This window comes from Magnetospirillum sulfuroxidans (genome assembly GCF_018224925.1).
GTDB lineage: Bacteria > Pseudomonadota > Alphaproteobacteria > Rhodospirillales > Magnetospirillaceae > Magnetospirillum > Magnetospirillum sulfuroxidans.
Genome location: NZ_JAGTUF010000001.1, coordinates 739,563 through 797,233 on the forward strand (window position 1 = coordinate 739,563; position 57,671 = coordinate 797,233).

52 protein-coding genes and 1 tRNA gene (2 of these 53 cut by a window edge) are annotated in these 57,671 nt (G+C 62.4%); 9 read left to right on the plus strand and 44 right to left on the minus strand.

Annotated features, from left to right (window positions below; translation table 11 throughout):
* Positions 1–836, minus strand: the 5' portion of a protein-coding gene (locus KEC16_RS03465; protein WP_211546229.1) for a malonyl-CoA decarboxylase. The gene continues 580 nt to the left of window position 1, outside the view; 836 of the gene's 1,416 nt are visible here — the first part of the coding sequence; the start codon lies at positions 834–836; its stop codon lies off the left edge, out of view.
* A gap of 30 nt (positions 837–866) precedes the next feature.
* Entirely contained in the window at positions 867–2,336 is a 1,470-nt protein-coding gene (locus KEC16_RS03470; RefSeq protein ID WP_211546230.1) for an NAD(P)H-hydrate dehydratase, read from the minus strand.
* A gap of 135 nt (positions 2,337–2,471) precedes the next feature.
* Between KEC16_RS03470 and KEC16_RS03475 the strand changes: the two genes are divergently transcribed.
* A complete protein-coding gene (locus KEC16_RS03475) occupies positions 2,472–3,734 on the plus strand; it encodes a D-amino acid dehydrogenase (RefSeq protein WP_211546361.1) in 1,263 nt (420 codons plus the stop codon).
* On the opposite strand, the gene KEC16_RS03480 is transcribed toward KEC16_RS03475, so the two are convergent.
* The 3 genes from KEC16_RS03480 to KEC16_RS03490 are packed head-to-tail and all read right to left on the minus strand — an operon-like array spanning position 3,731 to position 8,021.
* A complete protein-coding gene (locus KEC16_RS03480; RefSeq protein ID WP_211546231.1) occupies positions 3,731–5,821 on the minus strand; it encodes a ComEC/Rec2 family competence protein in 2,091 nt (696 codons plus the stop codon). The two genes, KEC16_RS03475 and KEC16_RS03480, sit on opposite strands and share 4 nt — an antisense overlap.
* Before the next feature lie 2 nt (positions 5,822–5,823).
* Positions 5,824–7,107, minus strand: coding sequence for a hypothetical protein (locus KEC16_RS03485; RefSeq protein WP_211546232.1), 1,284 nt, complete (start codon positions 7,105–7,107; stop codon positions 5,824–5,826).
* Positions 7,104–8,021 (minus strand): ABC transporter ATP-binding protein, encoded by a 918-nt coding sequence (locus tag KEC16_RS03490; RefSeq protein ID WP_211546233.1) that lies wholly within the window; start codon positions 8,019–8,021, stop codon positions 7,104–7,106. The genes KEC16_RS03485 and KEC16_RS03490 overlap by 4 nt, the downstream gene beginning before the upstream one ends.
* A gap of 226 nt (positions 8,022–8,247) precedes the next feature.
* On the opposite strand from KEC16_RS03490, the gene gltX reads away from it, so the two are divergent.
* The 4 genes from gltX (at position 8,248) to KEC16_RS03510 (ending at position 12,466) form a co-directional block, all read left to right on the plus strand.
* Positions 8,248–9,660 (plus strand): glutamate--tRNA ligase, encoded by a 1,413-nt coding sequence (gene gltX / locus KEC16_RS03495; RefSeq protein ID WP_211546234.1) that lies wholly within the window; start codon positions 8,248–8,250, stop codon positions 9,658–9,660.
* A gap of 78 nt (positions 9,661–9,738) precedes the next feature.
* Positions 9,739–11,037, plus strand: a complete 1,299-nt coding sequence (gene gltA, locus KEC16_RS03500) for a citrate synthase (RefSeq protein ID WP_211546235.1) — start codon at positions 9,739–9,741, stop codon at positions 11,035–11,037.
* Between the two features lie 412 nt (positions 11,038–11,449).
* Positions 11,450–12,088, plus strand: a complete 639-nt coding sequence (locus KEC16_RS20155) for a peptidylprolyl isomerase (RefSeq protein ID WP_211546236.1) — start codon at positions 11,450–11,452, stop codon at positions 12,086–12,088.
* Between the two features lie 3 nt (positions 12,089–12,091).
* The gene (locus tag KEC16_RS03510; protein WP_211546237.1) at positions 12,092–12,466 is read left to right on the plus strand and encodes a cereblon family protein; all 375 of its coding nucleotides are present in this window, start codon (positions 12,092–12,094) and stop codon (positions 12,464–12,466) included.
* Positions 12,467–12,482: 16 nt separating this feature from the next.
* Here the strand turns inward: KEC16_RS03510 and KEC16_RS03515 are convergent, their stop codons facing one another.
* Positions 12,483–12,806 (minus strand): (2Fe-2S) ferredoxin domain-containing protein, encoded by a 324-nt coding sequence (locus KEC16_RS03515; RefSeq protein ID WP_211546238.1) that lies wholly within the window; start codon positions 12,804–12,806, stop codon positions 12,483–12,485.
* A 92-nt stretch (positions 12,807–12,898) separates the two neighbouring features.
* On the minus strand, positions 12,899–13,300 hold the full coding sequence (locus tag KEC16_RS03520; protein WP_211546239.1) for a DUF4170 domain-containing protein: 402 nt from the start codon (positions 13,298–13,300) through the stop codon (positions 12,899–12,901).
* Between the two features lie 213 nt (positions 13,301–13,513).
* Between KEC16_RS03520 and KEC16_RS03525 the strand changes: the two genes are divergently transcribed.
* Positions 13,514–13,804 carry a hypothetical protein gene (locus tag KEC16_RS03525; protein WP_211546240.1) on the plus strand — a complete coding sequence of 97 codons (291 nt, stop codon included), beginning with the start codon at positions 13,514–13,516 and terminating at the stop codon, positions 13,802–13,804.
* Positions 13,805–13,850: 46 nt separating this feature from the next.
* Positions 13,851–15,194 (plus strand): methylenetetrahydrofolate--tRNA-(uracil(54)-C(5))-methyltransferase (FADH(2)-oxidizing) TrmFO, encoded by a 1,344-nt coding sequence (gene trmFO, locus KEC16_RS03530; protein WP_211546241.1) that lies wholly within the window; start codon positions 13,851–13,853, stop codon positions 15,192–15,194.
* On the opposite strand, the gene KEC16_RS03535 is transcribed toward trmFO, so the two are convergent.
* The 15 genes from KEC16_RS03535 to KEC16_RS03605 form a co-directional block, all read right to left on the minus strand.
* Positions 15,180–15,686 carry a DUF2478 domain-containing protein gene (locus KEC16_RS03535; protein ID WP_211546242.1) on the minus strand — a complete coding sequence of 169 codons (507 nt, stop codon included), beginning with the start codon at positions 15,684–15,686 and terminating at the stop codon, positions 15,180–15,182. The genes trmFO and KEC16_RS03535 overlap by 15 nt on opposite strands.
* Positions 15,687–15,690: 4 nt before the next feature.
* A complete protein-coding gene (locus tag KEC16_RS03540) occupies positions 15,691–17,286 on the minus strand; it encodes a hybrid sensor histidine kinase/response regulator (protein WP_346344020.1) in 1,596 nt (531 codons plus the stop codon).
* A gap of 24 nt (positions 17,287–17,310) precedes the next feature.
* Entirely contained in the window at positions 17,311–19,008 is a 1,698-nt protein-coding gene (locus tag KEC16_RS03545) for a response regulator (RefSeq protein ID WP_249208676.1), read from the minus strand.
* Positions 19,005–20,054 (minus strand): chemotaxis-specific protein-glutamate methyltransferase CheB, encoded by a 1,050-nt coding sequence (gene cheB / locus KEC16_RS03550; protein ID WP_211546243.1) that lies wholly within the window; start codon positions 20,052–20,054, stop codon positions 19,005–19,007. Before cheB ends, KEC16_RS03545 begins: the two co-directional genes overlap by 4 nt.
* Entirely contained in the window at positions 20,051–22,348 is a 2,298-nt protein-coding gene (locus KEC16_RS03555; RefSeq protein ID WP_211546244.1) for a hybrid sensor histidine kinase/response regulator, read from the minus strand. Before KEC16_RS03555 ends, cheB begins: the two co-directional genes overlap by 4 nt.
* Positions 22,348–23,967, minus strand: coding sequence for a methyl-accepting chemotaxis protein (locus KEC16_RS03560; RefSeq protein WP_211546245.1), 1,620 nt, complete (start codon positions 23,965–23,967; stop codon positions 22,348–22,350). The genes KEC16_RS03555 and KEC16_RS03560 overlap by 1 nt, the downstream gene beginning before the upstream one ends.
* A 12-nt stretch (positions 23,968–23,979) precedes the next feature.
* Entirely contained in the window at positions 23,980–24,546 is a 567-nt protein-coding gene (locus tag KEC16_RS03565) for a chemotaxis protein CheW (RefSeq protein ID WP_211546246.1), read from the minus strand.
* Positions 24,543–25,952, minus strand: a complete 1,410-nt coding sequence (locus tag KEC16_RS03570) for a CheR family methyltransferase (protein WP_211546247.1) — start codon at positions 25,950–25,952, stop codon at positions 24,543–24,545. The genes KEC16_RS03565 and KEC16_RS03570 overlap by 4 nt, the downstream gene beginning before the upstream one ends.
* The gene (locus tag KEC16_RS03575; RefSeq protein WP_211546248.1) at positions 25,949–26,458 is read right to left on the minus strand and encodes a chemotaxis protein CheW; all 510 of its coding nucleotides are present in this window, start codon (positions 26,456–26,458) and stop codon (positions 25,949–25,951) included. The genes KEC16_RS03570 and KEC16_RS03575 overlap by 4 nt, the downstream gene beginning before the upstream one ends.
* An 81-nt stretch (positions 26,459–26,539) precedes the next feature.
* Positions 26,540–27,631, minus strand: a complete 1,092-nt coding sequence (locus tag KEC16_RS03580) for a ParA family protein (protein ID WP_211546249.1) — start codon at positions 27,629–27,631, stop codon at positions 26,540–26,542.
* Between the two features lie 407 nt (positions 27,632–28,038).
* Positions 28,039–28,497: a cache domain-containing protein gene (locus KEC16_RS03585; protein WP_211546250.1), complete on the minus strand. Its 459-nt coding sequence runs from the start codon at positions 28,495–28,497 to the stop codon at positions 28,039–28,041.
* Between the two features lie 35 nt (positions 28,498–28,532).
* Positions 28,533–30,233 carry a methyl-accepting chemotaxis protein gene (locus tag KEC16_RS03590; RefSeq protein WP_249208679.1) on the minus strand — a complete coding sequence of 567 codons (1,701 nt, stop codon included), beginning with the start codon at positions 30,231–30,233 and terminating at the stop codon, positions 28,533–28,535.
* A 136-nt stretch (positions 30,234–30,369) separates the two neighbouring features.
* Positions 30,370–31,521: a patatin-like phospholipase family protein gene (locus KEC16_RS03595; RefSeq protein ID WP_211546251.1), complete on the minus strand. Its 1,152-nt coding sequence runs from the start codon at positions 31,519–31,521 to the stop codon at positions 30,370–30,372.
* A gap of 99 nt (positions 31,522–31,620) precedes the next feature.
* The gene (locus KEC16_RS03600; protein WP_211546252.1) at positions 31,621–31,914 is read right to left on the minus strand and encodes a cytochrome C oxidase subunit IV family protein; all 294 of its coding nucleotides are present in this window, start codon (positions 31,912–31,914) and stop codon (positions 31,621–31,623) included.
* A gap of 5 nt (positions 31,915–31,919) precedes the next feature.
* On the minus strand, positions 31,920–32,510 hold the full coding sequence (locus KEC16_RS03605; RefSeq protein WP_249208680.1) for a cytochrome c oxidase subunit 3 family protein: 591 nt from the start codon (positions 32,508–32,510) through the stop codon (positions 31,920–31,922).
* A 118-nt stretch (positions 32,511–32,628) separates the two neighbouring features.
* Between KEC16_RS03605 and KEC16_RS03610 the strand changes: the two genes are divergently transcribed.
* Positions 32,629–33,006 (plus strand): Hpt domain-containing protein, encoded by a 378-nt coding sequence (locus KEC16_RS03610; RefSeq protein ID WP_211546253.1) that lies wholly within the window; start codon positions 32,629–32,631, stop codon positions 33,004–33,006.
* Here the strand turns inward: KEC16_RS03610 and msrA are convergent.
* The gene (gene msrA, locus KEC16_RS03615) at positions 32,967–33,602 is read right to left on the minus strand and encodes a peptide-methionine (S)-S-oxide reductase MsrA (RefSeq protein WP_211546254.1); all 636 of its coding nucleotides are present in this window, start codon (positions 33,600–33,602) and stop codon (positions 32,967–32,969) included. The genes KEC16_RS03610 and msrA overlap by 40 nt on opposite strands.
* A 36-nt stretch (positions 33,603–33,638) precedes the next feature.
* Entirely contained in the window at positions 33,639–36,230 is a 2,592-nt protein-coding gene (locus KEC16_RS03620) for an ATP-binding protein (protein ID WP_211546255.1), read from the minus strand.
* A gap of 150 nt (positions 36,231–36,380) precedes the next feature.
* On the opposite strand from KEC16_RS03620, the gene KEC16_RS03625 reads away from it, so the two are divergent.
* Positions 36,381–36,457, plus strand: a tRNA-Met gene (locus KEC16_RS03625).
* A 174-nt stretch (positions 36,458–36,631) separates the two neighbouring features.
* Here KEC16_RS03625 and KEC16_RS03630 read toward each other — a convergent pair.
* From KEC16_RS03630 to KEC16_RS03725, 20 genes are all read right to left on the minus strand, one after another.
* Entirely contained in the window at positions 36,632–36,865 is a 234-nt protein-coding gene (locus KEC16_RS03630; protein WP_211546256.1) for a hypothetical protein, read from the minus strand.
* A gap of 463 nt (positions 36,866–37,328) precedes the next feature.
* Positions 37,329–37,568 carry a hypothetical protein gene (locus KEC16_RS03635; RefSeq protein WP_211546257.1) on the minus strand — a complete coding sequence of 80 codons (240 nt, stop codon included), beginning with the start codon at positions 37,566–37,568 and terminating at the stop codon, positions 37,329–37,331.
* Complete coding sequence (locus KEC16_RS03640; protein ID WP_211546258.1) at positions 37,568–38,260, minus strand: cell wall hydrolase; 693 nt, start codon at positions 38,258–38,260, stop codon at positions 37,568–37,570. Before KEC16_RS03640 ends, KEC16_RS03635 begins: the two co-directional genes overlap by 1 nt.
* Before the next feature lie 10 nt (positions 38,261–38,270).
* Complete coding sequence (locus KEC16_RS03645) at positions 38,271–38,534, minus strand: hypothetical protein (protein ID WP_211546259.1); 264 nt, start codon at positions 38,532–38,534, stop codon at positions 38,271–38,273.
* Positions 38,535–38,594: 60 nt separating this feature from the next.
* Positions 38,595–40,688, minus strand: coding sequence for a hypothetical protein (locus KEC16_RS03650; protein ID WP_211546260.1), 2,094 nt, complete (start codon positions 40,686–40,688; stop codon positions 38,595–38,597).
* Positions 40,688–43,174 (minus strand): hypothetical protein, encoded by a 2,487-nt coding sequence (locus KEC16_RS03655; protein ID WP_211546261.1) that lies wholly within the window; start codon positions 43,172–43,174, stop codon positions 40,688–40,690. Before KEC16_RS03655 ends, KEC16_RS03650 begins: the two co-directional genes overlap by 1 nt.
* A gap of 1 nt (position 43,175) precedes the next feature.
* Positions 43,176–45,443 carry a hypothetical protein gene (locus KEC16_RS03660; RefSeq protein WP_211546262.1) on the minus strand — a complete coding sequence of 756 codons (2,268 nt, stop codon included), beginning with the start codon at positions 45,441–45,443 and terminating at the stop codon, positions 43,176–43,178.
* A gap of 1 nt (position 45,444) precedes the next feature.
* Positions 45,445–47,556, minus strand: coding sequence for a hypothetical protein (locus KEC16_RS03665; protein WP_211546263.1), 2,112 nt, complete (start codon positions 47,554–47,556; stop codon positions 45,445–45,447).
* Between the two features lie 4 nt (positions 47,557–47,560).
* Positions 47,561–48,523: a hypothetical protein gene (locus tag KEC16_RS03670; protein WP_211546264.1), complete on the minus strand. Its 963-nt coding sequence runs from the start codon at positions 48,521–48,523 to the stop codon at positions 47,561–47,563.
* A 5-nt stretch (positions 48,524–48,528) separates the two neighbouring features.
* Positions 48,529–50,472: a phage tail protein gene (locus KEC16_RS03675; protein WP_211546265.1), complete on the minus strand. Its 1,944-nt coding sequence runs from the start codon at positions 50,470–50,472 to the stop codon at positions 48,529–48,531.
* Between the two features lie 2 nt (positions 50,473–50,474).
* Complete coding sequence (locus KEC16_RS03680; protein ID WP_211546266.1) at positions 50,475–51,041, minus strand: phage connector family protein; 567 nt, start codon at positions 51,039–51,041, stop codon at positions 50,475–50,477.
* A 251-nt stretch (positions 51,042–51,292) separates the two neighbouring features.
* Positions 51,293–51,559 carry a hypothetical protein gene (locus tag KEC16_RS03685; protein ID WP_211546267.1) on the minus strand — a complete coding sequence of 89 codons (267 nt, stop codon included), beginning with the start codon at positions 51,557–51,559 and terminating at the stop codon, positions 51,293–51,295.
* Between the two features lie 12 nt (positions 51,560–51,571).
* Positions 51,572–52,393, minus strand: coding sequence for a phage capsid protein (locus tag KEC16_RS03690; protein WP_211546268.1), 822 nt, complete (start codon positions 52,391–52,393; stop codon positions 51,572–51,574).
* A gap of 255 nt (positions 52,394–52,648) precedes the next feature.
* Complete coding sequence (locus tag KEC16_RS03695; protein WP_211546269.1) at positions 52,649–53,476, minus strand: hypothetical protein; 828 nt, start codon at positions 53,474–53,476, stop codon at positions 52,649–52,651.
* Entirely contained in the window at positions 53,473–53,682 is a 210-nt protein-coding gene (locus KEC16_RS03700) for a Bbp19 family protein (RefSeq protein WP_211546270.1), read from the minus strand. Before KEC16_RS03700 ends, KEC16_RS03695 begins: the two co-directional genes overlap by 4 nt.
* Complete coding sequence (locus KEC16_RS03705) at positions 53,675–55,357, minus strand: portal protein (protein ID WP_211546271.1); 1,683 nt, start codon at positions 55,355–55,357, stop codon at positions 53,675–53,677. The genes KEC16_RS03700 and KEC16_RS03705 overlap by 8 nt, the downstream gene beginning before the upstream one ends.
* Positions 55,358–55,360: 3 nt before the next feature.
* Positions 55,361–55,597: a hypothetical protein gene (locus KEC16_RS03710; RefSeq protein ID WP_211546272.1), complete on the minus strand. Its 237-nt coding sequence runs from the start codon at positions 55,595–55,597 to the stop codon at positions 55,361–55,363.
* 2 nt (positions 55,598–55,599) lie between these two features.
* Positions 55,600–55,776 carry a hypothetical protein gene (locus KEC16_RS03715; protein ID WP_211546273.1) on the minus strand — a complete coding sequence of 59 codons (177 nt, stop codon included), beginning with the start codon at positions 55,774–55,776 and terminating at the stop codon, positions 55,600–55,602.
* Entirely contained in the window at positions 55,752–56,207 is a 456-nt protein-coding gene (locus KEC16_RS03720) for a hypothetical protein (RefSeq protein WP_211546274.1), read from the minus strand. The genes KEC16_RS03715 and KEC16_RS03720 overlap by 25 nt, the downstream gene beginning before the upstream one ends.
* A protein-coding gene (locus KEC16_RS03725) for a hypothetical protein (protein ID WP_211546275.1) crosses the window boundary here: on the minus strand, positions 56,204–57,671 show its 3' portion. 74 nt of this gene lie beyond the right edge of the window; the window shows 1,468 of its 1,542 coding nt (coding positions 75–1,542); its start codon lies beyond the right edge, outside the window; the stop codon is at positions 56,204–56,206. The genes KEC16_RS03720 and KEC16_RS03725 overlap by 4 nt, the downstream gene beginning before the upstream one ends.

The following is a 57,671-nucleotide window of genomic DNA, read 5'->3' on the forward strand; positions in this document are numbered from 1 at the left end:
ATGGAATAAAAAATGGCGGTATCGGCGGTGTCGGGATTACCTGCCGGGGCATTAAGATCAAGCAATTGCTGAATATCGCCGCTGAGACCTTGGACCAGCGCCACCTCGACGAAGATCAGCGGCTCGGCCGGCATGCGTGGGTGGAAAAAACCGTAAAGCCGGCGGTCCGAGTCCAGGCGGTTCTTAAGATCATCCCAACCCTGGATGGTGTGCACCGCCTCATAGGCGATCAGCTTTTCCAGCACATTGGCCGGCGACGCCCAGGTCAGCCGGCGCAATTCCAAAAAGCCAACATCGAACCACGCCGACAGCAGGCCCTTAAGGTCGTTTTCCAAAGCCCGCAAACCGGCGTCTCCCTTGGCCATGCCGGCCAGTTCGGCCCGCAGGTCGACCAGGAATTTAACCCCTTCGGGCAAGGCGTTGAACTGGGTCAGCAGGCGCAAGCGGGGTGGTTCCAGCACTTCGCGCAAGCGCTGTTCAACCCCCGCCCGCTTGTCGGCCGGCGCTTGTTGCAGGGCGGCGATGGCCTGGTCCACCGCCTCGGGATCGGGGCCGAACTCGTCGGCAACCAATTTGAGGAACCGCCGCCGGCCCTCGGCCGACAGCGACAGGTATTCGCGCCCCAGGGCGGCGGCACGGGCACGGGCGGAAACCTCGCCGCCCTTGCCGTCCAGACAGCCGCGCAATTGCGGACGCAAACGATCCAGATCATCTTCGGGCAGATCGGGGGCGAAACTCAGCGTCTCGCCGCTTTTGGCGCTGCTGGCGACCTCGATCCACGATTTCGCCAATCCCTTGATGCGTTCCAACAAGGATGGAACTGCGGCTTGGGTCATTGCCCCGCTCCCCTGTGATGATCGTTCTGGTTATGATTTAGGCGCATTTTCCTGTTGGTAAAGGTTCCGCAGCACCAAGGGCAACGTCTCGGCGATATCTTCGGCGATCAGACCGGGGCCAAAGGCGGTGGCTGCGGCGCCATGCATCCACACCCCGGCGCAAGCCGCGTCAAAGCCATCCGAACCGGCGGCCAGCAAGCCGCCGATGATCCCGGCCAAAACATCCCCAGAGCCGGCCGTGGCCAGCCAGGGCGGCGCATTGGCGTTGATGGCGGCCCGACCGTCGGGATGGGCAATGACCGTATCGGCCCCTTTCAGCACCACCACCGCCCCCGAGCAGGATGCGGCCTGACGCGCCCGCTCCAACCGGCTGCCGGCGACATCGCCGAACAAACGGTCGAATTCGCCGTCATGGGGGGTCAGCACCGCCGAGGGCGACAACAGCCGGCGCAACGAATCCTTGCAGCCGCTGAACCAAGTCAGGGAATCGGCATCAAGCACGCATTTGCGCCCGGCCTCCAGCACCGCCTTGAGCTGGGCGCGGCGGCCTTCGCCCTGCCCCGCCCCCGGTCCCATGATCCAGGCATTGCGGCGGGGATCGGCCAGCATCTCGATCAGATCGGCTTCGGGCAACACCATATTGCCGGGATCGGCCATGCGATAGATGGCCAGCGCCGCATCGGCGGCGGCGATGGTGACCAGACCGGCCCCGGCCCGTCGCGCCGCCCGCGCCGCCAGCCGCGCCGCCCCGGTCAGGACGGCGCCGCCCAAGATGGTGACATGGCCGCGCTGGTATTTGTGCCCTTCGGCACCGGGCCACGGAAAACGGGCGGCCCAGACCGTTGGATCATTTTCGACAATGGCCGGCTCGACCTCGGTCAGCACCTCGGCCGGGATCCCGATCCCGGCCACCACCACCTCGCCGCACAAAGCCCGGCCGGGATAAAGCAGATGGCCGGGCTTCTTGCGAAAAAACGTCACCGTCGCCACCGCTTGCGGCGCCAGCCCCAGCACCGCCCCGGTATCGCCGTCAACCCCGGACGGAACATCGACGGCAATCACGGGCAGGCACAGCCGTCGCAACGCGGCGATCGTTTCCGCCGCCGGGCCGTCCAACGGCCGCGCCAGTCCCGCCCCGAACAAGGAATCCACCACCAGTTCGGCCCCCTCAAGACAGACCGGATCAAGCATCTCCACCGGACCGGGCCAGCGCCCGGCCATCAGGGCGGCGTCTCCCTTCAGATTGGCGACGTCGCCCAACAGGGCCAAACGGACGACGAACCCTTGATGCGACAGCAAGCGAGCGATGACGAAGCCGTCGCCGCCATTGTTGCCCGGACCGCACAATACCGTCACCCGGCAGGGGCGGAAGCGATGACAGACCTCCCGCGCCACCGCCCAACCGGCAGCCTCCATCAACGTCTCTCCGGCGATGCCCCCGGCCATGGCCAGGGAATCGGCGCGATACATTTCGGCTACGTTCAGGATTTCGGCGTTCATCCGTTCCTCCGTCAATACAACCCTAAGGTAAGCCTTTCCTGGGCATAAGCGAATCGCGTCCTTGTCGCCCCACCCTTGCGGCGATGCGGGGGTTGGGATAGGACTGGATCGCCAAATCAGGACGGGGAGGAAATGGTGAGGGTGCTGGTTCTCGGCGCCGGAGTGATCGGCGCCACCACCGCGTGGTATCTGGCCAAAGCCGGTCACGAGGTCGTCATCATCGACCGCCAAGATGGCGCTGGTCTGGAAACCAGCTTCGCCAATGGCGGCCAGATTTCGCCCTGCCATGCCGAGCCATGGGCCAATCCGGCGGTGCTGGGCAAGGTGGTCTCGTGGCTGGGACGCGACGATGCGCCGCTCTTGTTCCGCTGGAATCGCTGGGACCCGGCGCTGTGGGCCTGGGGCCTGCGCTTCCTGGCCAATTGCACCGGACCGCGCACCCGTCTCAACACCGAACGGACCTTGCGCATCGCCCTGTATTCCCGCGCCTGCCTGCAAGAACTGCGCGACACCTTGGCGCTGGATTACGACCAACGCCAACAGGGCATCTTGCACGTCTATCGTTCCCCCCGGGAATTCGACAATGGCTGCGCCGCCGCCGCCCTGATGGGCCGTTTCGGTCTTGACCGCCAGATCAAGGACCGGGCGCAATGCCTCAGCATCGAGCCGGCCTTGAACGCGGTGGCGCCAGAACTGGCCGGCGGTATCTTCACTCCCGGCGATGAAAGCGGCGATGCCCACAAATTCACCCGCGCCATGGCGGCGCAGGCGCAAATCCTGGGCGCTGATTTCCGCTATGGCGTGACGGCGACGGCCATCTTGCGCCATGGCGACCGCGTCATCGGAATCGCCTCCGATCAGGGCGAGATTCGCGCCGACGCCGTGGTTCTGGCCCTGGGGTCCTGGAGTCCGCTTTTGGCCCGCCCCGCCGGCCTGCGCCTGCCCATTGTTCCGGCCAAGGGATATTCCATCACCATGCCGGCGGGAATCGGCGCCCCCAGCGTGTCCATTACCGATGACGAACACAAGATGGTCTATTCCCGCCTGGGCGACCGCCTGCGTGCCGCCGGCACCGCCGAGATGACCGGCCATGACCCATCGCTCAACCCCAAGCGCTGGCGGATGATCCTTGACAATGCCCGCGCCCTGTTCCCCCAGGCCGGCGATTTCACCCAAGCCGAACCCTGGGCCGGCCTGCGCCCGGTTACCCCCGACAGCGTGCCGCTGATCGGCGCCACCCCTTTGGCCGGCCTGTGGCTGAACACCGGTCACGGCACCTTGGGCTGGACCATGGCCTGTGGCTCGGCCCGAATGCTGGCCGATTTGATGTCCGGCCAGCAGGCCGACATCGACACGCAAGGCCTGGGACTGGAGAGGTTTAGGTTTCCGTTTTTTTAGGAATCGTCATTTTCCGCTTCTTTTTCGTCGTCGGTCGGCGATTGATCGACATTCTTGCGACGGCGGACCGGGCGATGCGACCACGGCCGATCGCCCTGCCAGTGGGCAACGCTTTCCACCCGAAGCGATTCCAGCCATACCGCCTGGGCCCCCTGCCGCCACAGATCAAAACGGTCGATCACCAATCCAACCTCGCCACAGGCGCCCCGCAACGGCACGGCGCTGATCACCACATCCGCGCCGCGACAGGCTTCGTCGATGCCGGCCTCGCGGTGAATCAGGCCGACGACCATGCCGCCATGGCGATAGACGCAGCCAGCCGCCGCGCAGGTCAAATGACCGTCCGTGTTGCTGCCGCGCTTGGGCCAACGTTCCGTCGCCAGCGGCCCGGCGCGACGCCCCCACGTTTCTCGGACCATGCGACCGCCGCGATTGACCAGCAAGGAGCCATCTTCCTGGCGCACGCCAAAGGCATAACCGCGACCGTCAACCAGCAGATCGGGCGGATCGTTCAACAAAAATCCGCTCAGGCCCAAGAGCATGGGCACGCCGCCCCACCAGCGCCACGACCCCCGCCACAGCACCAACCACAATCCCCCCAAGGTAAAGCCGGCCATCCCCCATAACGGCAATGGCGGCAGGGCGATCGCGGCGCCGGGCAAGGCCGCCACCCAGGCGGCCACGGCGTTCACCGCCGTCACCCCCCAGCCCATGGGCACCAGGGCCAGTTCCTCCAATCCCAGCGGCATCAGCAGCAGCGACAGCATGGCAAACGGCATTACCGCGATACCGGTCAGCGGCACCGCCACCATGTTGGCCAGCAGCGACCACACGGCAAAGCGGTTGAAGTGAAAAGCCCCGTAAAACGCGGTGGCAAAGCCTGCGACCAACGAGGTCAACATCAATCCGGCCACATATAGGGCCAACCGATGATGCACCTGGCGATGCGCCGCCCGCCATGCCGCCATCGGCTTGGCCGCGACTTCGTAGGTGGCGATCAAGGCGGCGACGGCGGCGAACGACATCTGAAAACTGGGACCGATCAGCGCTTCGGGCGCCACCATCAGCACCATCATCGCCGCCCACGCCACCAGGCGCATGGACAAGGCGGCACGGTCCAGCAGCACCGCCAGCAAGACGATCCCGGTCATCAGAAAGGCGCGCTGCGCCGGCACCGGAGCCCCGGCCAGCAGCATGTACAAAAAGGTCAGCGCCATGGCCAAGGCCGCCGCCCATTTCTTGATCGGATAATGCAGCGCCACCGCCGGCACCAGGGCCAGACCGCCCCGCACCAGGAAAAAAGCCATGCCAGCCAGCAAACTCATGTGCAGGCCGGAAATGGACAGCAGATGGGCCAGACCGGAATCGCGGTAATCGTTGAGCACGGCGCGGGGAATGGCCGAGGTCTCGCCGGTGATCAAGGCGGCGGCCACGCCTCCGGCGGCGCCGGGGATCAGCCCGGCCACGCGCAGCGCCACCCGGTGACGCAGGCGGTTCAGCTCGTGCCCGGCAGCCGGCGGGGCGATGATTTCCGGGTCTGACAACCCGCTTCCCACCGCCCCCAATCCTTGGAACCAGGCATGTCGGGCGAAGTCAAAGGCCCCTTGCGTCAGCGGTTGCGGCGGCGGCAGCAACAGCGCCGACAAGCGGATTTCCGCCCCCACCGAGATGGGCGCCACCCGCTTTAAGCGCAATCTGACCTTGGTCGGCACCGGGCCATTGAGATCGGCCTGAACCTGCTCCAGCACGACCCGCTGGCCCCCCTCGGCCATCGGCTCGATTTCACTGATGACGCCACGGACAATGACCTTGCCCGAAGCCACTTCAAGAATCGGCGCCTGAACCCAAAGCGTGCGCATCTGCGCCACGCTCAGCCCCAACGCCGCCAGCAGCAACGGCAGCAAGACGATGGCGGCGCCATAGCGCCGGCGCAGCCCTAACCAAGCCAGCAAGACCACCACCAGGATTGCCGGGCCGGACCATGCCGGCGGCTCGGACGGCAAGATGAAGTAAAACGCGATGCCCAAGCCCAGAAAAACCGGCAGCCACAACGGCCAGCGTTCACGCTCGGCCAGCAGCCGTTCCATGGTCAGACTCCCTTGCGGCGGCCCCACGCCATGACGACCAAGGCCAAGGCCGCCACCGCCTGCGCCCATGGCCCGATCAAGGTCAGCGCCGACGCCCCCATGGTCGGGAAAATCCAGGCCTTCAGGTTGGAACCGCCGATACCGTCAAGAACCGTCGGCAACAAGCCATACAGCAGCACCGCCAGCACGCATAACAGCAAGGCGTTGCGCCGCCGCGCCAACAGCCGGACCGCCGCCACCAAGGCGATATCGCGCAAGAACAGGGCCAGCACCGCCGCCGCCAAGGTCCATTCCCGTCCCCCGGCCAAAACGGTGATGACGCCCAACAGCACCGCCAGCGCCGCCGCCGGCAGCCAAGACGGCAGCAAGTCCCAACGCCGCCCCCAATCTTGCGCCCGCAACAGCCGCTTGACGTCGGAAACATGCAGCGGCGAGGCCAAGACCGCCCCATAGGTCAGGACCGCCGCCACCAAGGCGGCCACCCCGGTCATCACCGGCAGCGGCGGGATCAGCTTCTGGGTGAACAAAAAGCCCAAGACAAAGGCGATCTCGTAGACGGTGAAGGCCAGATAAGGCCAGGGGGACGGCGCATGGCCCAATTGCAGACGGATCAACCAGGCCACCGCCAGCAGCAGCCAAGCCAGCATGACGATTTCGTGGCCCAAGGTGAAATTCGGCAAGGCGAATTCAGCGCCATACCACTGAGTAATGCCCCCCCAGTTTTTGGCCAGCGACGACAGCGCCGCCAACGGCCCCAATGACGGCACGGCGGCGACGATGCCCAGCATCTGCGCCAAGGTGGTCGATCCCCGGCGGCGACTGGCGTCAAAACGATGCAGCACCAGCACCACCAAAAGCGCGGTGGCCTGAGCGGCCAAGCCGCCGACCAGGGTGGAGGCCAAATCGACGAAATCAATTGTGCCGGGAACGACGATCAGGGCCAGCAGACAGCACAAAGCGCCATACCAGACGTAAGACGTGCCGCCGACCACCTTGCCCAAGGCCATGGCCCAAGGATTCGACGCCGAGAGCCGCTGCACGTCCCAAGTCCCCTGGGCCACTTCCTCGACGAAGCAATCAGCGGCCAGACGGCCGCCCCACAGCACCAGCAGGAAGAATAAGATGTACAAGACCCATTCGGCCAGATTGGCCACATTGCTCAAATGCAGGCCGGCCAACGCCACCGCCAACAACGCCGGCATCAGCACCAATCGGGTCGGGGTCAGTTCCAGCCACAGGCAGCGCTGGAATTCCGGGTTCAGGCGCAACAGCGCGGTATTGCTCATGCCCGGTCTCCCATATACAGCTTTTCCAGATGGCCGCCGGTCGGCGCCAACGACGTGACCAAAACCCCTTGATCCACGAGATGACGCAGCAGGTGATGACGGGCCAGCGGCTCGCCGACAAAGGCGAATTCGACGTCGCCGTCGATGATCTCGCATTCCGACACCTCGGCCATGCCGTGCAGACCGGCCAAAGCCTCGCGGGCATCGCCGACCAGCCCCAGACGCCACCGCGGCTTGGCCGCCGTCGTGCCGGACAGCACCGCCACTTGGGCGGAATGGCCATCCCGCAATGCCAGCATATGGGTGGAATAATCCTCGAGCTCGGCCAAGATGTGCGACGACACCACCAAAGTCATGCCGGCGGCGCCCAGGGTGCGGATCAGGCCGGACAATTCCCGTCGCGCCTCGGGGTCCAGACCCGATGCCGGTTCATCCATCAGCAGCAGGCGCGGCCGGTGGACCATGGAACGGGCGATGGCCAGACGCTGGCGCAAGCCGCGCGACAAGGTGCCGGCTTTTTGCTCCAGCCGATCGGACAGGCTGACCGCCTCGGCCGCCCACACCGCCGCCGATTCCATGTCGCCTTCGTTCATGCCCTGGATGGCGGCGGCATGCAGCAGGTTGCGACGGACCGACAATTGATCGTAGACACCGAAGAAATCTTGTTGAAAGCCCAGCTTGGCATGGGCCAGACGCGGTTGCTCCAGCACATCGACGCCGTCAATGCGAATCGAGCCGGCCAGCGGCCGCTCCAGACCCGCCAGACAGCGCAGCAACGTGGTCTTGCCGGCGCCGTTGGGGCCGACCAAGGCGGTGACAGAGCCGGCCGGCAGATCAAAACCAACCTCGTCCAAGGCCCGGCTCGAGCCATATTCGAAGATCAATCCGCGCACACTGACGAAATCCGCCGACATCAAGATATCCTTATAAAGCTCTGAGCGGGCAACCTTGGCCAGCATAAAGCGATTTTGTCAAACCATCCCTGCCCGCCCCCTTACCTAACCTTTTGCGCGGGCAAAAACCCATCCTATCGGGCAGGAAAAATACCCCTGGGTACGATGATCAGGCTGTCATGGGCGAAAGAATATGCTACAGAGTTCGCAAGCGCCAAATTTGTTGTCGGAGCCTCGCGCAATAATCATGCAGGTCGTTACCCGTTTCGCCCCCTCTCCCACCGGCTTTTTGCACATCGGCGGCGCCCGCACGGCGCTGTTCAACTGGCTTTTCGCCCGTCACCATGGGGGCCGCTTCCTGCTGCGGATCGAGGATACCGACCGGGCGCGCTCGACCCAGGCCGCTGTCGACGCCATCTTTGATGGGCTCAAATGGCTGGGCCTGGACGGTGACGGCGAAGCGGTGTTCCAATTCGCCCGCATGGACCGCCATGCCGAAGTGGCCCGCCAATTGGTGGCCGAGGGCAAGGCCTATTACTGCTATTGCACGCCCGAGGAACTGGACGCCATCCGCGCCGGGCAAAAGGCCGAGGGCAAGCCCACGCGCTATCCCGGCATCTGGCGCGACCGCGACCCGTCCGAAGCCCCGGTCGGCGTGCCCGGCGTGGTCCGCCTGCGGGCGCCGCAAGAGGGTGAAACCGTCATCGACGATCTGGTGCAAGGCGAGGTCAAGGTCGCCAATGCCCAACTGGACGACATGGTCTTGCTGCGCGGCGACGGCACCCCCACCTACATGCTTTCGGTGGTGGTGGACGATCATGACATGGGCATCACGCACGTCATCCGTGGCGACGATCATCTGACCAACGCCTTCCGCCAGTACCAATTGTACAAGGCCTGCGGCTGGGACGCGCCCCGTTTCGCCCATATCCCGCTGATCCACGGCCCCGATGGCGCCAAGCTGTCCAAGCGTCACGGCGCCCTGGGGGCCGAGGCTTACCGCGACATGGGCTTCTTGCCCGAGGCCATGCGCAATTACCTGCTGCGCCTGGGCTGGGGCCATGGCGACGACGAGATCATCACCACCGAACAGGCGGTGGAATGGTTCACGCTCGACAATGTCGGCCGTTCGCCGTCGCGGTTCGACATGACCAAATTGACCAACCTCAACGGCCATTACATGCGCAACGCCGATGATGCGCGACTGGTTGAATTGCTGGCGCCGTTGCTGGCGGCAAAATTGGGACACGCTGTCGATGCCGATGCCCAGGCCCGTTTGCTGGCCGGCATGGGCGGCATGAAGGAGCGGGCCAAGACCTTGGTCGAACTCACCGACCTGGCCGCCTTTTATGCCCGGCGCCGGCCGCTGGCCCTGGACGACAAGGCGGCCAAGGTGGCCGCCGATGCCGAGCAGATGGCGCTGCTGAGCGAATACGCCGCCACCATCGAGGCGGCGGAGTGGAAAAAGGACGTTCTGGAGGAAGCCGCCCGCGTTTTCGCGGAAGGCAAGGGCCAGAAACTAGGCAAGGTGGCGCAACCCCTGCGGGCGGCGCTGACCGGATCCTCGGTTTCCCCCCCCATCTTCGAGGTGATGGAGGTGTTGGGGCGAGCCGAGACTTTGGGCCGCATCGCTGATACCACGGCAAAGGGTCGGCCTTGAACGAAACGGCCGGCGGATTTCGCTCCACCGGCAAGGCACAACACTCGCACATTCGTGTGGATCACGGGGAAAGCTGACATGAGCAACAAAGAAAGCGTTACGCTTATCAACAACAGCACCGGTAAGCAGATCGAGATGCCCTTGCTGTCGGGCACCGTCGGCCCCAAGGTCATGGATATCCGCAAGCTGTACGGCGACATGGATATCTTCACCTATGACCCCGGCTACACCTCCACCGGTTCCTGTAAGTCGGCCATCACCTACATCGACGGCGATGCCGGCGTGCTGCTGCACCGCGGCTATCCCATCGACCAACTGGCCGAAAAGTGCGACTTTCTGGAAGTTGCCTATCTGATCCTCAAGGGTGAGTTGCCCAACGCGGCGGAAAAGGCCAAGTTCGAAAGCGACATCACCCGCCATTCCATGCTGAACGAGCAGATCTCGTTCTTCTTCCGCGGCTTCCGTCGCGATTCGCACCCGATGGCGGTGATGTGCGGCGTCGTCGGCGCCATGGCGGCGTTCTATCACGACTCGACCGACATCAACGACCCGCACCAGCGCATGGTCGCCAGCTATCGCCTGGTCGCCAAGATGCCGACCATCGTCGGCTGGGCGTACAAGTACAGCCAGGGTCAGCCGTTCATGTATCCGCAGAACAAGCTGAACTATGCGGAAAACTTCCTGCACCTGATGTTCGCCACGCCGTGCGAGGAATACACCGTCAGCCCGATCCTGGCGCGGGCCATGAACCGCATCTTGATCCTGCACGCCGATCACGAACAGAACGCCTCGACCTCGACCGTGCGTCTGGCCGGCTCGTCGGGCGCCAACCCGTTCGCCTGCATCGCCGCCGGTATCGCCTCGTTGTGGGGTCCCGCCCATGGCGGCGCCAACGAAGCCGTGCTGGAAATGCTGCATGAAATCGGCTCGGTCGATCGTATCCCCGAATTCATCGCCAAGGCCAAGGACAAGGACGATCCGTTCCGCCTGATGGGCTTTGGTCACCGCGTCTACAAGAACTACGACCCGCGCGCCAAGATCATGCAGCAGACCTGCCACGAGGTTCTGGAAGAACTGGGCGTCAAGGACGATCCGCTGCTGAAGCTGGCCATGGAACTGGAACGCATCGCGCTCGAAGACGAATACTTCGTCCAGCGCAAGCTGTTCCCCAACGTCGATTTCTATTCGGGCATCATCTTCCGCGCCATGGGCATCCCGACCCAGGTGTTCACCTGCCTGTTCGCTTTGGCCCGCACCGTCGGCTGGATCGCTCAGTGGAATGAAATGCTGACCGACAGCGACCAGAAGATCGGCCGGCCGCGTCAGCTTTATATCGGTTCCGACGTTCGCGATGTCCCGCCGATCGAAAAGCGCTGATCGGCGCGTACAGATCTTTGCCTCAGAAGGGCGGTGTCAGCCGACACCGCCCCGACGGCTTGCCAGTGCCGCCAACGACAATCGCGGCCCGCTGGGGCAGCGGCTGAAAAAAGCGGCATTCATCACTGTGCTGGGATTGATGGTTGGCGCCATCGCCTGGATGCAAGTGCATTGAACAAGAAACCCCGCCGCATGGGCGGGGTTTTTTATTTGTCCTGAGCCGCCTTGTTGGCCAAGGCCCGGCCGATCAACAGCTTGGCGATGATCAGCCCGGCGCCGAACACCAGACCCGAGGCGATGGCGATGGTTTCGATGCTCATGACGTTCTCCATGCTTTGCTGATACACAAGCTATAGCATCGAATGCCCGGCTACTGCTATGGTCCGGCCGTTTTCTGACACGGAGTATTTTAATGGCCTCGCAAATTCGCGCCTCGCATATCCTGCTCATGTACCAGGGCTCCATGCGGTCCACCGCCACCCGCTCCAAGGACGAGGCGTTGGCCATGATCAACGACCTTAAGGATCAGATCGCCAAGGGGGCCGATTTGGCCCAGTTGGCGGCCCAGAATTCCGATTGTCCGTCGGGTCGCGAAGGTGGCGATCTCGGCGTGTTCGGCCCCGGCATGATGGTCCCCGATTTCGACGCCGCCGCCTTTGCCCTGGAAGAAGGTCAGGTTTCCGACGTGGTCGAAACCCCGTTCGGCTTTCACCTGATCCAGCGCACGGTGCCGGAAGCGCAGGTTCGCGCCTCGCACATCTTGCTGATGTATGACGGCTCCATGCATTCCTCGGCCGAACGCAGCAAGGCCGAGGCCTTGGCCCAGATCAACGCCATCAAGGCCGATATCGCCGCCGGCGCCGATTTCGCCAAACAGGCCATCGATCATTCCGATTGTCCGTCCGGCCGCGAAGGCGGCGATCTGGGTGAATTCGGTCGCGGCCAGATGGTCGGTGAATTCGAAACCGCCGTCTTTGCCCTGGATGTCGGTCAGATTTCCGACGTGGTGGAAACGCCCTTTGGCTATCACCTGATCCAGCGCACGGCGTAAATCATGCCGTTGGATGCCGGGGGAAAAACCGACGCCGATGCGGCGTTGGCCCCCGGCGCCAAAATCTGGCGCTGCCGCCATTGCCGACGCATCATCACCCGCCGCGACTGGCTGCGCCCCATGGGCGGCGACCATGAGCACGTGGTGTTCAATCCGGCGGGGATGATTTTTCGGGTGTGGTGCTTCGACCAAGCGCAGGGCTTGCGCTTGGTCGGCCCCCCATCGGCGGAATTTTCCTGGTTCAGAGGCTATGCCTGGACCATCGCCCAATGCGGCCAATGCGGCAGCCATCTGGGTTGGCGCTATGACGACAGCGCCCAACCGGACACGTTCTTCGGTCTGATCAAGGATCGGTTGGCCGAGGGACCGGCGGATTAGCCCCTCGTCCCCCTGATCAATGACCGGGATTGACGCGCAGGCGTTCGACCACCTTGCCGTCCTTGAAATGCGATTGGACGATTTCGTCGTAATCGGCGGCTTCCACCGGCTGATACCACACGCCTTCGGGATAGACCACCATCAGCGGGCCATTGCCGCAAAAGCCCAGACAGCTGGCCTGGGCCAAGCTGACGCCCTTTTCCCACAGCATGCCCTTTTGGAAGCGCGCCATCATCTGGTCGAACATGGCCTGCCCGCCGCCCTTAGAGGTGCAGCAGCCGCGCGGATGACCGGCCGGACGGGAAGTGGTGCAAACGAATACGTGATATTTGTGGGACACGGGGCATCTCCTTGTTTGGAACTATCCTAAACAAGAAAATACCCCGTTTCTGGAAAGGTTTCCAGAGTCCTTACAAAATTTGTGGGATTTAATTATCCCTTGCGCGCCGGCAATTCGTCGGCGCTGCACAGATCAAAGCGCATCAGGGCGTTGTCCACCGACTTGCCGGTCAGTTCGCGCCACTTGTTCATGGCGGCCTGACGTTCGAACGGACCATGCACTTCCAACGACTTGTCGGCAGCGATGACGTCGAACCCGGTATCGGCATATTCGCCGCCAACCACGTACCACTGATCTTCCGCCTGCTCTTCGTCGGCACGGATGAAATAGCGGATCATGGCGTTATCCACGGTCTTACCGGTCAGCGCACGCCAGCAGACATGGGCTTCTTGTTCACCGAAGGGGCCGAAGCGCTCTTCCTTGTGACCGGAAGCGATGGTGGTGAACGCGGTGTCGGCGTATTCGCCGCCGACGACATAGAACTTTTTGGCCATGGGTGTGTTTTCCCCTACTCCATCGGGTGGTGGGCGGTGGATGCTTATACCCTAACCCGCGCCAGGAAGAAATATCCTTGCTCAAGCATTCGCGCAAGCGCATCAGGCAGCTTTTGCCCAGCGCAACAATATGACTTCCATTGTTTTTCAATGAATTAGCTTTGGCACGATACCTGCAAAACCCTAAACAACCTGAGTTTTCGGAGATTTGCCATGCAAGCGGTATCCGCCCAACCCTCACCGGCTCTGTTGCAACGCCTCGACCGGCCCGACAATCACGACACCCGCAAACAGGAAAACGCCAGCCAATCCGTCTTCGCCAGCTACGCATTCGGTCCCATGGATCTGAACAAGAACAACACCGATACCGACAAAAAGGACGGCGCCGGCATCAGTGGCGCCGGTCTGGGCAAGAATCCGCTATCGGCGGCATCCTTGTCGTTCGTCACCTCGGTTCAGGATGTCGGTTCCTCCTCGGACGGGGGCGGCCAGAAAGCATTCTGATTTTGTGGGCTGGACATAGGGCCGGCTTGGCCTTATCTCCACGACCATGAACACGAGCAAGACCATCCATGTCATCGGCGGCGGCTTGGCCGGCTGCGAAGCCGCCTGGCAGATCGCCAAGCGCGGCCTGTCCGTCACCCTGCACGAGATGCGGCCGCATCGCCCCACCCCGGCCCATCAGACCGATGGCCTGGCCGAGTTGGTGTGCTCGAACTCGCTGCGTTCCGATGACGCCGATTATAATGCCGTCGGCCTGCTGCACGAAGAAATGCGCCGTGCCGGCTCGCTGATCATGGATTGCGCCGACCGGAACAAGGTCCCGGCCGGGGGCGCCCTGGCGGTGGATCGTGACGGCTTTTCCGCCAGTGTCGAGCAAGCCCTGCTCGCCCAAGGCAACGTCACCATCATGCGAGAGGAAATCGCCGGCCTGCCGCCGGCCGCATGGGAACAGGTGGTCATCGCCACCGGCCCCTTGACCTCGGCACCGCTGGCCGAGGCCATCCGCGGCATCACCGGCGAGGATTCGCTGGCCTTTTTCGACGCCATCGCCCCGATCATCCACAAGGACAGCATCGATTTTTCCAAGGCATGGTTCCAATCGCGCTATGACAAGGGCGAGGGATCGGATTACATCAACTGCCCGCTGTCCAAGGACGAGTATTACGCCTTCATCGACGCCCTGCTGGCCGGCGAAAAGGTGCCGTTCCACGAATGGGAAAAGGATACGCCTTATTTCGAGGGCTGCCTGCCGGTGGAAGTGATGGCCGAACGCGGGCGCGAAACCCTGGCCTATGGGCCGGGCAAGCCGGTGGGCCTGACCAATCCCAACGGCCCCAAGCCCTATGCGGTGGTGCAGTTGCGCCAGGACAACAAGCTGGGCACCCTTTACAACATGGTCGGCTTTCAGACCAAGCTGCGCCATGGGGAACAAGCTCGTATCTTCCGTATGATCCCCGGCCTGGAAAACGCTGAATTCGCCCGTCTGGGCGGCTTGCACCGCAACACCTTCGTCAATGGCCCGCGGGTGCTCGACGCGACGTTACGGTTGAAGGCGCAGCCGCGCCTGCGCCTGGCCGGCCAAATCACCGGCTGCGAAGGCTATGTGGAAAGCAGCGCCATCGGTCTGTTGGCCGGTCTCGCCGCCGCCGCCGAAGCCTTGGCGACCGATTTCGTCGCCCCGCCGGCGACCACGGCGCTGGGCGCCATTCTGGCCCATGTCACCGGCGGCGCCCATGCCGACACCTATCAGCCGATGAACATCAATTTCGGCTTGTTTCCGCCGGCGCCTGAACGCGACGAGCGCGGCAAGAAGATCAAGGGCCGTGATCGCAAAAAGCTGTATAGCGATCGCGCCAGGGCCGATCTGGAGCCGTGGCTATCGCAGATTTGACCTTTGCCCGCGCCACCACGCGCGCAAAGCGGTGATGTCGGCGGGCAGCAAAAGACCGGCATCACCGGTAAAGCTTCGCCATGCCGCCACCTGTTCGCCATTGACGCAGGTCAGCACCGGCAAGCCCTCGGCCATCACCGCCAGCATTTCCGCCGCCAGACCTCCGCCTGCCGCTTCCAACTTGCCGAAACGATTGATCACCACCAATTCGGCCCTTTCCGCCAAGGCATCGCGCAAGACCACCGAAGCTTCGGCAAAACCGGCGGGATCAATGCGGCAAGCATCTGAATCCGGCCCCAGATCCTGGGTGATGGCGAATTCTTGCCCGGACTGGATATCGACCAGATGCATGTCCGGTTCCTGGCGCTGGATCAGGCCGCGCACGCGCACGCCTTGCCCCTGCACTTCACGGGCAAAGGCGATCAGCACATCCCCGGCGCCGCTATCGGCGAAAATAGCAGCGATGGGCAGGGCGCGGTCCGGCTCGGTCATGGCGCTAACCCGCCACCCGTTCCGGCGGGAAGGTCAGGATCACCGTGGTCCCCAGCCCCAGTTCGGACAACACCTCCAAGGTGCCGCCGTGCAATTCCATGAACTCGCGGGCCAGCGGCAAACCTAATCCCGTCCCTTCCTGCTTGGGGGCCAACAGGTTTTCCACCTGACCAAAGGGCTGCAAAACCTTGGGAATATCCTCGGCGGCGATGCCGCAGCCGGTATCGGTGATGGACAATTGCACGATGCCATCCGTCTGGCTGGCATCAATGGTGATCTGACCATGCGCATGGGTGAACTTGCTGGCGTTGGCGACCAGATTAAGCAACACCTGCTTGATCAACCGCTCGTCGCCCTTGAGACGCGGCAGATCATCGGGGCACGAGGTCAGCAGAACCTGTTGCTTGGCCGAAACGCTGGGGGTGGTCAGCCGCACCGCCGATTGGATCACATCGGGGATGAAGATCAGGCTTTCATGCAAGGTGACCTTGCCGGCCTCGACCCGAGCGACATCCAAGATATCGTTGATCACCCGCAGCAGATGATGCGCCGATTCACCGATATCGGCGATGAAGCTGCCCAGCTTGTCCCGCTCGGCCGCATTCATCTGGGTTTCGGTCAGTTCGGCGAAACCGATGATGGCGTTCAGCGGCGTGCGCAATTCGTGGCTCATATTGGCGAGAAAAGTGCTTTTCGCCCGGCTCGAGGCTTCGGCCACGTCACGGGCGGCGCGGGCTTGGTCCTCGGCCTGAGCCCGGCGGCTGATTTCCTGGCGCAGCCAAACAGTCCGCTCGTCCACCGCTTTTTGCAGATCGTCATGGGAACGACGCAGCAAATCCTCGGCTTGTTTGCGTTTGGTGATATCGCGGGCAATGCCGGCCAACCCAACCACTTGCCCGCCAACCCGGATCGGCACCTTGGTGATGGACAGCCAGGACGTCCCCCCCTGGTCATCGACCACCGGCTCGACCTTATCGACCAAGGGGACGGCGCGATCCAACAAATCGCGTTCCTGTTCCTCGGCCAAGGCGGCGGCGGCCGGCGGCACCAGGTCGCCCAGCATGTGCCCCACCGCCTCGAGCGGTGAATCCAGCCCCAGCAACGCCGCCTGGGCCGGATTGATACGGGTGAAATGCAGGGAAGAATCCTTGAAGAAGATGGCGTCGGGAACGTTATCCATCAAGGATTGCAACAATGTGCGTTCTTTTTCCAAGGTCCGCCCCAGCCGCCACCGGTCGGCGGCGGTGCGGACCACCACCTTCAGTTCCAGCGGATTCCACGGCTTGGACAGATAGGCGTGAATCTGGCCCAGATTGACCGCCTTGACCAGGGCATCCAGATCGGAATACCCGGTGACCAGAACGCGGGTCGCGTCGGAAATCTGGCGCACGCGTCCCAGCAATTCCGCCCCGGTCATCCCCGGCATACGCTGATCCGACAAGATCACCGCCATATCCTGCACTTCAAGAAGCTTCAGTGCGGCGGGGCCGTCACTGGCGGTCCAGACGGTGAATTCATCTTCCAAAAGATCGGTGATGGCAGTCAGAATTTGCGGTTCGTCATCGACGACCAGAATGTTGTCGCGGCCCGATTTACTCACCTGCGGCTTCCTTTTCGTTTACCGTCACGCGGTCAAGGTGCGGGGAATCAACACCTTGAATTCGGTGCCCTGATCCAATTGACTGTCCACTTCGATACGGCCCTGATGGGCCTGGACGATCTTGTAGGAGATGGCCAGGCCAAGCCCCGTCCCCTGCCCCACCGGCTTGGTGGTGAAAAATGGATCGAAAATGCGTTCCATGTTTTCCTTGGGAATGCCCATGCCGGTATCCTTGACGGCGATGGCGAACATGTCGCCCTCGATTCCTGTGCGTACCGTTATGATGCCCTTATCGTCGATGGCGTCAACCGCGTTGGCGACGATGTTCATCAACACTTGGTTAAGCTGGCCGCCATAACAGGCCAAGTCATTGATTTCGATGTATTCGCGGACCACATCGATGCGGTCGGTCATCTTGTGGCGCAAGAACAGCAACACCGATTCCATGGCTTCGCGCACGTCGATGGTATTGAACTCGCCTTCGTCCAGCCGCGAGAAGGTGCGCAGCTTGACCACTAATTCCCGCACCCGCTCCAACCCTTGCGCGGTGTCGGTCATGCGCGAGCGCGATTTGGTGATCTTGGCCGCCAGATCGGGGGACAAGGCATCGGCGTCGGCGACATTGGCCAGCCATCCCTCGACGGAAAAGACGTTGGACAAGGCAAATGACAGCGGGTTGTTGATTTCGTGAGCGATACCGGCGACCAGTTGACCCAACGACGCCATTTTTTCCGACTGGATCAGATGGACTTGGGTTTCGCGCAACATGCGGTTGGCTTCTTCCAGGTCGTGATTGGCCCGGGCCAAGCCTTCGGCCAAGGCGGCACGCGCCTCGGCCGCATCCTTTTCCGCCTTGGCCCGCAACGCTTCCATTTCGCGTAAACGAAATTCCTCGACGATGCGCTGGTTTTGTTCGGACAGAAACTTGCGCCGCAGCAGCGCCCGCAGACGGGCACGCAGCACGCTCATTTCGGTGGATTTGCCGATGAAATCGTCGGCCCCGGCTTCCAGCGCCCGAGTGACGTTTTCCTTGTTCTCGTAGGCCGACAGCATCAGCACCACCAGCGGCGCGTCGCTTTCGCGCTCGCGCCCGCCCAGCGCCTTGCAAAAGGCGACGCCGTCCATGCCGGGCATGACCATATCGACCATGACGCAATCGAAATCGCTGTCGGCCAGCGCTTGCAAGCCCTCAACGGCGCCGGCCACCTGGGTGACGTCACAGCCGTCTTCGCGCAATTCCTCGGCCAGGCTTTGCCGATAGGTCGGGCTGTCATCGACGATCAGCACGCGGGCGCGGCGAAACAACGAGCGGGCCACATCCAGCACCGTCGAATCGCGCATGGATTTGCGCAGCAGGTTATGCACCCGCAGCAAAAAAATATCGGTTTCCTCGGATTTCGAGACGAAATCATCGGCCCCCGATTCCAGGCCATGCAATTCGGTCGCCTGGGTTTCGTCGGCGGTCAGGATCAGAATGGGAATCGAGCGTGTGGTCAAATTCATGTGAATCTGCCGGCACAATTCGTCGCCCTGGATGCCGGGCAAATGGTAATCGACGATGATCAGGTCGGGCAGCACCCGGTTCATCTGCTCCAGCGCCTCTTCGCCGGAATAACAGCATTGCGTGGTGAATCCCTCGGTCTCCAAGACGTGCTGAAGCCGCAACGCCTGGGTCGCCGAATCCTCCACCACCAAGATCAGTTTATGGTTTTCCATGGTCATGGCCCGCATCCCCCCGCCAATGCGCGCAAGCGTTCGGAAATCCGGGTCAGCGGCAACACCTCGCTGACCGCCTTCAGCTTCACCGCCGCCGCGGGCATGCCATAAACGACACAGCTATCCTCGTCCTGGGCGATGGTGTAAGCGCCGGCCTTGTGCATGGCGGCCATGCCCTCGGCGCCGTCGCTGCCCATGCCGGTCAGGATCACCCCCAACCCCCGACGCCCGCAATCCTCGGCCAGCGACGACAGCAGCACCGACCCCGAGGGACGTTGGCTATTGACTGGTGGTAAATCGGACAAAGCCAGTGTGCCGCCAGTCAGACGAAGATGACGGTCGGCCGGAGGGACGAAAATCACCCCACGTTCAGGACATTCCCCGCCTTGGGCAATGCGGACAGTGAACGGCGTCACCCCGGACAGCCAGGAAACGAAGCCTTCCAGGAAGCTGGCGGTGATGTGTTGGACCAGCAAAATCGGCAGCGGAAAATCCTTGTCCAATCCGCTCAGCACTTGGGTCAACGCCTGTGGCCCCCCGGTCGAGGCCACCAATCCCAACACCGAATAGCCGGCGCCGCGCGGCGGCGGCGGCGGCAATTCGGTGGTGCCGAAGCGTAAACCACGGTCGATGCCCTGACGCACCACCCGCACCTGGCTCATGATCGCCAATTGGGTGCACAGATGCCGGGCCATGGATTCAAAGGCGGCGTTGGTCACCCCCACCGGCTTTTCCACCACCGACAAAGCCCCCGCTCGCAATGCGTTCATGGCGATGTTCAGTTCGTCGTCATCGACATTGGCGGCAACGACGACAATGGGGGTGGCGCGGCGCTGCATGATCTGAAGGGTGGCGTCCAACCCGTTCATACCGGGCAGGCGAATATCCAGGGAAATGACATCCGGGGCCAAGGCATCCAGCCGCAACAGCCCCTCTTCCGCCGATTCCACGGCGGCGACGACCTCGAACCGTTCGTCCAGACCGATGATATGCTTGAGCAATTCCCGCACCACCAGGGAATCTTCGATGATCAGTACGCGTATCTTGCTCATAGGATCTGCCCGATGGTTTCCAACAGTTCTTTTTGGTCGAACTTACGCTTCACCACATAGGCGTCAGCGCCCAGCGCCAGGCCGCGTTCGCGGTCCTCGCGCGCTTCCAGCGACGACACCAAAATCACCGGCACTGCTTTCAATGCCTGATCGGTCTTGATCGCCTGCAACAGGCCAAAACCATCCAGCCGCGGCATCTGGATATCAGAAATGACCAGATCGACCATTTCGGCGCGCAGCCGGTTCAATGCCTCTAACCCATCGACCGCCAGACGCACCACATAGCCGTGCGCTTCCAAGATGCTTTTTTCCAGCGTCCGCGTGGTCAGCGAATCATCGACCACCAAAATCACCGGCACCCGTTTTTCCGCCGGCTTTTCCACCGTGGTCAACACCCGGATCGAGCCCGATTTGCGGAAAGTCTCGACGATTTCGAACGGATTGAGCACCAAGGCGACAGCGCCGTCTTCCAGCAACATGCCCCCGGCGACCATGGTGCCCATGGCCGCCGGCACGCCGATATCCTTGACCAAGCCATCGCGGATGGACATGAAATCGTCCACCGCCACCGCCACCCGCCGGTCACCGTTCTTAAGCACCAGCAACGGCACCACGTTGCGGCTGACCTTGACCGATGTCTCGCCCAATCCCAGCAGATGCGCCAACGACAGCAACGGAATCTGGCGTCCGTCCAGACAGACCACCGACTTGCCTTCCACCGTGCCCACCGCCTCGGCGGCGATGCGGTGCAGGCGGTCGACGCCCTCGGTGGGAATGGCATAGACATGCCCCTGACAGCCGACCAGGAACAAACGCTGATTGGACACCGACAGCGGCACCGACATTCGAAAGCTGGCGCCATGCGGCGCCCGTGGCCGCACATCGACGGTGCCGTTCATCATGGTCACGGTTTCGCGCACCACCGACAGGCCCATGCCGCGCCCGGACAGATCATTGACGTCGCCGGCGGTGGAAAAGCCCGGATCGAAGATCAGATCGATCAGCGATTGTTCGCTCAACTCGGCGGCTTCCGCCTCGTTGAACATGCTCTGCGACACCGCCTTGGCGCGGATCCGCTGGAAGTCGAGGCCACGGCCATCATCCTCCACCCATACCGCCAACCGCCCATCACTGACGTCGAAGCGCAAGGCCACCAAGGCATCGGCGGGCTTGCCGCCCGCCAGCCGCTCCGCCGGCATCTCGACGCCATGAGCCAGGGAATTGCGCAGCAGATGCATGACCGGGTCCTTCAGACCTTGCAGCACCATGCGGTCGGCCTCGACGTCCAGGCCGGTGACGTGCACTTCCACCCGCTGACCGGCATCGCGGGCAATGTCGCGGACCATCTTGCGGAAACCGGCGAAGACGCTTTCCGCCGGAACCATGCGGGCGTCGCGCACTTCCCTTTGCAAATCAATGCCAAGTTGGCGCAAGGCCCAACCGTTGCGCTGCTGACGACGGCGCGAATCGCGGGCACGACGGCTGATGGCGCGGAACCGTTGCTCGATATCCTCGCCCAACCGTTCCAGGGCGGCGACACGATCATCGTCGCCATGATCGCGCGACAACGCCCCGGCCAATTTGCGGAAACGACACCAAACCCCTTCGGTTTCGGCCAATTGACGATCCAGACTAAGCAGGCTTTCGCTCACCGCCCGCTGGGTCATGGTTTCGGTCAGCAACTCGTCGGAAGTGCGTAACAGGTGGTCAAGGTGTACGGCCCGCACCCGTACCGATTCTTCGGCGGCGATGGCCGTGCGCACCGGCTCGGCTGGAATTTCGGCCATCGGCGCGGCGGCGGCGGCCACTGCCGCTTCCAGTTCCGGCGGCACGACAAAGAGCGGCGGCGCGGATGGTGAAGCTGAAGCCGGGGGCAGAGGAGAAGCCGCCGCCGGCTCCAGATGTCCGGTTTCAAGAAAGACTTCCAATTGAGTGACAGCCGGGGCGATGTCGGGGGGAATCAGTCCGCCGACAAAAGCACCGACCCAATCCTCGACCATATCGAGCGAACGGCCGATCAGCGACGCCACTGCCGGATCAATCTTGATATGGCCCGACCGCAGGCGGGCGAACAGGGTTTCCAGCCGGTGGGCGATCTGTTCCACCGGCGCCAGATCGACGGCGCGGGCGGCCCCCTTCAACGAATGGGCACGACGAAAGATTTCATCCAGCTGGCCAATGCCGCTGGCGCCATCGGCGCGCGCCAGCATGTCCGCCAGCAGCTTGCGGATGACTTCCAGGTGTTCTTGATACTCCACCTGGAAAGCGGCCAGCAATCTTTCGCGAATATCCATCAAAGCCGGTATTTCTCCAGCGTCTTGGCCAATTGCTGCCCCAATCCGGACAATTCCACCGACGACCGTTCCAACTGCGCCGTGGTTTGGGCGGTCTGTTGGCTGGCCTGACGGATTTCATGCAGCGCCTGGGTCACCTGTTCCAGACCGATCTGTTGTTGGTTGGTGGCGCCGACGATCTGTTGAAACGCATGCACGCTTTCTTGGATGTTGTCGGTCATCTGGCGAATCACCTGTTCGGACATATTGGTGCGTTCGCGGCCAACCTCGACCCGTTTCAGCGCCTCCTCGGTCAGCATGACCGAGGTATTGATGCCCTTTTGCGTCTGTTCCAAGATCCCGCGCACCTGCGAGGTGGCTTCCTTGGCCTGATCGGCCAGATTCTTGATTTCATTGGCCACCACCGAGAACCGGCGGCCGGATTCGCGGGCATCGGCGGCTTCGATGGCGGCGTTCAGCGCCACCAGATTGGATTGTTCGGCGATTTCGTTGACGGTGGCGATAATCTCGCCCACCGCCTGGGTCCGCTCGGACAAGGTGATGATGTTTTCCGCCACGGTTTCCGCCTGTTCGCGGATGGCTTCCATGCCCATGGTGGTTTCGTGCACCGCCTGCAAACCGGCATGTCCCGATTGCGCCACGGCGTCGGCGGTGCCGGCGACTTGGCGCGAACGTTCAGCCACCTGCTTGGATGACAGGTTGATCTGTTCCACCGTGGTGGTGATTTCTTGGACCGCCGCCGCCTGTTGCTTGGTGCCGGCCGCTTGCGACTGGGTCGATGACAGGATTTGCGACGCGGCGATGGTCAGGTTTTCGCACACCGAGCGCGATTGCAGGGCGATTTCGCGCAAGGACGACAACATGTCGTTAAAGGCTTCCTGCAACTGACCGATCTCATCGGCCGAGGTGATGCGTTGCGGATCAATGCGCAGATTGCCCTTGGCGATTTCCAGCGCCGCCTTGGCGCAGGCGGCCAAGGGATCGACGATCTCGCGGCCGATGATCCAGGAAATGGCCACCCCCCCCAATGCCGCCCCCAATCCCAGCATGATCAAGATAGCCACGGTGGCGTTGATATGGCTTTCCACTTGGCGGATCAGCTGTTTGACCGATTGGTCGGCGGCCTTGGTCACCTGGGACTGAAGCGCCAGGATTTCGCGCAGCTTTTCCGCCCGACGGCCATCATTGGCGGCCATCGCCAGATAGCGCCCGGCTTCGGTTTCCAACTGCCGCAACAGCGCGGCTTGCTCGCCCAGCTTGGCGCGGAACTCGCTGTCGGCGGCGCCGTCGATGGCCACCCGCATTCCCGATTCACCACCAACCAAAGCTTGGCCGCCGTTTTCCAGCACCTCCAGATTTTCACGCATCTGGCCCAAGGTGGTGACATGCTCGGCGCTCTGCCCTTGGCCGGCCAGAATGATTTCCTCGGTGTATTTCTGCATCAGCGTGCGCTGTCTGCCGGCAAGATCAGCCGTGAAGAACTTGTCTTTTTGCTGGTGCACGGCCGAAGCGGTATAGGCGATCAACCCGGCCAGAACCACGGTGAACATCACCGCCACGACGATGAACTTGCGGCGCAGCTTCATCCGTTTCCAGGGCGCGAAATCGGCGGTATCCATCTGGTCCTTCCTTCACTGGCTTCGGCGGTAATCGGCTCTGCGGTCGTGCAGAACGTCTTGCGCAAGGATTTGTTGGGGATCGAGCACAATCAGGGTCTCGGGACTGATCCCACGAATAAAGCGTTGCGGCAACCCGTTGCCGCTTTCATGGGGAAAGGTCAAGGTGGCGTCATCCAGGCGACGGATCCGCCGCAATTCGTTGACCCGCAAGCCGACGGCGCGGCCGGCCGTGCGCAGGAAAACAGCAAAAAAGCGATCATTGGCATCGGGTTCCGGCAAGGTCAGCATGTGGTGCAGATTGAATACCGGGCGGATTTCACCGCGCACATTGGTCACCCCCAGCAGGGAACGGGGCAAGCCGGGAACCGGGCTCACCGAGACCAAGGGCAGAACCTCGGCCAGACAATCCAGGGCCAGGGCATAGGATTCGCCGGCCACCTGAAAGCACAGAACCGACAAGCCAGATTCGGCCGCGACCGCTTCGCGCCGGGCGTTGGCCAAACGGCGGGCGCGGGCCTTGAGCACCTTTTCGACAAAGGCCGGATCATCCATGGAAAAGGCCGGAGCGGAAGCGATCATGATATCCCAATCACCTTCATGTGCATGCCGACGGTTTCACGCAATTGACCGGCCGTCAAATCCTCGCCTTCATCGACCGCCCGGTCATCGGCTTCGCCGCCCAACAGCGCCAGAACATTGCGAAAGGACCGCCGCGCCGCCTCGGCTTCCTCGGCCCGCAGCAGGAACAAGCCAAGATGATAATGCGGCAGCACCGCCCGCCGATCGAGATAGATGGCCCGACGCAAGGCACTTTCGCAAGCATCGCCGTCCCCCATCTGATCCAAGATCAAGGCCCGCAGGTAATGCCCCCGCCAATTGAGGGAATCCTTGCCCAAAACCGCATCGCAGGCCCGCAAGGCGGCATCCCACTTGCCTTGGTCGGCCAAATGCCGAACCTCGGACAATGGCGGCGACACCGCCACACTCGTCGGCGGGCTGGCCATGGCCAAGGCCAAGGCCGGTGATGGTGATGGTCGTGGTGATTGCGGTTGCAACCGCCGCGCCATGCGTTGCTGCACCGGCAAGGGAAGAGACGGCGCCACCACATGCCGCTGGGGCGGGCGGATGGGCTGTGGCTCGACGCTGGTCCGCTGATACAGCACCGCCCCCGGACAATTGACGGTGCGGAAATCGCGGAATAATTCCATGTTGGGCTCGGCGTGGCCCATGACCAGCCAACCGCCGTCAACCAAGCTTTCGTGAAAACATGGCACCAACGCTTCCACGGTTTCGCGGCTGAAATAAATCACCACGTTTCGGCAGATGATGATGTCGAAGCCGGCGATGTTGTCGGTGATCGAGGGAAAGCGGTTGCGGGTCAGGTTATGGTACTGGAAACTGACCATGGCCTTGAATTCGGGCCGGATTTGCCATTGCTTGCCGACCGGGACAAAGCATTCGCCGCGAATGTTTTCCGGCGTCGCGCGAAAGGCCCATTGGTCGTAACGGCCATCACGGGCGCGGCTCAGAAACTTCTGATTGATGTCGGTCCCCAGAATCGACACATGCCAGCCCAGGATCTGAGCGCCGAATTCCCGCTTGAGCAAAATCGCCAGCGAATAAGGTTCCGGCCCGGTGGCGCAGCCGGCGCTCCAAATACGCAATCGACGGCTGGGGGTATTGCGGGCCAAAATATCGGGCAGCACGATTTCGCGCAGGGCGTCGAATTGTTCTTTGTGGCGGAAGAAATAGGTTTCGCCGATGGTCAGTTCCGCCACCAGACAATCCATCTCCTCGCCATCGGCTTGCAGCAGCTCTAAATAGGCGGCGCAATCGCTGATCCGGCATTGTTCCATGCGGTCGGCGATAATCTGTGCCAGATCCAAATCTTTGTCGGCATAAAAGGCCATGCCGGTGACCTCGATCACCAGCGCCTTCAGGCGAGGAAAAACGGAATCACCCAGCAATTGTTCGGATGGGGTCATGACGCCGCGTCGCGCCACAAGGTCAGACGCTCGGCGCCGCGGGCCTGGAACTCGGACAGCCGCGCCTGTTCCTCGGCCCCCAACATCTTATTCCAGTCCAACAGATGCACGACCAGACCGTCATGCAGCAATTGCGCCCGCAGACAGCCCTGGAAATTCTGCGCCGGATCCACCGGCAGATAGCGACAGGACTGTAAATCGCGGACACCATTGACCCGACCGGTCAGCAGACCGACCCGGTGCCCTTCCCCTTTCATGATCAGCATCGACGCATCCAGGCCGAAACGCTGTTCCGGCAGGCCCAACAGCAGATCACCCCGCAAAATGGTCACCGCGACCCCGCCCAGATCCAGCAGCCCGGCGACCATGGCCGGCAATGCCGGAGGCCGTGACAGCCAAGCATTGGGGACAACCTCGGCCACCCACTCGGCGCCAAAGCCAAAGGTTTGTTCGCCCAAGTGAAATGTCACCACGGCCAATGCATCGCCTTCGGCGGCGCCAACCATCGTCTATCCCCCAGAGAATGGAATGGCATTTAATCAAACACACGGATCAGCGGCAATTGCCGATCGCATTCGACCGTGATTTTAAGAGAGGCCGATGGCCGAGGACAGCAGCCGCAATCCTTCGAATCCCATACTCAGCGCGAACAGGCCGCTGACCATGATGACCACGAGAAGCGCCATCAGATACAGCCGGTGATCGATGAAATAATGGATCAACGACAAATGCCAACGTTCGAATTGGGTCCGATTGCCATACAGCATACGATCAAGCTGATCTTCTTTTTGCCGCAGGCGGTCATCGGCGGGGCGGCTGACCTTTGACGCCAATTCCACCTGCCAACGCCCCAGCCGGCCCAAAGCCACCTCGCGCGACAGCGGCGGCTCGACCTCGGTTCCGGCCTTGGCGGCGATCTTTTGGTGACGATCCAGGAACTCGCCGGTAAAATTCAGATGCGCTTGGGCAGCGGACGAGCGGGGCGCATAGATGCAGACCGGCAGCCGCGCCGCGGCCGCCTCGATGACCATGTTGTCACGGGGAATTTCAGCGGCATAGACGGTCCCCCCCAGGCGGGCCCGGATCAATTGACTGATCTTGCGTGCGCTTTTGTGGCGATCATGGATGGTGAACAAAACCCCCTGCAACAGCAGCGCTTTGTTCAACCCCTCTTGCACGTATTTGATCGAGGGCAAGGTTCGCAGCAGGCCATCATTGGCATAAGGCGTCGCCGTCACCGGAATGATCACCGCATGGGCGGTCGCCAAGGCGTTGATCGGTAAAATACCAAGCGCCGGCGGGCAATCAATGACCACGTAATCGCAGTCCAATTGCGCCTGGGAAATGATCGCCGACAGCGTCCGCTGCGAATCCTTCATTTCCGACAGCTTGATTTCGATTCCCGCCAAGGAATAGGTGGACGGGATGACCCGCACCCCTTCGAACATGGTCTGTTGGATCACTTCGGCCAGTTCAGCCGAACCGATGAACAGATCATAGATGCCTTTTTTCGAATTGGGATCGACGCCCAGGCTTTTGGTGGAATCACCTTGCGAATCCAAATCGATGACGACGACCGATTTGCCGTGCGCAGCCAGACAGACCGCCAGATTGGTACTGGTGGTGGTCTTGGAGATCCCCCCCTTTTGATTAAATATGGCAACGATATAGGGTTTCATCCGTGCCGCCTGTTCCCATCCCACCTCAAATGTGCCGCCCCTTGTGGCGATGCCCGCGCGGCGATCTTCGCCCCCCGCACATTTCAACAGACGCAACGACCGCCGCACATCAGAAATTCAGCCCCCCGAATTTCCAGACCCCGCGCCAGTCCCCACCTCAGTTGAAGACAATAAATCCATACTGCGTAGGCTGACCTAATCGATAATTATCAGTCGATGCCCATATGAACCGTCCTGAACAGGTTAAACATAGTCCGAGATTCGGCGCAACCAAAGAGGCGATCTTCCCATGATCATTGCAAGATCGCTGAGCTTTACCGGAAACAATTTGTCACCGCTTTGTAAACAAAATAAAAACGCCGCCGGCATGGCCGACGGCGCTTCCATGAGCACGAAATAACCCAGGATCAAGGATAACAGCCAACCATGAACAATTGGTTATCCATGACTTTCACCCAAGTCTGCTTGGGGGCCAGCTTCTTGGTTTCTGGATGTGTCCAGGTGTACTTGGCCCAGCCGCCCGTGGGGGTCTCTTTGCCAGTCCGGATCATTTCTTGAATGATCATCACTCCGTTGGTGTCCTTAAGCGCCGGCAATTGCGGGTTGTCGATCAGCTTGGGATTAATGGCATGGGCCTTGAAGATACCCTCCATGGTGGCGACGATGACGTACAATTCACCATCGACCCATTCCTTGTTGCCTTTGTCCATGAAGTCGGCAAACGACTTTTCCTTGCCGACAGCGGCGTAATGGCTGATGGCCTTATCGACCAGCCCTTGCGCCTTGGTGCATTCGTCAGCCTGGGCCACCCCGATTTGAGCCAACAGCACCGCACCGGCGATGAACGCGGTCTTGAGCAACTTCATGTTCCCTGCCTCCATTTATTGATTTGAGAGTCTGATCACGATGATTTCAGTCGGCTGACCAGGGCATCGACTTCGGATTGCAGGCGGGCGAATTCCCCCACCAGGGTTTCCGTGGTGCCGTGAACGTTGCCGGCGGCATTGCCGACTTCTTGCGCCACCCGCCGAACCTCGCCGATCCCGGCGCTGACCACGCGGGTGCCATCGGCGGCCTGACTGACCGAGACACTGATTTCCTCGGTGGCGCGCCCCTGTTCGGCCACCGCGCTGGTAATGGCGGCCAGCGCGCCACTGACCCGGCCGATGGTGGCGACGATCCCGTCGATGGCCCGCACCGCTTCATCGGTCGCCATCTTCATGGAATTGATTTCACTGGCGATTTCGTCGGTGGCCCGAGCCGTCTGGTTGGCCAGCGACTTGACTTCGTTGGCCACCACGGCAAAGCCCTTGCCGGCATCGCCGGCGCGCGCCGCCTCGATGGTGGCATTCAAGGCCAACAAATTGGTCTGGCTGGCGATGTCGTTGATCAGCCCGACCACCTCGCCGATCTTTTTCGATGCCTGAGTCAGACTTTTCACGGTTTCGTCGGTCCGCGCGGCCTCGGCCACCGCCTCGTCCGCCACCCGCGACGATTCGCTGACCTGCCGATCGATTTCAGAAATGGACCCGACCAGCCGCTCGGCGGCCTGCGCCACCGTCTCGACGTTGCCGCTGGCCGCTTCCGACGATTGCGCCACCTGAGCCGTCTGCAACGATGCGGTTTCGGCATTGGCGGCCAGCAATTCTGCCTCGCCGCGAATCGCATCGGCGGCCGACGACGCCGCGTCGACCGCGGTCCGCACGGTCATTTCGATATCGGCGGCCAGTTCGGCCATGGCGGCGCGTTTGTCCACTTCCGCCTGACGTTGCACCGCCTCTTGTTCGCTGGTCAGCGCCTTGACCCGCAAGGCATTGTCCTTGAACACCTGAACGGCGGCGGCCATGGCTCCGATCTCATCCTTGCGCCCCACCGACGGCACCGCCACGTCCAACTGCCCTTGGGCCAGCCGCTCCATGGCTTCGGTCATGCCGCCGACGGCGCGGGCAATGACCCGGCCCAGCACCAGGGCGATCCCGACCAGGGTCAGCAACGCCATCACCGAAATACCGATGAATAATCCCCGCGTGCTCCCGGCGGAATCGCTGGCTTGCGCCTTCGATTCCTCAACCAACCGCCCCTCCAGGGCGATCATGGCGCCGGAATCGCCCATCAGGGCCTGAAAATTATCCTGCGCCGTCCACATGAACGACACCGCCGCGGTGAAATCCATCGCCTGCATGGACAACACCTGCAAGGTGTTTTCCTTGTACAGCACCAAGGATTTCTCGGTCTTGGCCACCAGCGCCGATTCTTCCGCCGACAACGCATAGCTGGCGCGGTAACGCCCCAGCATGGTTTCGGCCTGACCGACCGCGGCCTTGAAGCTGGCTTCGACCTTCTCCATCTGGCTGGCGTCGACGCCGGCCGCGTTCCAGGTCAACAGACGATAAAGATCGGAATGAGCCGCCTGGACAACGCTGGCGAAATGGGCGCTTTCCACCGATTTGGCGAAAGCGACGCTGGCGATTTCCTCCAGCGCCCGCTCCTGATTGGCAAGACCACGCATGCCGATGACGGCCATGGCGATCATGCCGATGGTAGCGACGATCGGAATCACGGCAATCTTCGTGCCGATTTTCACGTCATCCAGAAAACTCATATCCGCTCAACCCCCAAAAGACCATCTTTAGTTTACTTTGCATGCAGGCTATCAGCCTTAATGCTGGAAATCGACTCGTGTTTAATGGTCGATAGTAGTTATTCGTTGATAATATGACTTCTTTTAGGGGACGACATCAGGCGGAAACCTTAGATTTCCGGGGCTTCGCCGGCAGCACCGAGACGGCTTCGGCTTCCTGCGCCGTCAATTCGCGTCCCTGACGATAGGCTTCCAACACCTGATCGGCGGCGTCATAGCCTTCGACGATGGAACGGTCGAGATTGGAATAGCTCCAGTCATAATCAATATTGAAGGCCACCGGGATTTCGATGATCCGCAGGTTCGGATAGCTTTCCGCCGCGTGATACTTGAACAGCTTGACGTCGTCTTCGCTGGTGGTCGCCGCGAACAGCATCACCAGATTGTTGAGCGCGTCATAAAGGTTTTCCGGCTTGCGGACCTGCTTGATGTCAAGGATGCGGCTGACCCAGATTTCATCAAGGTCGGGATGATTGCGCATCAGATCCTCGAAATTGACGGTATCGACGGTAGCGCCTTCGCAATAGGTCTTGTCGCCGATGACCACCGGCTCCTCGATGTAAGGCAGGGCGGAACAGGCGCACAACGTCTCCGCCGAAATCTTCGCGTATTTGTGGTCGTTGTTGCTGAACAGCTCCAAGCGATCATCGGTCAGATTATAGGCGTTGTGATAGATCGCCGGCCGGCCCGGTTCGTACAGCCGCTTGAAGTCGATCTGCTGCAAAAAGGCGCTGTTGGGGTAATAGATGCGCGACAGGCCGCGGGTCTTGCTTTTGTACATCAGGCTGGTGATGAAGCGCGAAACGGGATTGACCGCCATCACCTGATTGAGAATCAGCGTGTTGAAATTGGCCTGCGACCACTGGCTGGGATCACCGGCGAAACGCAAGATATCCATCCAGGCTTCTTGAATCGCCGCCGGCACCACCAGATTGCGATAGCTGGTCGGGTCAAGCATGAACGAAACCATGTTGCCCATGCTGGCCTGATAATCGGGGGCGAACGCCGCCGCGATGGGAAAGCGGTCATAGACGTCATCGGGACGAAAGATGCCACGGAAAAAGGATTCGGAAACCTCGGCCTCGGTGCCCGGATCAGCCTGATTCCAGACGATGCCCAGCCACGCGCCAATACAGGCCAAGGACCAGACGTCGAACTTGATGTCGGCTTCTTCATGCAACCGTTTCAGGGTGCCAAGACTCAATCCCACCGCCGGACCACCGCCAGCCAAGCATATTGCGCGCTTCATAATCCATGACTCCGCTATGCATCTTCTTTTAAGAAGCATCGCAGTGTAGGCAACAGAAAGCGGAAACGCAACCTGGGAGGGCAAACTTCAATGTTAATGTTATTTTTCGGCGGCGATATACGTTGCCAGCAGCACCAAAAGGATCAGAATCAACGATCCATAAAAGAAGCTGCGCCACCCTGTTCCGGCCCGCCGCAAATCAAGAAAATGGTCAAGCACGGCGCGAGCCTTGAAGAACGAGGCGCCAAGCGCCACCATCACCGCCAGCAACCCGGCCTCGCTGTGACCGAAGCCCAGCACGGCCACCAGGGACACCAAGGTCAGGCCGACCAGCAAGGCCCACGCCCGCAACAATCGACGGCTCCACTGCTGGTGATTTTCCCGCATTTTCATGGCATTCACCGCAGCAGATAGACGATGGGAAACAAGATCAGCCAGATCAGATCGACCATGTGCCAAAAGGCCGCGCCCGTTTCCAGATTATCCAGGCTGTTTTTCCAACCAACGATCGCCAGGACGATTATCCCCATCATCACGTGCATGGCATGAAAGCCGGTCATCAGATAGAACAGGGTGAAAAAGGTGTTGGTCTCGATGTCGATGCCTTGGGCTGCCTTGCCGGCATATTCCAGTCCCTTGATCCCCAGAAAGACCAAGCCCAGCGTTCCGGCCGCCGCCAAATAACGCCGCGATGCCGGCCCCGCCCCTTCGGCCCCGCGCTGTACCGCCTTGGCCGCCAGCCAGCCGCTGGTTACCAGCACCAGGGTATTGAGCCCGCCCATCCGCACGTCCAGCAAGGCCTGACCGGCGCGGAAGGTTTCCACGTCCAGCATCCGGGCGACACCAAAAGCGACGAAGAAGGCCCCGAACACCAGCAGCTCGCTGATGATCAGCACCCACATAAGCGGATTGCCGGGCAAGTCGGAAAGCGCCCCCCAACCGCCATTTTCAGCGGGTTCCGGGGCTGGGGAAAGGATGGGCTCGTTCATGACGGGACCCTAACATGCGCAATTCCCATGACCCTTTGACGGCGGTCAAGCTGGGTGCTTGCGAAAAAGGCGATGATAGGCTTATGGTTCGAATTGATACCAATAGATGAAGACACCCATGGTCAACAACATCCTTGACCGCGCCTATCTGACAGAAATGCGCCAATGGGTCGGCGATGCGGTATTTCATGCCCTGTCGGCCCAGGCCTCGGACAATCTGGCCCCAGCCCTGGCCGATTTGACCGCGGCATGGCGTCACAGCGACACCGCCGCCTTTCAAGAGGCGGCGCACCGCCTGAAGGGGGCCGCCGCCAGCATCGGCTGCGCCGCCCTGTCAATGGCGGCGCATGACATCATCCGCGATCCACGTCCGGCCGAAGCGATTTCCGGGGCGGAGATGGAGGCTTTCCACCATCTGCTGCAATCATCGCTTCAGGCCCTGCATGGCTTCAGCGATCAGCCGCATTTGACCCCGGTCCCGGCCAGCCCGCAATAGCCATTGGGATTGCGGGCCAAATATTGCTGATGATAGTCCTCGGCATAGTAAAAAATTGGATCCTCGCCGATTTCGGTGGTGATGGCGCCAAAGCCCGCCGCCGCCAGCTTGCGGCCAAAGGCGGATCGGCTTTCCTCGGCCGCCAGACGCTGCGCCGCGCTGGTCACATACAGCCCCGAGCGATATTGCGTGCCCACGTCATTGCCTTGACGCATGCCCTGAGTCGGGTCGTGGCTGTCCCAAAACACTTTCAACAAGGCTTCAAAGGCAAGGTCGGCGGGATCAAAGACCACCTGCACCACTTCGTTGTGGCCCGTCCGACCACTGCACACTTCCTCGTAAGTGGGGTTAGCGGTAAAGCCGCCGGCATAACCGACCGCCGTCACCCAAATCCCCGGCAGCGACCACAAAAGCCGTTCCGCCCCCCAAAAGCAGCCCATGCCGATCAAGACCCGTTCGGTGGCGGCGGGAAACGGCGGCACCAGCGGCCGCCCCAGAACCAAGTGACGGTCGGGAACCGGCATCACCCGGTCACGACCAGGCAAAGCCTGATCAGGGGCGGGCATACGTGTCTTGGATGTGGTGAACAAGGACATGGAACCTCCGGCCTCACAGATGGGGGCGGACCAGGGTCATGACAAGGTGGCGCGGAATTGCGCCAACGCCGTCACTGCCTCGTTCAGGCAATCATCCAGCCGGGCGCCGACGGCCGTGGCCTGATCGCAATCGCCAGCCCGCACCATGCTTTCCACCGCCCTGGCGATGGCCGCCAGACGCTGTAATCCCAAGCTGGCGGCAATGCTTTTGATATCGTGAGCGACATAGGCCATGGCGGCGCAATCACTTTGGCCGAAAGCGGTGGCCCAAATTCCGCGCACATCGTCGAAATGGGCCAAACCGCTGTCAAGAACCTCGCCCAGGGCACCACGCCCGACCGCCGCCGCCAGAATATCCAGGGATTCGGTATCCAAAACCTTGTCGGCTTCCGCCCGGGGCGGAGGCGATGCGGCGCCGCCAAAATCAGCCCCCAACACCCGCGCCAGTTCCAAAAACAGCGGCAAAGTGTCGATCGGCTTGGCGACATAGCCGTCCATGCCGGCGGCCAAGCAGCGCGAACGATCCTCTTTCATGGCATTGGCGGTCATGGCGATGATCGGGACGGCGGCACGGCCATCGCCCAACCCCCGGATCCGGCTGGTGGCCTGCAAGCCATCCATGCCGGGCATTTGCATGTCCATCAACACCACGTCCCAGGTTCCGGCTTGGCCTTCGGCCACCATCATCACCGTCTGCTCGCCGTCTTCGGCGATTTCCACCCGGTGACCATGGCGTTCCAACACGGCGCGGGCCACCTTCTGATTCACTAAATTATCTTCGGCCAGCAAAATCCTGAGCGGCGGCAAACGCGGCAATGTCGCATCCAAGATGACCGCCAGCGACGGCGCGGCGCTGACCGCCAAGGCGAAGGTGAAGGTGCTGCCCTGGCCCTCGACGCTCTCCACCTCGATACATCCGCCCATCAGGCTGACCAGGCGTTGACAAATGACCAAGCCCAGACCGGTACCGCCAAACCGCCGATTGATGCTGGAATCCACCTGGGTAAAGGCGGCGAACAAGCGGCTAAGAGCCTCGGCGGCAATGCCGATGCCGGTATCGCGGACGGAAAACCGCAACACCAGATCGTCGCCGTCGCGGCGTTCGACCGTCAAGGTCAGGTGGACGCCGCCGATTTCGGTGAACTTGATGGCATTGCCGACCAGATTAAGCAGCACCTGCCGCAACCGCGTCGGATCGGCGCGGATGACGCCGGGGACGCCGGCGCCATAATGCACCGAGATGCTAAGGCCTTTTTCCTCGGCCCGTGCCCGCATCAATTCGACCACGCCGCCCACCAGGGCGGACAGATCGAACGGCAATTCCTCGATATCCAGCTTGCCCGATTCCAGCTTGGAAAAATCCAAGATGTCGTTGAGGACGGTCATCAACGTATCGCCGGAACTGGTGACGATTTCCAGCCAGTCGCGCTGTTCCTCGGTCAATTCGGTGTCCAGCAGCAAGCGGGCCATGACGATGATGCCGTTCATCGGGGTGCGGATTTCGTGGCTCATCATCGCCAGGAATTCCGATTTGGTCCGCGCCGCCGCCTCGGCCGCGTCCTTGGCGGCATAAAGCTCGGCCTCGTGCTTTTTGATGGCGGTGATGTCATTGACGGCGACGAACAACGATGGCTCGCCGTCCAGCTCCAACACCGCGGCGGTGACGCTGGCCCAAAAGTTGCGGCCCGACCACGTCCGCCCCAACGCCTCGAAATTGCGCACGACGCCATCACGCCACAAGGCGTCGATCAGACGTTGGCGATCTTCCTGGTGCTGATAAAACGTCGCCGAAGAAATGGCGCCGTCGAAATCGGCGGGAATGTCAAACAACGTCCGGAAGGATGTATTGGCGTACAGCACCGTGGCCTCGTTCAGCCGGGTGATGACCAACGGCAAGGGCGTGGTTTCGATAATCGTGCGCATGCGCCGTTCATTGGCCTGCACCGCCTCGACCATGCTTTGCCGCTCGGTGATGTCTTGCGTCACCCCCACCACCCGGCCCGAGCGAATCGCCGAAGTCACCGCCAAATGCATGACCTGCCCATCGGGACCAATGGCGCGATACTCGAAATGTTCGGTAAAGCCCTCGGGCCAGCCCAAAGCGCTGAGATTGGCGATCCGCTCGACCAGCACGGCATGGTCTTCGGCATGGACGAAGCGCTCGACAAATTCGCCGATCGGCAGCGACATGGGGATGAATTCGCCCAACAGCATGGCGCCATGCTCACGCGACAGATGCAGCGTCAGGCTGTGCTGATCCAGCTGCCAACTGCCCATGCTGGCCAAGCCCAGGGATTGCTCCATGTCGGCCAGGCGGGCTTGCGCCCGGCATCGCTCGGAAATGTCGCGATGGGTCAACACCTGCCAGCCATCTGCGCTATCGGCGCAACAAACCTCGATCACGCGACCATCGCCTTGCCTGAAGATCCGGCCGTCACCATCGCCTTGCCGGTTCATCAGCGCCTCATAGGCACAGCCGCAAGCCTGTTGGGGCCAGCCATCGACCAGCCCGGCCATGGCCGGATTAGCCGCACGGATAATGCCCTGGCCGTCAACCACCACCAATCCGTCACGACAGTGACGAAAAGCCAGTTCAAACTGATCCGTCGGCGTCTCGCCTGCCCCCATAATGGCCGTCCCATCCCGCGCCCAAATACACCCCACGGCAACCATAGCTTGCCTGCGCACAGACGGCAAATCGACAGTACGACAAAATGTCACGAAGGGCGCTTGACAGAGCCAAACGAAGCCTTTATACGAACGCCTCTCGCACGGTGAGGCGGGGTAGCTCAGCTGGTTAGAGCACGGGAATCATAATCCTGGGGTCGGGGGTTCAAGTCCCTCTCCCGCTACCAAACTGCGAGGCAGAAAAGCCCTTGGAAACTGCGGTTTCCAGGGGCTTTTTCTTTTTGTTCTCACCACGCATTAGCCTTTCGCGAAATTCGCGGTTTACCGCCATTTCCACGGATTACATTTTGTTCCGTGGCGCATGGATGGCGCATGCGACGCCCTTCGCGTTCCACTTATGTTCACTCTGGTGGGGTGCCCATGGCCGCCCTGATGGTGCGGCGCAGATCGGCGGCCCAGGCGCTTGCCCCGATTTCGTGTTCGGAAAGCAGCACCTGGAGTTTGATCCGCAGGCCTCGGCTTGTGTGGGCAGGAAGGGTGCATAGCGCGGCATGGGCCGGCACCCAGCGTTCGATCAGGATGGCGTCCCGTTCGTCAGGATCGGCGGTTGCCGCCATGGCATTTTCGGCCATCATCCATGCCGCATGCGCTCTGATCAGGTCAGCATCACGGGCAAATGACCATGGGTGCCGCCATTTGTTAGCGTTTGTTTTTGCATATGTCTTAAGTTTTATTATTAAAGCAGATAGCACATTCACCCCCAATGCATATCCTGCCCTGCTCCACGCGCGTGGATGGCGGGCGAATTGACGCTCGGCGGTGACTGTGCTGCTGCGCACACCGTGGCCATTTGAAGAAGGGGCTTGTTGGTAGCTCGCCCCTTCTTCGGCCCCAATTTTATACACCAATAGATGTAGTTATGTGAATTATGTACTTTGCATGGGTCTATTATAAACCTGTGCGCTTATTTTGGTTGTTTTTCACGGCCGGCACACAGCCTTCCAGGTCCGGTTATGTTCCAGGATCTGGCGCGCCGTCCCATCGCTCAGGCTATCGGCCTTGGACACCAGGATCGGCTTGGCCCACACACATTCCGCCTCAGTCGCGGGACCAGTCGCGGTGCAGTTCGTCAACGACAGCGCCAGCAGGCTGGCGGCCAACAGAGATTTCCACATCGTTCCTCGCTTTGGCCGCATCCAGGGCCTTGGTCAGAGTATTCACCCGTTCCGCTTGCCGGCCCGCGTCGCGGACGCGCAGCAGCACGAAGGCGATGGCCAGGGCTACGGCTGCCCATTTGGCCAGCCGCAAGCCCCAGGTCGTGGTCAACAGCGACAGCATCAGCGCAGACCTTGCGCGCGGTCGTCGATCCTGGCCCAAACCATGATGCCGATGCCGATGGCCATGGCCGCCAGCACCAGCCAGGGCGAATACTGGCGGATGGTGTCGAGGATCGGCAGCACGTCGCGCACCTGATTGGCGGCCTCCATCGCCGTGGCGACGATGGCGCCGCCGCCCAAAGCGACCTGGGCACCCTGGACCGTGCGCGTCTGAGCCAGCGGCCGGACCTGATCCAGCGCCTCGCCGGCGGAGACCGGCGGCGGCGTGTCGATATCGTTGTAGAAATGATGGACATAGCGCCCGGCGGTGTTGGAATAGCACGGCGTCTTGCCCTTGGCCCATTTGGGTTCCTTGATGTAGGTGGCCCAATAATGGGTGGCGCGATGGGTCTGATCGGCCAAGGCGCCGTCCAGGGCCTGACGGGCGATGCCCAGGCAAGACAAAAACCAGGGATTGCTTTTGTCCATGGCCAGAATGCGGGCGCGCTGAGGGTCGGCATTGTTCCAACAACTGAACTGGTGCGGCTGTAGGCAGACCTCGGCGGCACTGTCCGGCCAGTTTGGCAGCCGCATGCGGTTGACGATGACATTGGCGATGGCCTGGGCGTCGTCGCTATCCTTGACCTCGGCTTCGCCCACCAGGGTGCGGGTCAGGATATCAAGGTCGCGGTCGGTGTATGACGGTTGAGACATGCCTGTTCTCCTATGATTTGGCCGGCAACAGCCGGTCCAGCTTCAAATCAATGCGGTCGAAACGGTCATCCAGGCGCGCTTCCAGCATGCGCAGCACGTCGGTGCGGACGAAGTTGCGTTCGATCTCGACTTTCAATTCACTGACTTCACGCCGCAGGCCGTCGATGGCCGACCATTGCTCGCTGCCCCGCGTCCACAGCATGACGAAGCCGCCGCCCAGCAGCGGGAAAAGCAGGACGACCAGCACCTGCCAGACCGTGATTGTCTCGCTCATGCGTCACCGCCACCGACCGGGTTTTCAATGGGGAAGCGCCCGTTTTTCTTGTCGCGCATTTCACACCCTCCACTCGGGATACCAAGCGTGCAGCAATTGATGCTTGTTGTTGAAGGTGGACCATTCCACCTGCATGGACGTGCCGGAAGGCGTCCCGGTGAAATCGAAGGCGGCGGTGACCACATCAACGGTATAGCCGCCGGGGAAGTCGAGGTTGACCGCCTCGACAGCCATGGTTCCGGTGACCCATGTGGTTCCGCCATCATGGGACATGCGAATGCGGTTGTCGGTGCCGTAGGTGACGGCAACTTGAGGGTCGACCACCAGGGTTACGCGGCCCTGAGTGGGGGAGGCATCGGCGTGCCTAGTGATGGACGTCACCGTCGCGTTGAGGGGGGAGCCTGGAACAGTCCACGACACGTCGAGGAAGTGACCTGTAGAGCCGTTGGCCTGCGACACGAACGCACACAACGTGGCGGAAGAAGTAGTTGCAAACGTGTACACAGTGGTTCCGTTTCGCTCCACTGACAGTGTGGAGCCTACACGACGGAACGTACATACATCGTTATTGACAAACGCTGAAGTAGCTGAACTATCGCTGGTTCCGCCCGTGCCTATAGTACGGTTATTGGCTAGGAAGTTATTTGCGCTGTGCCGGTCCCAAAACCAACCTGCGAAGCTTTGTGTCGACGCATTGGTATTGACGCTGCCTTTACTCGCGGAGGCAAACACCCCAACAAGTGAAATATTGCTCTCGTCAGTTTTGTACGTAAACGAAAAAGCAAAGTCTCCGGCGAAATCATCTACGGTGTAAATAAAGTTGTCGTTAGCTGATACTTCCAAGTCGTCGCCTGGAAAAGTCCAATCGCCGGTTCCGCCTGACCATTCGGTCGACGAGCTCGCGGTGGTAACTGTTCCAGAATTATGGATGCAGTCCCCAGCGGCATCATAGGTCGCTCCGCCCAGGGAGGTGATGCCAGTCAAATTCTCGAATTCATCCGCCCAGCCTGCGACCATCCCCATATACGATGATCCGGCATTGGCGATCATGCGCAGGATGGTCATGGCGAGATTGGTCTTAAGGGCGTCGATGTGCGCCGCGACGCCGCTAATGGCGTCATCGACCTGGGCAGCGGAAGAAACCCCCAGGCTGGCGCGGGCGGCGGCCGCATCGGTCAGGTTGGACAAGGCGCGGTCGGCATAAAGCGCATCGGATGCAGCCTTGGCATAGACGTCGAGATTGGTCCGCGCCGCCGCCGGGTTGGTCAGGTCGGCAAGATTGCTGGCGGCCATCATGTCGCCCGTGCCGGCGCCGTCGACGCCCTTCGCCGCCAGCACATCCCAATAGGCGTTGTCGGCAGGGACTTGATTAGTGTGGGCCTCGATACAAATCCACGACGATCCGGCATGGCTGACCGCATCGCGCACGGCGTAGGCGGTGGCGCCATCCCAAGCGCCTTGCCATTCCACCTTGGCGACGTCGGCGGCGGCGGCGTAATCCTGTGCCGCTGCCTCACTGGCCAGGGCAGCGGCAGCGGAAGCGGCGGCGTTGCCGGCCTGCGTGGTGGCGATGCCCGCTTGGGAGCCGGCAGTGCCGGCATGGCCGCCGGCGGTGGTGGCGGCAGTGGTGGCGATACCGGCTTGCGCCATCACCGTCGCGACGGTGCCCGCGAAATCCGCCGGGTCGTTGGTCAGGCCGGTGGCGTCAGCATTCCAGCCGATGGCCTTGCCGGCGACGGGGTCCGGCAAGGTCAGGTCGGCGATGCTGGCGCTGGTGGCGGACCGTTTGATGGCGCGGGAAGCGTCCTCGGCGACCTGCTGGATGGCGGCCACCTGATAGTCCAGTTCGTCGTTCAGGGTCTTGGCGCGGATGATCCCGTCCGCCTGATAGTCGGAAGTCCGGGCAATAGCAATCTGGCGGCGCAGCGTCACCTGCACGGCAGCAGCCGGGGCGGCGGCGAAGGTGGCGGTGCCGCCGCTGCTGCTGCCGGCGCCGGCCACGGTGAAGCCGGACACCTGTTTGACGCCATCCAGGTACACTTCCAAATCCGCCGCCTTGAAGATGGCGAAGGGATAGGTGAAGGCGGCTTGCGTGCCGTTGGCCGTGTAGATGATGCGCGGCGTCACATCGTTGATCTGGATATGCTCTGCCATTATTTGTCGCTCCCTCCGGCGATGGCGGTGAAATCGGGGCCGCGATCCGGCGTCATCTCACCCGGACGCGCCCAAAAACGCTGGCCGTAATCGCGCTGGGCGGCGCGCTCCATCCGTGCGAAGGCCTTGGGCGCGGACGGGTCAACAGCCAGCCTCAATTGAGACCAGAACAGCCGGTCCACCGCCGTCCTCGCCCACCACAGGTTCGATCCAGGCTGATAGCGCTGGAGCATCCCGACAAAGCCACCGGGGAAATTGCTCTTATATCCCTCAGCTTCGGCGTAGGCGTTGCGGCCAAGCCAGCGGGTAACGTCGGAGGCCGCGCCGAAGGCAGGCCCCATCATGACGCCGGTCAGTTCCTGGTCGTTGCGGGCGACGGCAGCGCCGAAGAAATCCCCCAGGATGCCGAGGCCGCCACCACGGGTCATCGCGGAAGCCCAGAAATGCCAGTCGCTCATGTCGCGCGGATCGCGCCCACGGGCGATTTCGCGCATTTGGAGCGACATTGCGCCTGCCCCCCACAAGGTCAGGAAGAGAGGAACGGCATAGGCGAGGCGCTTGTTCAGAGACGGCATGCGGTACAGCCGCAGGCCGTGCGTCAACATCAGCGTCACGGGGAACGATTTATACATGGTGACGGAGCGCAGCAATTCCCCGGCCAAGGTGTTGGACTTGGTACCCAGGTTCAGCACGGCACGGGTGGTGGCATCGGGCTGCGTCAAAGCGGCGCCGCGTTCGCGCAGGATGGCCACCTGCAGCGACATGCCTGCCTCGCGCAAAGCACCGTCGCCGCTACGGATCATCTCCAGAGGATCAAGTATTTTTGCACCGCCTGGCCCAACCTTTTCGGATTTGCGGGCCATGTCCCATAGGCGGTCGTTCAAACCTGCGCGTTCAAGGAAGTCACGGAAGGGCGGATCAAGCTCGGCCAGAGACTTGCCGGCATCCCTGGACAACTGCGCCAGCGTCTCCATCTCGAAGGCGGCGGACAGCATGTCCGTATGACGGTTCAGGCCAGACGCGGTAAAGGTGAGGTTCGCCAGTTTGCCGGTGATGCCGCGCCCCAGTTCCTCTTCCGTGAAGCGATTGGCCGACATGTTGCGCATGACGATATCCGAGATCAGCACGGTGTGGCGGGCAATCTCCCGATCCGTGGCATCCAGCGGGTTCATCAGCTTGAGATAACGCCCAAGGACATTGGCGCTGTCGATGCCGTTATGGGCGGCGGCGGTGCGGACAAGGGCCATATCCTGCAAGCCATCCAGTACGGCACTGCCCATCTGCGCGGAGCGCAGCAGGTTCCGGCCACCTTGCATGGTTTTATAGAGGTATCGGCGCCACCCGTATGCTACCTCGGAATTTCCCGCGAGTTCATCCCAGGTGCGCTGGATCAGCCAACCCGAACCGGGTGCGTCTTTCTTTGCCGTGTCACTCATCCACCTTACGGTAGCGGCGGGGTTCGGCCCCAGCTTGCGCAATGCGGCGATGTCGCGGGCCATGCCCGCCAAATGCTCACCGATCAAAGAGTGAAGGTCCACGCCGCCGCCGAAGCGTTCATGATATTTCCACCAAGCATCGTCACTGGGGAAGTGCAGAACGCGCTCAGCCGACCTTTTCGCCACTATGTTGCTGGTTCGACCACCGCTGGCTCCGGGAACCAGTTTATTGGCACCATCGGTAGAGAGAGTTTCCCATACATCCCGCAACACCGTGCGGCGCTCCAGGCCGGTCAAGGGGGCGCGGGCATCATCGAATATCTGGATGCCGATCTCATCGGTGAAATCGGCCCAGGCGTTAAAAGCGGTATCTGGATGGTGCCGCCCGAGCACCTCATCGGCATGAACACGCAAGCCGTCCACGTCAGCATGACGGATCAGCAATTGGCTATGGCGTTGCGGTAAGTGATAGTTTTCAAGCTTGCCGATGTCCCCGCCCTCGGAGTTGAACCAGTGGCGGGCATATTCGAAGGTATCACGTAGGGATTTGGCGGAAGCCTTGGCGGCGGCATCGCCGGTATCCCTGCCGAACATTTCCCCAACCAGTGCCCGCTGGCTGTCAATGTCGCGGGACCGCCCCCCGAGTTTCGGCGCGTATTTTTCATAGAAACCGGCAGCCATACTGTTGAGCGACCGGAAGATGGAAGATGCTTCCGTTTCCAGGTCGCGCCAGGCGGTTCGATCCGACGGATCGCGCGACAGTTCCGACAGGAATGAGGATGCCTTGGAACCACGATATTCAGCGGCATGGGCCAATATTTCACGCTGCGCCATGGCTTGACGACCGGCCTGGAATTTCTTCTTCCTGGCCTGTGCGGCCTTTGTCTTCAAAACCTCGTCCACCGCCAGACGTTCGGCTTCAGGCATGGACATACGTTCAGCATTAACGGCCTGGGCTCGTTTCACACCACGCAAGGCTTCCTCGGCCTGCTGCCGAGACAAATGTCCGCCATCGACAAGATCGCCTAAACATTTAGCCAGCCTGTTCATATCAGGATACCTTTCCGAAGCAGGCGATTGCGCTATCCCAGCTCATGGCCTCATCATCCCAGGCGTCCATGGTCTCGCGGGCAGACACCATGTCCAGGCGACCATCCATGTCCGTGAGGCCGGTAGGGATATCCACGTCCTCGGCCAGAAGCTCGCCATAAATCCGGGCAATGAAGGCCTGTTCATCGCTCAACGCCTGGGCGGCGTCAGGGTTGATCTTGGGCAACGCAACCTCCATGAACATGCGGTGGCTCTCGGCCTCGGCGGCGTGATAGGCATCGACAGAAGCGCTGATTTCTTCCCAGCTTTTGCCATAGGGATCGACGCCCATGCGGTCCAGATCGTCCATCATGCCGTTATAGGCGTCCCATTCCAGCCGGGCGCCGACGTCCGATCCACGCACCCGGTCCAGGCCTTCCGGCCCCAGATCGGCGGCGATTTGCAGGCGCAGATGGTCCGGGGTCGGGCGGTCGTGGAATTCGGGGAAGAAGCCATCTTCCCAGGCGCGCAAGGCGGCATCGTCCAAGTCCATGCCCTTGCCGGCGATCAGGCCGGGGCGGCGGGAATTATCGACGCCCATATGCGACAGCCAGCCGTCGGTATCCTTGACGCCGCCCATGCGCTTCAGGAAGCCCACCAGGGTTTCCGGCGGCTTGCCGGACGGCGGCTTCAGTTCGGGGGGCAGGGTCTTGCGTTCCACCGGAGCCGCGCGCATATTATCAGGATGTGGTGAACCCGGAGACGGCCACCCCGTCTGGGGAGAGCGCTGGGGACCATCAGAGCCGGGGCCGTTGTGTCCCGGCTTTGTCTTGTCCGGACGGCGATAGGCGGTGATGAACGCCAGCGACCGGGCCTTGCGCAATTCCTCGTGCACATGCAGCCAGCCGTCATCGACACGCACGCGATATTCGATCCCGATCTGGCCGGTCTTGCCCAGATCGGCCTTGACGACTTCACCCGTGCGCACGGCCTCGGGGATGCGTGCCAGATCGTCGCGCCGCAACGGCAAATGGTCGCCGGCATGATGCTTCATCGCGTGCTTGACGCCGTCTTCGTCGATACGGTGCACCGCGTCGGTGAAATCGACGGTCTTGCCCAGATCGGCCTTGACCTGGGACGCCAGGACTTCAGCCCGTTCGCCGCGCGCCACGCTGTGGTGGATGGCGTCGGGCTTGCGACGGGATGCGCGTTCCCCTTCTGACAGGTCGCCATCGGCGAATTCCATGATACGGGTGCGCTGGTTGGCGTCGAAGCGGGACAGGGCTTCCGCCGGCAGCGGGCCGCCTTTCATAAGGGCGTCAATGACGGCCCGATCCGCTTCGGCGAAGGCGGCATCGCCCTCGACGCCCGGCGGGTATGGGTTGGCGCGGCGCATGGTTTCCACGTCGCGCAGCACCATTGCCGCCGCCCGCGTCTCGGCGTCCTCGACCACATGGCCGGCTGTCTTGGCCGCCCCCCACTTTCCCAGCAAGGATTTCAGGCCAAGGCCGGTGGCGTGCAGGCCACCGCCCAAGACGGCGCCGCCGGCGCCGGCCATGGCCACGTTGGCGGCCACTTCGTCCCACCCGTATTCAATGCCCAGTTCGTTGCTGAACCCCTTGACCTGGGGTTGGGTTACAGCCTCGGTGACGGCGTTGGCGGCCCCTTCGCGCAGCATGGTGCCGCCGATGGGGGCAAGGCGGCTGGCCAAGGTGGCCCGCGCGGCGGCGGTGGCCATGGCGTCGCCAGCGCCAAAGCCGCCGAAGATCATCGCGACGGCATTGGTCGGGTCTTCCATGGCGGCTTGGCCATAACCGGCGAAGCGTCCTAATCCAGCCCAGCCGACATTGATGCCGTCTCTTTCGGCCAAGTCCTTGACGCCACGGACCCGCTCAGCGATATCGGCCTGAATATCGTCGCGGGTCTTGACCGTCAGGCCAGGGAATTTTGACGCCAAATCCGACACCTTGCCGTCGAATTTCGCCCAGCGCTCGGCTTCCCATTTGGTCATGGCTTCGGGATCGCGGGCGATGGCGTCGGCAAAGGCGGCGCTGTCGGCAGATACCCGATAGGGGTTGCTGACGCGTTCGCCGGTTTTGTGCCAAATATCATCGGTGTAATCGTCATAGGCCTGAACCAACGACTTTTGCCGGGCGTCTGCCGCCAAGCGCATGCGGCCGTCATCCAGCGAGCGGGCATAGGTCAGGCTGAAATCCTGGATTTCGCCCTGCAAGGGATTGGCGGCGGCTTGTTCAAGCGAGAATTGTTCAGATGCTGTCGAGACGAACATGTCAGCGCCCCTTGACCAAGGCGGCCAGATCAAGCACCAGCGGCTGGCCGCCCCGGTAGACCGTCTGCCCATTAAGGAAAACGTGATAGCGGCCAGGGACGTGCATGCGCACGGTGCCGTATTTCTTGAAGTCCGCCACCTGCACCGGATCGCCGCCGATGGATTGAGCGCCGTACAGATCGGCGGCGGTCAGTCCGTCCATCACATCATCCAGGGCGTCCTGGGTCAGGCCGCGCACGGGCGGAACCAGAGGCTTTTCATTCCATTTCAACACAGGACCGCCGATGACGTCGGCAACCGCGGCATCGAACAGCTTGGCGTCCAGGGTATCCTGCGACGCCTTGCCGGCGGCATGCGACCGGGCGGCGTAGGCCGATATGATGGATTGTTGCACGGCGGCGAGATCGTCGGGGGCCAGTCCGGCCACCGCCTCGGGCGGCAATGCGCTCTGGAACTGCGTCTTGAACAGGGTGTCCTTGGGCGGCATGAACTGACGCCCGCCCGCCGCGCCGTCCTTGGCCACCGTGCGGCGCAGGTCAGCACCGAACAGAACATTGCGGGCCGCTTTCTGTCCTTCCGGCCCTTCCGCCATCAGGGCGCCGGCCTGGGCGGCCTCGGGGGCGGTGGCTTTGATGGCGTCCAGCACCTCGGGGAAGCGGCGGCGGCCAAAGCCCTGGTGCAGATTGCCCAGCAGCTTGGCGCGGTCTTCATAGCTGGCCTGTTCCATGCGGGCGGCCAGATCGTCGGCGTCGCCCTTGGTCAGCGCGGGCACATGGATGCCGTTCACACCGGACAGGTGGTCGGCAGCCTTGGCCCTGGCCACCAGGGTTTCCGGCTTGCTCCAGTCGATGGCGGGCACATCGTTCCCCTGCGCCTTCAGCCGGGTCAAGGCGTCGGCGGCCATGGCCGTCCGCGCCTTGCCCAGCACTTCCTTTGCCACGAGGTAACGTTGAGCGGTGGCATTGTCGGTGGACGCCTTGGCGGCGGCTTCGAATTCACTGACGCGAGCCTGAAGGACAGGCAGTGGCAGTTTTGCCAGGGAATTGGAAAGCCGCGCCGCCCCCCCCTTCTCGGAGATGCTGCGCGCCAAGTTTTCGTCACCCAGGGCGCGAGCCCGTGCCGCCATCTTGTCCAGATCGTCGAAGGGCAGACCGTTGACGGCGCGCAAGATGGCGCCGTCCGCCTGATCGCGCAGTTCGGCCACCGCCATGGCCCGTTGCTGGCGCAAATCCGCCGTGTGCCGTTCCATTTCGGCAGCGATGCCTTCCACTGCGTCCGCGTCAAGCTGGGGATGGCGGCCCGGCTTGCGGAAATCCTTGATGAAGCTTTCCGCCGCCCCCAGGCCGCGCAGCTTGACGCGGTCGAATTCACCCAAGACGGCGGCGCGCTGGCGGGTTTGCAGGAACTTGTCGCGTTCCAGCACCTTGTGCCGGGCATCCAGATCGGTGCGGCTGTCCAGATAGGCCAGCCACTTTTTGTCTTCAGCTTTCGCCCCGTCGTCGCCCTCGATCCGGCCCTCGCGCCAGGAATTTTCCGAATTGCGGTCGGCCAGCAATTGCGCTTGCAGGATGCTGGCGTTTTGCCGGTCTTCCAGCGCCTTTTGGTCCCTTTGCAGTTTGCCCGATTGCAAGCGGGCCAGGGTCAGGCCGCCGCGCCTGTCCAGTTCGGCCCGGACCTGCGGCTGCAATTCCGGCGGCACCATGGCGACGGTGCCGCTGCTCATTCCATCCCATTTGGCCTTGAAGGCGTCGGGGTTGTCGGCATGTTCCGCCGCCCAGGTCTCGGCCTTGGTCTGGCTGTCCACGTCGAAGCGGGCCATCCAGCCGGCCAGGGCGCCTTGTTTCAGCGCCTTGTTGCGCACCGTGCTTTCATCTTGGGGAAGTATCGGCGCGGCGCCGTCCATGGCCGCCTTGCTGCCCTGGGCCGCGCCCTGGGCATAGGCCTCGGTTGACACTTTATCGGCTTCGGCCTGATTGGCGTCGGCGATCATGCCGCCAGCCATGTCCGACAAGAACGCACCCAGTGCGGCGCTGGGGCCGCCAACAGCGCCGATGCGCGACAGATCGGCGGTGGCGGCGCGGGCGGTTTTCTGGATCGAGGGACGCAGGCTCATGACGTCATCCGATCAGTCGTTTGCCGTTGACGACGGACCATCCATCCCGCCCTAACTGCAACAACGATCCGGCCATGGCGCCGCTGCGCGAGCGGCGTATTTGCGCCGATTGCAGGCCGTATCCGGCGGCGCTAGCGGCGGCGCCGGCACGAGCGCCCAATATCTGGTCGCGGGCATCGTTCTCGGCGGCGCTGGCCAGCCGCAGGGCGGTGGGGCCGGATGGGTCGCGGCCCTGGGCATTGAGCGTCACCATCTGCGACGCCAAGGTTTTGGCCAGGGCGTCCTGGCTGTCCACCTCGCGGTTGGTAGCATCCAATTCCGCCGCCAAACGTTGCAGATCCAACTGATCCTGCTGCGCCTTGGCCTGGGCATTGGCATTGCTGGCATTGACTGCCGCGCTGACGCCGGACATGCCCAGACCGGCGGCCTGCATGCCGCTGATGTCGCCGAACAAGGAAGCCAGCAAGCCGGGTGAGCTTTCGCCGGCCATGGCCATCATGCCCGGCGCGGCGGTGGAAAAGCCGCCGGTGGTCATGCCCAAGCCAGCGAGGGCGCCACCGCCGCCGGCCGGGATGGCGGAAACAGCAGCCGGGGCAATGGAACCGGCAAAGGCGGCAGGCGCGCCCAAGGCCGCAAGTTCACTGCCGGATATGAAGGCCCCGGCGCCGGCGCTGCCCAAGCCGGCGGTAAGTCCAGCGGCGCTGCTGGCGGCGGCGGATGTCCCCATTGCGGCCGTTCCGGCTGCGGACATTCCGGCCGCGGACATTCCCGCGGTGCTGGATGCTGCCATGGTTCCGGCGGCCATGGTTCCAGCGGCGGCACTGCCAGCCGCCGCGCCGCCGGCCGCCGCGCCTTCGGCAGCACCGGCCAAGGCGGGAGCGGCTGCGCCGCCGGTGAAATAAGTGGCCACCGCCGCGCCGACGACGGCCAGGATCGGAACAATGGTTTTTCCCGCGCTTCCGCCCATATCTGTTACTCCGTCGCCGAAAGAAAAATGGTCACCGACAAGATGGAGGCCGGCACCAGATCGTCCCCGCTGATACGGATGGGCTGGCGCGAGCCCCAGCCGAGCTGGCGCACCTGGATTTCACCGGTGAAAAGCGGCGGCGCCGCGTCAAGCTGCGACACGCCCATGCGGCGGTGTTCGATCAGGCGGCCGTTGATGGCGAGTGCACCGGTTTCCAGCACTTGGACCACCGCTTTCCACACGCGGGATTTGGCCCCGACCAAGGTGCCGTCGGCCAATTGCGCCTCGGCCGGCATGGTCTTGACTTCCCAGGCGAAGCGGAGGCCTGCTTCGATTTTGCTGGCCGGGTCGGGCAGGATGATGGCGCCATCGGTGACGGTGAAGGTGCCGGCGACGGCGCCATCGGCCACCACGCGGACGGCATGGCCTTCCAGGTGGTCGAAGCCGGTCCAGGTGGTCTGCGCAGGGACGGAAGTGGCTGTCTTCGAGCAATCGGCAAGCGCGGCTTCGTCCAGCTTTTCCAGGCAATAACGCAAGGTGCCGCCGATCACGCGCTTGACCATGAAAAAGACGGCGTTGCCCAAGCTCAACGCGCCCAGGAATTCGCCCTCGGTTTGCCATAGCGTCCACGCCGTCACCTTTTCCGAGCGGCGCGAATGCAGCACGGCCAAGGTGCCGTCGGCGCGGTTGGGCACATACAGGTAATTGGCGGTGTTGGTGGCGCTGCCCCGGCGCGAGACGATTTCCTGCGGATTGGGGGAGCGCAAGATGGTGGCGGCATAAAGCGCCAAATCGGCGCAGATGAAGCGGCTTTCGCTGCCTTCGTCATAGACCAGCTCGAACAACGACTGATGGGCGCCGTCGTCGTCGGAGGAGACGAACACCACCGATCCATCCAGTTCGGTCGGGCGGCCCCGCGCGCATTTCAGCCGGGCGATGCGGCGGGCGTAATAATTGTTCGGGGTGGTCGGGCTGTCGGGCACCGACCACGGGCCGCCCGAGGTGATGGCGATCAGGCGGTCGGCGGAAATCAGGCCATAGAGCAAATTGGCTTCGTCGTCGTCAAAGGCCAGATCGGCGGCTTCGTCGTCGTTGGCTTCGTCGGTGCCGAAGAAGTCAAAATACTTGCCGGCTTTGGTGCACCACAAATGGTTGGGCAAGCCGGCGCTGTTGCCCAGATGCAGCCGGCCTTCGCGCAAGGTGCCCACCGACGGGTAGCCGCGCGCGGCCCCCCATGCCGGTTCTTCCACCGACCATTCGCCGGCGGCGACGGTGTCGGTGTTTTCCAACGGGTCCTTAATGTCCACCGTCACCGAATTGGACGACGCCTTGGCGGTAATCACGCCATGACCGGTGGCGGTGCGCACGGTCCAGCCGGTGCTGGCGGCGGCAAAGTCGCCGGCGGAACTGGAGAAGGTCACCCCGCTGCCGCTTTTGGCGCCAGGCGTCAAGGTGCCGGTGGTGTCGGCGCCGAACTGCCAGGACGGCGGGTTGACCCAATTCGCCTGTTCCAGCAGCCAGGTGGTATCGGCACCTTGGCGTTGAAGCCGGTACGGCGATAGACCTTCGGCGAAGATGAACATGGTGTCGGCGCTTTGCGTCCAGTAAAGCGTCGCCAGCTTGTCTGCGGTCCACGGCACGGTGGCGTTTTCATAGACCTGGGTCATGCCATCCTTGCGGATGCGCAGAATTCCGGGCAGGAACAAGGCCATGAAGCGGCCATTGGTGCCGGCCTCGAACGCCGCCCAGCGGAAACCGCTGGCGGCCTCGGGCAGGAAGGCTTGCCACGTCAGGCCGGGGCGGCGGTCCAGGCCGGTCAGCGACCGTGGCACCACGTTCAAGGCTTCCGCCGCGCCCTGGTAATAGGCCTTGAGGTCGGAGCGGGCGACCAGATCGGGATCAAGCCGCCCGTAGGCGAAGCCGAAGACCTGGGATATCCCCTTCGCCATGGTTAACCCCGCGCCGAAGTCAGAAGGCTGGTGCGCAACGCCTTGGGTGTGGATTGCTGGCCGTCGATGGTCTTGGCGCGGCGGAATTCGTCTTCCGCACGCGAATCAAGATACTGCGCCCGCGTGGTGCTTTCGGTCAGCGGAATGCAGAATTCAGCCGCCAGTCGGGCGATCAGCACCTGATCGAAGAACGGCGGAAAAGTGGTTTCGTCGGGGCGGAAAATGTAGGTCAGCACCACTTCGTCGGCATCGGTGTGCAGGCGGTTTTCCGCCAGTCGATAGCGGATACCGGCGCCGCGTTCACTTTGCCCCGCCGACAGCACGCGCAGGAAATCAGCCGGCATCTGATAGGCATACTGGAAATCCGCCACCGGCGTGCCGGCCAGACGCGGCAAGGTCACCTGACCGGTGGCGAAGTTCCACGGATGTGACGACAACAGCGCGTCGCGGGTGCACGGATACAGATTGGCCGCCACCTCGCCTTCCGCCGAGCCTTCGTCGAAAGAGGCGATGGTGGTCGCCCCGATTTTCAGCAGGGCACGCGAACACAGCGCGATGTCGGTCAGCATGGATCAGGCCTCGCGAATGGTCAGGAAACGCAGGCGGGTGCCGGCTTGGCGTACCAGCTTGGGCGACCGCACCGGGTTCGGCACACTGGGCATGGGCACACTGGGCGCAGACGTAGAATGCGCGGCGGTGAGCGCCTGCAAGCCGGGGGGGAAATACTTGTTGAGGCCGCGGCCCAAATCCGGCGCGGACGCCGCCGGAGGTTGAGCAGCGCCCCCGGCTTTCGCCGGGGGACGCTGGACACGCTTTACCATCAGTCGGTGTCGGTGGCGGTCATGGCCGTCATGTCGGCCACGTCCACCACGCCCGCCGCATTGGACAGCACGACGAAGGTGCCGTAAGCCGGAGTGCCGCCGGTATCCACGTTGGCGTGAATGCGGTCACCGACCTTCAGGACAGAGGAGGCGCTGTTGAAATAGCCGGCCGTATCCACCGTGGCGGCGGTGTCGGTGGTGACATAGTTCCAGTGACTGATCAGGGCGCCGCCCACATATTCCAGGTTCTTCGCGATATAAGCCATTTGCGTTCTCCTTCAGCTTTCCAAGCAACGCATGGAGACGACGCCGGCGGCATCGATCAGGCAGGCACCTTGGCTCATCATGGCGCGGACGCCCGTGGAGGCTTCGTCGAAGATTTCCTGCATGCTGGTCTGCACGTCGGCGCCGATGGCATGGCCGATGGCGGATTTGTGGTACCAATAGCACCTGCGGATGTTGCTGGACTTGGACAGTCCGGAATGGGGCATCCACATGGTGCCCAACCAGCGCTTGGCCTGGATGCCTTTCCAGGGCAGATCGTCGGCGCCGACGTAATCGGCATCCGAGAATTCGTCGATCTGCAACAACTGGGACCATTGCCGATAACCGACCCAGGCATAGCGTTCGCCGTCGTCTGGAACATCGGCGTTGCCCAGCATCTCGAAGGCCGTCAGAACCTTGTCCAAGGTCAGGCCGGTGGTGCCGTCCTGGGCGTAGTTGGCGGAACTGTCGAGAACGGAAATCAGGATTTCATCGGTCTTGCGACCCAAGGCATTGACGGCGCTGGTCTGGGTTGCCGCCTTCTCGTCGATGTTGGTCTTGATCTCGTCCAGCTTGTCGATGGTGTAAAGCGCGTAATGGTCTTCCAAGGTGCACTCGACATTGCTGTGGTCGAGGTTCAGGCGCGGAATTTTGCCGTTCCGCGCCTTGGTGGTGGCGGTGCCCTTGCTGATCTTCTGGAAGGTGGCGGTGGCGCCGATCACGCCGTTTTTGGTGCGCACGGTGTTGCGCAGTTTGGATCCGTCGCGCTGATAGGCGAGATGGACTTCCTTTTCGTATTGCTTGATGAAAGCAACGTCGATGCTGTTGGTGCTCATGGCATTGGCCCATTGGCTGTTTCAACCGAGGGACCGAAAAGCGAAAACCCGCAGACCGGCCCCATGCTTTGCCCCATTCCATTTCTGGTGACGGGGCTATACCCCCGTGACGCGGGGGCAAGCGGGCAGGTACTGCGGGTCAGCGCCATGATATGCCGCAGGGACATTTCCAAGCCTTGACGCGGGTCCGTGATCGGAGAGGCCGCTAACGTGTCAATGTCCAGAAATGCCCCTAGGGTGAAAATAAGAAATTTGTCAAGCCTGTTTTTGTCCGCCGTACAGTTTCTGGAAGCCTTCGGTCACCTGGGCGATAAACGCCGGGTCTTTCTGCTTCCAGTATTTCGGGTCTCTCATCATGGTCTCCAGATCGGCCTCGGTGACGGCAGCAGTGGCAGCGACGTCGCGGGTGGTCGTCACCGTGCCGGCACCAGCCTTTTCCAGCAGCTTTTCCAGCAGCGGCAGGGCTTGCGGCGGAAGGCCGATGGGCGGGTCCTTGTCGGTCAGGCCCAGGGCGGTGGCGAAGCGCCGTCCGATGCCTTCCGCCTTTTCCCGGCTGCCGACCAGCTGCACCGCCTCGGCCCAGGCCTGTTCCTGCGCCGTGCTGCTGTCGGCTTCGCCGGCCTGCCCCAACAGCCCGTCGCGTTCGGCCAGCAAGGACAAGGCTTCGCCCATGGCCTCGGGCGGCAGGTTCCATTTCTTGCCCCAGGCCTCGGCCTTGGGCAACAGCGGGGCGCCATCGACCAGGACGTCGCCGAGCACGGATTTGGCTTCCTCGGGGATGATGGCGGCGAAATCGTATCTTTCCGGCGCGGTGGGGCGGGTGGAAAGCTGCTGGCGCAGATCGGCATGGGCCTTAAGCGCGGCGGCGATGTTGACGCTGCCATCGGAGTTACGGAACGGCTCTGGCACATCGACCTTGGTGACGGCGCCGTCGCGGCCCTTGTGTTCGATCTGCCAGGGATTGGCGCCGGCAGGCGCGGCGGCATCGGGTGGGGCGGTGCTGCTGGCGGCGGCGGCTTCCGGCGCGGCGGCGGGGGCAGCGGTTTCGGCGGCAGCGTCGCCGGTGAAGCTCAGTTCGGTCATTGTCCTTGTCCTCTCTTGATCATGCTCAGGATGTGTTGGTACAGAGCGCATTTGCCGGCATGGGCGCGCAGATCGGCGTCCGCGCCGGTGGCAAGGTTGCCGGTGTTGGCGATGGTCAGCCGCGCCAGTTCGGCCAGGAAGGTCTGTCCGTCATGAGTGTTGAACAGGCGGGCGGCGGATTTTTCCGCCTCGGTGGGTTCAGCCATTCGCGCCCCCCATCATCTTGCCGACGTCGCGCAGAACCGCTGTTCCGGTGTCGGTGCCGGCCATGGCGGCTGCGCCTTGGACGCCGGTGGCCATGGCTGCCATTTGCGCCTGTTGCGCGGCCTGTTGTTGTTGGGCGGCGGCCTGCTTTTCCTGGGCGGTCAGCAGGTATTTGGGCGGGATGCCGCCCGCCTCGGTAAGAAAGTCGCGCATCATATTGGCGCCCTTGACCTCTGCCGCCACAGCTTCCGGCCCGAACAGTTGAATGGCGGTAGTCAGCGCTTGTATCTGTTCCCGCCACTGCGCCTGTTTCTGGATGCGGGCCAGGGGGTTTTCCGCCCTGGGCTTCAGTTCCAGTTTGACGCCGTCCTTGGTGCTGCCGATGAAGACCGGCGGGATATGCCAGCGCGAGCCCTTGAACTGGTCGCTGGTCAGGATATCGACGACGCGGGTCCATAGCGGAATGTCCAGTTCATAGAACAAGCGGGTGTGTTTGGGCACCTCGACCTCGGCCCGTTCCCGCTCGGCGGTCAGGAAGGCCTGGGCGACTGGGCGATCCTGGTCATAGCCGGGCATGGGCGGACCTTCGATGGCTTCACGCACGGCGTTGTTCAGATCCGCCTGGATGATCTGCGAGACGTTGAAATCCGCCGCCGCTTGCAGGGGCTGCAAGCCCTTGGAACCGGGGGCCTTGGGGATGATGGCGCCGGGCACCAGCTCGATATTGGCCGGGTTCAGCACGCCGTCGTCGTCGGCCTGCCAGATGCCGGTGACGGCGATGCTGGCGTTTTTCAGCGTCAGTTCCTTGGTGACGTTGGCCGTCTTCAGATCGGCGCGGCAGGTGATGGCGGGGCCGCGCCCCATGACTTCACCCGTCGCCTTGGACATGCGAAAAACGATGATGGCCTTGGACGACAGCGACCGGTCGATCAGCTTGTGCTCGCCCTCGGCCAGATAGACCACATAGCGGTAGGCGCGGCGGTGTGGCTCGAATAACTGCGCTTCAATCACATCCACCTTTCCATCGGGATCGTCGCGCAGCTTGCTGTCCCAACCATCGACGGCCCACAGCGCCTTTTCCGCTTCCGGCCACCGTGCCGCCACTTCACGGCGGCACAGCGAGCGCGGCAGGAACACGGTTTCGATGGAGCCGAACGGCCCTTCCTCGGGCACCAGGCTGGAGATGGGGATGGCCTCGAACACCAAAGGCGGGCCAATGTCGGGATCGCCGGGATTGACCAGCAGGGCGCCGGTGGACACCAACACGTCGGCCAGGGCCTGGGGCATCTCGATGAAGAAATTGCTTTCCGTCACCGCGTCGTGGACCACCTCGGCGGCGGCGTCGAGATAGGACGCAGCCTGATCGCGCAGCTCGGGCGGGATGCTGTCGAGCGGCTGCGCCTGGAACTCGAACGATACCAGGCGGTCGGTGAAGGGCGGGTACAATTGCCCCATCATGCGGTCGCGGCGCTTGTCCAGACTGCGGGCGCCCTGGCCTTCGAACAATTCCACGTCGTTCTTGGCACCCTCGGTCCGGTTGCCATCGACGTCGGCGTCGGGCAACACCAGGGCGTAGGTGTCGGACAGCAGGGCATTATAGCGATCGCGCCGGGATTTGGCGGCGGCGAAGCGGCGTAAGATGGGGTCTTTGTAGGCCCCTTTGGCGGTGGCTGTCATGGCTTAGCCCCCCAGCGTCTTGCCGGTGCCGGCGGTGGCATCGGTTGTCGCCGGGGCGGCACTGTCACCGGTGAAGCGCAGGGAGGAACCGCCAGAGCTGCGCGAGCGCAGGTTTCGCCGCCGCGCTTGGTTTTCGCGTTCCAACTGATCCTTTTGTTCTTTTTGCAATTCCAGTTGCTTGTCCATATACGAGTTGTCAGGTTCTGGCGCCTTGGCTCCACCGCCAAAAAATCCACCCATGATCAATCTCCCTTCAACTTTGATTTAACCAAGCCGTCGTCGCCGTATCTGCTGGTGGCGGTAGCCTTTAGCTGCTTTGAACGCAGCATTATTCCGGGGTTTTTCAGGGCATCCTTGGGGATGTCCGGCATGGTGTCGGCCAGCGACGTCGGCATCAGTTGATTGGCAAATCCACCCATTTTTCTTCCTCTCTCTTCAGGTGTCGATAAAGCTGATAGGGGGTCTGGGCATGACAGCGGAGGCCCAAGATCGCTTTTACGGCAGTGACACAGGTCAGCGGGGCAAGACCCGTGATCCGCGCTTCCCGCACCGGGTGCGCCCAAACGGCATGGGCGATGCCGGAATTGACTTGCTCGAACACCGCTTCCGCCGCTCGCGCCGGGCAAATGGAAAGGTCGATGCCGTTGGACAGCGGATTGACCAGCAGCCAGCCGCCGGCCTCGCCCAGGAAAAAAGGCTGCAACACCATGCAATGACGAAAGCCTGGGCGCAGAAATGCGTTGAACCCCCATGTCAACAGTCGCTCGCGCCAGCCCAGGCGGATGCCGGCAGGGATGTCGGCCATGTCCGAGAACACCACCAGATGGGGGAGTGGGATGGCGGCAGTCATCGGCGCCCCCCGTGGATTTTGAAGCTGCTTTTGGCTTTGTAGATTTGCTGGTGCTGGGTCGGGCGGTTCTTGGCCTGCACGTCGTAATGCAGGCCGATGCCCATGCAGCCGTATTGCAACCCGTCATGGGCGTGCGAAAAGCGGTTCTTTTCCGGGGTTTCGCCGTATCCTTCGCTCCGCTTGGCGAATTTATATCCGCTGTTGAAACCCTCGCGCAGAACTTCGCAGGTGGCCGACAGCAGGAATCCTGGCTCGCCGGACAAATCGCGGGTTAGCGCATGCCGCACGGCGGACAGGCGCGTGGGGATGTCGTTGGTGCTGGCGGTTTTCCAGATAAAGTCGGTATTGGCTTCGACAATGGCCAGCCAGCTTTTCTTGTCCTTGGCGGCGGCGTTGGCGCTCCGCGATGCCGGGTCGGCATAGCCGATGAACTTGAGATCGCGGTATTTCGGGCTCCGGCGCAGGCGCATCAGACGCTCGGCGTATTCCTCGGCGTCCCAGGTGTCGCCGTCTTCCGGCACCAGTTCATCCAGAACGATGATTTGGCCGGTCGGCGTTTCTTGCATCAGAATGGCCGAGGGGTTCAGTCCCGCGTCAGCGCCGACAACGACCTGAACATCTGCAAGCGGTTGCAGTTCACGGCCAGCAACGTGACGGCTGTCCTTCCACCGCTTGTAGACCGGCTTGCCGTCGCGGGTGGGGCCGAATTCGTTGTCGACTTTCGTGATGACCAAATCTTCACGATCAGCCAGCAGAAACAGGCCGACTTGACGCGCATAGTAGTTTTTGGGGAGGTTCTCGACATTTTCCGCACCGGCGGCGCGTCCGCCCGGCTGGCGGTAGAACCCCGCCAGCTTGGAGTGCCAGTCGTTCAGCATGTCAGCAGGATCAAGCCCGAACTGGCGCAACAATTCCTCTAGCCGACCAGACTGGATACGGCTGATCAGCTTATAGGTCCAGTCCGTGACGGGGGGCGCGTTAAGATCGGCCAGGATGCATGGGCAAGTGGCTTGGCCATGCTCATCCCCAGGATAGCGGCCCACGCGGGTGATACCCTGCAAGAACGCATCTTCGTCCATCAAGTTAAGCTCGTTGTAATAGATGCCCGTGCCTTCCCACGACGACATGGAGTTCTCGGCGGTTAGTTCGCCCAAGCCGACGAATTCCATGTCCAGCAGCACGGGACGGCCATCCAGCGGATGCGTCCACTGCACCTCATGCACCGCCGCGTCCGCCGGCCCGCCTTCGGCGTAGCGTTTGGTCGCAGGGCTGTCGTGAGGAACGATCTTCTTCCAGGTCTTGAACGATGTGCTTTTGACGTTCTTGTAGGTGTCGCGGACCACACGCCACTTGGATCGACGGATGGCATCCACTGGACTGGGGTCCTGATAGTTCGCCAGCATCATGATCTTCCGCAACACGGTGGTGGTTTTGGCGCTGCCCACCGGACCCATGATCACCGAC

Bases quoted from the DNA above. Each gene is read 5' to 3' on its own strand.
- KEC16_RS03470 (WP_211546230.1), bottom strand. From the start codon at position 2,336: ATGAACGCCGAAATCCTGAACGTAGCCGAAATGTATCGCGCCGATTCC.
- KEC16_RS03480 (WP_211546231.1), bottom strand. From the start codon at position 5,821: ATGGAACGGCTGCTGGCCGAGCGTGAACGCTGGCCGTTGTGGCTGCCG.
- KEC16_RS03485 (WP_211546232.1), bottom strand. From the start codon at position 7,107: ATGAGCAATACCGCGCTGTTGCGCCTGAACCCGGAATTCCAGCGCTGC.
- KEC16_RS03490 (WP_211546233.1), bottom strand. From the start codon at position 8,021: ATGTCGGCGGATTTCGTCAGTGTGCGCGGATTGATCTTCGAATATGGC.
- gltX (WP_211546234.1), top strand. From the start codon at position 8,248: ATGCAGGTCGTTACCCGTTTCGCCCCCTCTCCCACCGGCTTTTTGCAC.
- gltA (WP_211546235.1), top strand. From the start codon at position 9,739: ATGAGCAACAAAGAAAGCGTTACGCTTATCAACAACAGCACCGGTAAG.
- KEC16_RS20155 (WP_211546236.1), top strand. From the start codon at position 11,450: ATGGCCTCGCAAATTCGCGCCTCGCATATCCTGCTCATGTACCAGGGC.
- KEC16_RS03510 (WP_211546237.1), top strand. From the start codon at position 12,092: ATGCCGTTGGATGCCGGGGGAAAAACCGACGCCGATGCGGCGTTGGCC.
- KEC16_RS03520 (WP_211546239.1), bottom strand. From the start codon at position 13,300: ATGGCCAAAAAGTTCTATGTCGTCGGCGGCGAATACGCCGACACCGCG.
- KEC16_RS03525 (WP_211546240.1), top strand. From the start codon at position 13,514: ATGCAAGCGGTATCCGCCCAACCCTCACCGGCTCTGTTGCAACGCCTC.
- trmFO (WP_211546241.1), top strand. From the start codon at position 13,851: ATGAACACGAGCAAGACCATCCATGTCATCGGCGGCGGCTTGGCCGGC.
- KEC16_RS03535 (WP_211546242.1), bottom strand. From the start codon at position 15,686: ATGACCGAGCCGGACCGCGCCCTGCCCATCGCTGCTATTTTCGCCGAT.
- KEC16_RS03545 (WP_249208676.1), bottom strand. From the start codon at position 19,008: ATGACCATGGAAAACCATAAACTGATCTTGGTGGTGGAGGATTCGGCG.
- cheB (WP_211546243.1), bottom strand. From the start codon at position 20,054: ATGAGCAAGATACGCGTACTGATCATCGAAGATTCCCTGGTGGTGCGG.
- KEC16_RS03555 (WP_211546244.1), bottom strand. From the start codon at position 22,348: ATGGATATTCGCGAAAGATTGCTGGCCGCTTTCCAGGTGGAGTATCAA.
- KEC16_RS03560 (WP_211546245.1), bottom strand. From the start codon at position 23,967: ATGGATACCGCCGATTTCGCGCCCTGGAAACGGATGAAGCTGCGCCGC.
- KEC16_RS03565 (WP_211546246.1), bottom strand. From the start codon at position 24,546: ATGATCGCTTCCGCTCCGGCCTTTTCCATGGATGATCCGGCCTTTGTC.
- KEC16_RS03570 (WP_211546247.1), bottom strand. From the start codon at position 25,952: ATGACCCCATCCGAACAATTGCTGGGTGATTCCGTTTTTCCTCGCCTG.
- KEC16_RS03575 (WP_211546248.1), bottom strand. From the start codon at position 26,458: ATGGTTGGCGCCGCCGAAGGCGATGCATTGGCCGTGGTGACATTTCAC.
- KEC16_RS03580 (WP_211546249.1), bottom strand. From the start codon at position 27,631: ATGAAACCCTATATCGTTGCCATATTTAATCAAAAGGGGGGGATCTCC.
- KEC16_RS03585 (WP_211546250.1), bottom strand. From the start codon at position 28,497: ATGAAGTTGCTCAAGACCGCGTTCATCGCCGGTGCGGTGCTGTTGGCT.
- KEC16_RS03590 (WP_249208679.1), bottom strand. From the start codon at position 30,233: ATGAGTTTTCTGGATGACGTGAAAATCGGCACGAAGATTGCCGTGATT.
- KEC16_RS03595 (WP_211546251.1), bottom strand. From the start codon at position 31,521: ATGAAGCGCGCAATATGCTTGGCTGGCGGTGGTCCGGCGGTGGGATTG.
- KEC16_RS03600 (WP_211546252.1), bottom strand. From the start codon at position 31,914: ATGAAAATGCGGGAAAATCACCAGCAGTGGAGCCGTCGATTGTTGCGG.
- KEC16_RS03605 (WP_249208680.1), bottom strand. From the start codon at position 32,510: ATGAACGAGCCCATCCTTTCCCCAGCCCCGGAACCCGCTGAAAATGGC.
- KEC16_RS03610 (WP_211546253.1), top strand. From the start codon at position 32,629: ATGGTCAACAACATCCTTGACCGCGCCTATCTGACAGAAATGCGCCAA.
- msrA (WP_211546254.1), bottom strand. From the start codon at position 33,602: ATGTCCTTGTTCACCACATCCAAGACACGTATGCCCGCCCCTGATCAG.
- KEC16_RS03620 (WP_211546255.1), bottom strand. From the start codon at position 36,230: ATGGGGGCAGGCGAGACGCCGACGGATCAGTTTGAACTGGCTTTTCGT.
- KEC16_RS03630 (WP_211546256.1), bottom strand. From the start codon at position 36,865: ATGATGGCCGAAAATGCCATGGCGGCAACCGCCGATCCTGACGAACGG.
- KEC16_RS03635 (WP_211546257.1), bottom strand. From the start codon at position 37,568: ATGCTGTCGCTGTTGACCACGACCTGGGGCTTGCGGCTGGCCAAATGG.
- KEC16_RS03640 (WP_211546258.1), bottom strand. From the start codon at position 38,260: ATGTCTCAACCGTCATACACCGACCGCGACCTTGATATCCTGACCCGC.
- KEC16_RS03645 (WP_211546259.1), bottom strand. From the start codon at position 38,534: ATGAGCGAGACAATCACGGTCTGGCAGGTGCTGGTCGTCCTGCTTTTC.
- KEC16_RS03650 (WP_211546260.1), bottom strand. From the start codon at position 40,688: ATGGCAGAGCATATCCAGATCAACGATGTGACGCCGCGCATCATCTAC.
- KEC16_RS03655 (WP_211546261.1), bottom strand. From the start codon at position 43,174: ATGAACAGGCTGGCTAAATGTTTAGGCGATCTTGTCGATGGCGGACAT.
- KEC16_RS03660 (WP_211546262.1), bottom strand. From the start codon at position 45,443: ATGTTCGTCTCGACAGCATCTGAACAATTCTCGCTTGAACAAGCCGCC.
- KEC16_RS03665 (WP_211546263.1), bottom strand. From the start codon at position 47,556: ATGAGCCTGCGTCCCTCGATCCAGAAAACCGCCCGCGCCGCCACCGCC.
- KEC16_RS03670 (WP_211546264.1), bottom strand. From the start codon at position 48,523: ATGGGCGGAAGCGCGGGAAAAACCATTGTTCCGATCCTGGCCGTCGTC.
- KEC16_RS03675 (WP_211546265.1), bottom strand. From the start codon at position 50,472: ATGGCGAAGGGGATATCCCAGGTCTTCGGCTTCGCCTACGGGCGGCTT.
- KEC16_RS03680 (WP_211546266.1), bottom strand. From the start codon at position 51,041: ATGCTGACCGACATCGCGCTGTGTTCGCGTGCCCTGCTGAAAATCGGG.
- KEC16_RS03685 (WP_211546267.1), bottom strand. From the start codon at position 51,559: ATGGCTTATATCGCGAAGAACCTGGAATATGTGGGCGGCGCCCTGATC.
- KEC16_RS03690 (WP_211546268.1), bottom strand. From the start codon at position 52,393: ATGAGCACCAACAGCATCGACGTTGCTTTCATCAAGCAATACGAAAAG.
- KEC16_RS03695 (WP_211546269.1), bottom strand. From the start codon at position 53,476: ATGACCGAACTGAGCTTCACCGGCGACGCTGCCGCCGAAACCGCTGCC.
- KEC16_RS03700 (WP_211546270.1), bottom strand. From the start codon at position 53,682: ATGGCTGAACCCACCGAGGCGGAAAAATCCGCCGCCCGCCTGTTCAAC.
- KEC16_RS03705 (WP_211546271.1), bottom strand. From the start codon at position 55,357: ATGACAGCCACCGCCAAAGGGGCCTACAAAGACCCCATCTTACGCCGC.
- KEC16_RS03710 (WP_211546272.1), bottom strand. From the start codon at position 55,597: ATGGGTGGATTTTTTGGCGGTGGAGCCAAGGCGCCAGAACCTGACAAC.
- KEC16_RS03715 (WP_211546273.1), bottom strand. From the start codon at position 55,776: ATGGGTGGATTTGCCAATCAACTGATGCCGACGTCGCTGGCCGACACC.
- KEC16_RS03720 (WP_211546274.1), bottom strand. From the start codon at position 56,207: ATGACTGCCGCCATCCCACTCCCCCATCTGGTGGTGTTCTCGGACATG.